Source organism: Aggregatibacter sp. (assembly GCF_057314075.1).
The window spans coordinates 230,685-288,355 of record NZ_DBHLAR010000004.1; the positions used below are offsets into that span (position 1 = coordinate 230,685).

The 57,671-nt window shown below is 41.7% G+C and carries 55 protein-coding genes, 1 tRNA gene and 2 riboswitches (2 of these 58 cut by a window edge); of the genes, 22 read left to right on the forward strand and 34 right to left on the reverse strand.

Annotation, left to right across the window (positions count from 1 at the left end; translation table 11 throughout):
- The 8 genes from ACO5E4_RS02785 to pyk form a co-directional block, all read left to right on the forward strand.
- Nucleotides 1–1,214, forward strand: partial view of a sodium ion-translocating decarboxylase subunit beta gene (locus tag ACO5E4_RS02785; protein ID WP_485862004.1) — the 3' portion only. It extends 91 nt beyond the left edge of the window; only the last 1,214 of its 1,305 coding nucleotides appear in the window; the start codon falls outside the window, past its left edge; it ends in the stop codon at nucleotides 1,212–1,214.
- Nucleotides 1,215–1,472: 258 nt separating this feature from the next.
- A complete protein-coding gene (locus tag ACO5E4_RS02790) occupies nucleotides 1,473–2,228 on the forward strand; it encodes an SDR family oxidoreductase (RefSeq protein WP_485862005.1) in 756 nt (251 codons plus the stop codon).
- A complete protein-coding gene (locus ACO5E4_RS02795; protein ID WP_485862006.1) occupies nucleotides 2,221–2,661 on the forward strand; it encodes a hypothetical protein in 441 nt (146 codons plus the stop codon). The genes ACO5E4_RS02790 and ACO5E4_RS02795 overlap by 8 nt, the downstream gene beginning before the upstream one ends.
- 9 nt (nucleotides 2,662–2,670) lie before the next feature.
- Nucleotides 2,671–3,870 carry a tryptophan synthase subunit beta gene (gene trpB / locus ACO5E4_RS02800; protein ID WP_485862007.1) on the forward strand — a complete coding sequence of 400 codons (1,200 nt, stop codon included), beginning with the start codon at nucleotides 2,671–2,673 and terminating at the stop codon, nucleotides 3,868–3,870.
- Nucleotides 3,867–4,673 carry a tryptophan synthase subunit alpha gene (gene trpA / locus ACO5E4_RS02805; RefSeq protein WP_485862008.1) on the forward strand — a complete coding sequence of 269 codons (807 nt, stop codon included), beginning with the start codon at nucleotides 3,867–3,869 and terminating at the stop codon, nucleotides 4,671–4,673. The genes trpB and trpA overlap by 4 nt, the downstream gene beginning before the upstream one ends.
- A gap of 215 nt (nucleotides 4,674–4,888) precedes the next feature.
- Complete coding sequence (locus ACO5E4_RS02810; protein ID WP_485862009.1) at nucleotides 4,889–6,577, forward strand: ribonucleoside-diphosphate reductase subunit alpha; 1,689 nt, start codon at nucleotides 4,889–4,891, stop codon at nucleotides 6,575–6,577.
- Between the two features lie 134 nt (nucleotides 6,578–6,711).
- Nucleotides 6,712–7,701, forward strand: coding sequence for a ribonucleotide-diphosphate reductase subunit beta (locus ACO5E4_RS02815; protein ID WP_485862010.1), 990 nt, complete (start codon nucleotides 6,712–6,714; stop codon nucleotides 7,699–7,701).
- Nucleotides 7,702–7,945: 244 nt separating this feature from the next.
- Entirely contained in the window at nucleotides 7,946–9,385 is a 1,440-nt protein-coding gene (gene pyk, locus ACO5E4_RS02820; protein WP_485862011.1) for a pyruvate kinase, read from the forward strand.
- 132 nt (nucleotides 9,386–9,517) lie between these two features.
- Here pyk and bioD read toward each other — a convergent pair whose 3' ends face one another.
- Together bioD and ACO5E4_RS02830 are read right to left on the reverse strand one after the other, a co-directional pair.
- A complete protein-coding gene (bioD, locus tag ACO5E4_RS02825) occupies nucleotides 9,518–10,246 on the reverse strand; it encodes a dethiobiotin synthase (protein WP_314953200.1) in 729 nt (242 codons plus the stop codon).
- Nucleotides 10,247–10,349: 103 nt separating this feature from the next.
- A complete protein-coding gene (locus ACO5E4_RS02830; protein WP_314953199.1) occupies nucleotides 10,350–11,549 on the reverse strand; it encodes an ROK family protein in 1,200 nt (399 codons plus the stop codon).
- Between the two features lie 196 nt (nucleotides 11,550–11,745).
- Between ACO5E4_RS02830 and asnS the strand changes: the two genes are divergently transcribed.
- Nucleotides 11,746–13,149: an asparagine--tRNA ligase gene (gene asnS / locus ACO5E4_RS02835; protein ID WP_314953198.1), complete on the forward strand. Its 1,404-nt coding sequence runs from the start codon at nucleotides 11,746–11,748 to the stop codon at nucleotides 13,147–13,149.
- 161 nt (nucleotides 13,150–13,310) lie between these two features.
- Here asnS and ACO5E4_RS02840 read toward each other — a convergent pair whose 3' ends face one another.
- From ACO5E4_RS02840 to moaA, 6 genes are all read right to left on the reverse strand, one after another.
- Nucleotides 13,311–13,751, reverse strand: a complete 441-nt coding sequence (locus ACO5E4_RS02840) for a ClpXP protease specificity-enhancing factor (RefSeq protein WP_314953197.1) — start codon at nucleotides 13,749–13,751, stop codon at nucleotides 13,311–13,313.
- A gap of 11 nt (nucleotides 13,752–13,762) precedes the next feature.
- Nucleotides 13,763–14,404, reverse strand: coding sequence for a stringent starvation protein SspA (sspA, locus tag ACO5E4_RS02845; RefSeq protein ID WP_109858818.1), 642 nt, complete (start codon nucleotides 14,402–14,404; stop codon nucleotides 13,763–13,765).
- Nucleotides 14,405–14,611: 207 nt separating this feature from the next.
- Nucleotides 14,612–15,067 (reverse strand): molybdopterin synthase catalytic subunit MoaE, encoded by a 456-nt coding sequence (moaE, locus tag ACO5E4_RS02850; RefSeq protein ID WP_314953196.1) that lies wholly within the window; start codon nucleotides 15,065–15,067, stop codon nucleotides 14,612–14,614.
- Nucleotides 15,068–15,313: a molybdopterin synthase sulfur carrier subunit gene (gene moaD, locus ACO5E4_RS02855; RefSeq protein WP_314953195.1), complete on the reverse strand. Its 246-nt coding sequence runs from the start codon at nucleotides 15,311–15,313 to the stop codon at nucleotides 15,068–15,070.
- Nucleotides 15,313–15,795: a cyclic pyranopterin monophosphate synthase MoaC gene (gene moaC / locus ACO5E4_RS02860; protein WP_485862012.1), complete on the reverse strand. Its 483-nt coding sequence runs from the start codon at nucleotides 15,793–15,795 to the stop codon at nucleotides 15,313–15,315. Before moaC ends, moaD begins: the two co-directional genes overlap by 1 nt.
- Before the next feature lie 52 nt (nucleotides 15,796–15,847).
- On the reverse strand, nucleotides 15,848–16,861 hold the full coding sequence (gene moaA, locus ACO5E4_RS02865) for a GTP 3',8-cyclase MoaA (protein ID WP_485862013.1): 1,014 nt from the start codon (nucleotides 16,859–16,861) through the stop codon (nucleotides 15,848–15,850).
- Nucleotides 16,850–17,011: riboswitch (molybdenum cofactor riboswitch) on the reverse strand. Its footprint overlaps the gene before it by 12 nt.
- A 226-nt stretch (nucleotides 17,012–17,237) precedes the next feature.
- Between moaA and ACO5E4_RS02870 the strand changes: the two genes are divergently transcribed.
- On the forward strand, nucleotides 17,238–18,206 hold the full coding sequence (locus ACO5E4_RS02870; RefSeq protein ID WP_485862014.1) for a gluconeogenesis factor YvcK family protein: 969 nt from the start codon (nucleotides 17,238–17,240) through the stop codon (nucleotides 18,204–18,206).
- Nucleotides 18,207–18,345: 139 nt separating this feature from the next.
- Nucleotides 18,346–19,050 carry a dipeptidase PepE gene (gene pepE, locus ACO5E4_RS02875; protein WP_485862015.1) on the forward strand — a complete coding sequence of 235 codons (705 nt, stop codon included), beginning with the start codon at nucleotides 18,346–18,348 and terminating at the stop codon, nucleotides 19,048–19,050.
- 98 nt (nucleotides 19,051–19,148) lie between these two features.
- On the opposite strand, the gene thiI is transcribed toward pepE, so the two are convergent.
- Complete coding sequence (thiI, locus tag ACO5E4_RS02880) at nucleotides 19,149–20,597, reverse strand: tRNA uracil 4-sulfurtransferase ThiI (RefSeq protein WP_485862016.1); 1,449 nt, start codon at nucleotides 20,595–20,597, stop codon at nucleotides 19,149–19,151.
- A 301-nt stretch (nucleotides 20,598–20,898) separates the two neighbouring features.
- Entirely contained in the window at nucleotides 20,899–21,675 is a 777-nt protein-coding gene (locus ACO5E4_RS02885; protein ID WP_485862017.1) for an MmcQ/YjbR family DNA-binding protein, read from the reverse strand.
- Nucleotides 21,676–21,884: 209 nt separating this feature from the next.
- On the opposite strand from ACO5E4_RS02885, the gene ACO5E4_RS02890 reads away from it, so the two are divergent.
- Nucleotides 21,885–23,342 carry a DASS family sodium-coupled anion symporter gene (locus tag ACO5E4_RS02890; RefSeq protein WP_454905352.1) on the forward strand — a complete coding sequence of 486 codons (1,458 nt, stop codon included), beginning with the start codon at nucleotides 21,885–21,887 and terminating at the stop codon, nucleotides 23,340–23,342.
- A gap of 100 nt (nucleotides 23,343–23,442) precedes the next feature.
- Here ACO5E4_RS02890 and truA read toward each other — a convergent pair whose 3' ends face one another.
- The 11 genes from truA to ACO5E4_RS02945 all read right to left on the reverse strand — a co-directional run bounded on the left by truA (nucleotide 23,443) and on the right by ACO5E4_RS02945 (nucleotide 36,314).
- The gene (truA, locus tag ACO5E4_RS02895; protein ID WP_485862018.1) at nucleotides 23,443–24,228 is read right to left on the reverse strand and encodes a tRNA pseudouridine(38-40) synthase TruA; all 786 of its coding nucleotides are present in this window, start codon (nucleotides 24,226–24,228) and stop codon (nucleotides 23,443–23,445) included.
- A gap of 150 nt (nucleotides 24,229–24,378) precedes the next feature.
- Nucleotides 24,379–24,771, reverse strand: coding sequence for a 30S ribosomal protein S9 (gene rpsI, locus ACO5E4_RS02900; protein ID WP_005557091.1), 393 nt, complete (start codon nucleotides 24,769–24,771; stop codon nucleotides 24,379–24,381).
- Between the two features lie 17 nt (nucleotides 24,772–24,788).
- Complete coding sequence (gene rplM / locus ACO5E4_RS02905) at nucleotides 24,789–25,217, reverse strand: 50S ribosomal protein L13 (protein ID WP_006718336.1); 429 nt, start codon at nucleotides 25,215–25,217, stop codon at nucleotides 24,789–24,791.
- Between the two features lie 241 nt (nucleotides 25,218–25,458).
- Nucleotides 25,459–26,055, reverse strand: a complete 597-nt coding sequence (locus tag ACO5E4_RS02910; protein ID WP_454905356.1) for a class I SAM-dependent methyltransferase — start codon at nucleotides 26,053–26,055, stop codon at nucleotides 25,459–25,461.
- Between the two features lie 11 nt (nucleotides 26,056–26,066).
- Nucleotides 26,067–28,049, reverse strand: coding sequence for an exodeoxyribonuclease V subunit alpha (recD, locus tag ACO5E4_RS02915; protein ID WP_485862019.1), 1,983 nt, complete (start codon nucleotides 28,047–28,049; stop codon nucleotides 26,067–26,069).
- A complete protein-coding gene (recB, locus tag ACO5E4_RS02920; protein ID WP_485862020.1) occupies nucleotides 28,049–31,699 on the reverse strand; it encodes an exodeoxyribonuclease V subunit beta in 3,651 nt (1,216 codons plus the stop codon). The genes recD and recB overlap by 1 nt, the downstream gene beginning before the upstream one ends.
- A 69-nt stretch (nucleotides 31,700–31,768) precedes the next feature.
- Nucleotides 31,769–32,125 carry a DsrE/DsrF/TusD sulfur relay family protein gene (locus ACO5E4_RS02925; RefSeq protein ID WP_288677793.1) on the reverse strand — a complete coding sequence of 119 codons (357 nt, stop codon included), beginning with the start codon at nucleotides 32,123–32,125 and terminating at the stop codon, nucleotides 31,769–31,771.
- A 2-nt stretch (nucleotides 32,126–32,127) separates the two neighbouring features.
- Nucleotides 32,128–33,438, reverse strand: coding sequence for an NCS2 family permease (locus ACO5E4_RS02930; protein ID WP_454901022.1), 1,311 nt, complete (start codon nucleotides 33,436–33,438; stop codon nucleotides 32,128–32,130).
- A 157-nt stretch (nucleotides 33,439–33,595) separates the two neighbouring features.
- Nucleotides 33,596–33,672: transfer RNA gene (locus tag ACO5E4_RS02935), tRNA-Val, on the reverse strand.
- A gap of 184 nt (nucleotides 33,673–33,856) precedes the next feature.
- The gene (gene fabA, locus ACO5E4_RS02940; protein ID WP_315028126.1) at nucleotides 33,857–34,387 is read right to left on the reverse strand and encodes a bifunctional 3-hydroxydecanoyl-ACP dehydratase/trans-2-decenoyl-ACP isomerase; all 531 of its coding nucleotides are present in this window, start codon (nucleotides 34,385–34,387) and stop codon (nucleotides 33,857–33,859) included.
- Nucleotides 34,388–34,529: 142 nt separating this feature from the next.
- Nucleotides 34,530–36,314, reverse strand: a complete 1,785-nt coding sequence (locus ACO5E4_RS02945; protein WP_485862021.1) for an AAA family ATPase — start codon at nucleotides 36,312–36,314, stop codon at nucleotides 34,530–34,532.
- Nucleotides 36,315–36,459: 145 nt separating this feature from the next.
- Here ACO5E4_RS02945 and matP point away from each other — a divergent pair, with 145 nt between their 5' ends.
- The gene (matP, locus tag ACO5E4_RS02950) at nucleotides 36,460–36,906 is read left to right on the forward strand and encodes a macrodomain Ter protein MatP (RefSeq protein ID WP_006718352.1); all 447 of its coding nucleotides are present in this window, start codon (nucleotides 36,460–36,462) and stop codon (nucleotides 36,904–36,906) included.
- Nucleotides 36,907–36,964: 58 nt separating this feature from the next.
- On the opposite strand, the gene cspD is transcribed toward matP, so the two are convergent.
- The 4 genes from cspD to ACO5E4_RS02970 form a co-directional block, all read right to left on the reverse strand.
- The gene (gene cspD / locus ACO5E4_RS02955) at nucleotides 36,965–37,174 is read right to left on the reverse strand and encodes a cold shock domain-containing protein CspD (protein WP_109128629.1); all 210 of its coding nucleotides are present in this window, start codon (nucleotides 37,172–37,174) and stop codon (nucleotides 36,965–36,967) included.
- A gap of 204 nt (nucleotides 37,175–37,378) precedes the next feature.
- Complete coding sequence (locus ACO5E4_RS02960) at nucleotides 37,379–37,543, reverse strand: YoaH family protein (protein WP_109128630.1); 165 nt, start codon at nucleotides 37,541–37,543, stop codon at nucleotides 37,379–37,381.
- A gap of 53 nt (nucleotides 37,544–37,596) precedes the next feature.
- Nucleotides 37,597–38,310: a tRNA pseudouridine(65) synthase TruC gene (gene truC / locus ACO5E4_RS02965; protein WP_485862022.1), complete on the reverse strand. Its 714-nt coding sequence runs from the start codon at nucleotides 38,308–38,310 to the stop codon at nucleotides 37,597–37,599.
- Complete coding sequence (locus ACO5E4_RS02970; RefSeq protein WP_485862023.1) at nucleotides 38,307–38,621, reverse strand: YqcC family protein; 315 nt, start codon at nucleotides 38,619–38,621, stop codon at nucleotides 38,307–38,309. The genes truC and ACO5E4_RS02970 overlap by 4 nt, the downstream gene beginning before the upstream one ends.
- Before the next feature lie 108 nt (nucleotides 38,622–38,729).
- Between ACO5E4_RS02970 and ACO5E4_RS02975 the strand changes: the two genes are divergently transcribed.
- Together ACO5E4_RS02975 and queF are read left to right on the forward strand one after the other, a co-directional pair.
- Nucleotides 38,730–39,512, forward strand: a complete 783-nt coding sequence (locus ACO5E4_RS02975; protein ID WP_485862024.1) for a Zn-ribbon-containing protein — start codon at nucleotides 38,730–38,732, stop codon at nucleotides 39,510–39,512.
- 8 nt (nucleotides 39,513–39,520) lie between these two features.
- The gene (gene queF, locus ACO5E4_RS02980; RefSeq protein ID WP_485862025.1) at nucleotides 39,521–40,360 is read left to right on the forward strand and encodes an NADPH-dependent 7-cyano-7-deazaguanine reductase QueF; all 840 of its coding nucleotides are present in this window, start codon (nucleotides 39,521–39,523) and stop codon (nucleotides 40,358–40,360) included.
- A gap of 58 nt (nucleotides 40,361–40,418) precedes the next feature.
- Here the strand turns inward: queF and ACO5E4_RS02985 are convergent, their stop codons facing one another.
- The 5 genes from ACO5E4_RS02985 to ACO5E4_RS03005 all read right to left on the reverse strand — a co-directional run bounded on the left by ACO5E4_RS02985 (nucleotide 40,419) and on the right by ACO5E4_RS03005 (nucleotide 45,176).
- Nucleotides 40,419–40,955 (reverse strand): elongation factor P hydroxylase, encoded by a 537-nt coding sequence (locus ACO5E4_RS02985; protein ID WP_485862026.1) that lies wholly within the window; start codon nucleotides 40,953–40,955, stop codon nucleotides 40,419–40,421.
- 83 nt (nucleotides 40,956–41,038) lie between these two features.
- Complete coding sequence (gene ftsH, locus ACO5E4_RS02990) at nucleotides 41,039–42,973, reverse strand: ATP-dependent zinc metalloprotease FtsH (protein WP_485862074.1); 1,935 nt, start codon at nucleotides 42,971–42,973, stop codon at nucleotides 41,039–41,041.
- A 115-nt stretch (nucleotides 42,974–43,088) separates the two neighbouring features.
- The gene (gene rlmE, locus ACO5E4_RS02995) at nucleotides 43,089–43,718 is read right to left on the reverse strand and encodes a 23S rRNA (uridine(2552)-2'-O)-methyltransferase RlmE (protein ID WP_485862027.1); all 630 of its coding nucleotides are present in this window, start codon (nucleotides 43,716–43,718) and stop codon (nucleotides 43,089–43,091) included.
- A 159-nt stretch (nucleotides 43,719–43,877) separates the two neighbouring features.
- Nucleotides 43,878–44,714 carry a formyltetrahydrofolate deformylase gene (purU, locus tag ACO5E4_RS03000; RefSeq protein WP_485862028.1) on the reverse strand — a complete coding sequence of 279 codons (837 nt, stop codon included), beginning with the start codon at nucleotides 44,712–44,714 and terminating at the stop codon, nucleotides 43,878–43,880.
- A 63-nt stretch (nucleotides 44,715–44,777) separates the two neighbouring features.
- Complete coding sequence (locus ACO5E4_RS03005; protein ID WP_314953151.1) at nucleotides 44,778–45,176, reverse strand: H-NS family histone-like protein; 399 nt, start codon at nucleotides 45,174–45,176, stop codon at nucleotides 44,778–44,780.
- 160 nt (nucleotides 45,177–45,336) lie between these two features.
- Nucleotides 45,337–45,510: riboswitch (Lysine riboswitch) on the forward strand.
- A 95-nt stretch (nucleotides 45,511–45,605) separates the two neighbouring features.
- Here ACO5E4_RS03005 and ACO5E4_RS03010 point away from each other — a divergent pair.
- From ACO5E4_RS03010 to ilvN, 3 genes are all read left to right on the forward strand, one after another.
- Nucleotides 45,606–47,138, forward strand: a complete 1,533-nt coding sequence (locus tag ACO5E4_RS03010) for a Na+/H+ antiporter NhaC family protein (RefSeq protein WP_485862029.1) — start codon at nucleotides 45,606–45,608, stop codon at nucleotides 47,136–47,138.
- 313 nt (nucleotides 47,139–47,451) lie between these two features.
- Nucleotides 47,452–49,170 carry an acetolactate synthase 3 large subunit gene (locus ACO5E4_RS03015; RefSeq protein ID WP_485862030.1) on the forward strand — a complete coding sequence of 573 codons (1,719 nt, stop codon included), beginning with the start codon at nucleotides 47,452–47,454 and terminating at the stop codon, nucleotides 49,168–49,170.
- On the forward strand, nucleotides 49,170–49,661 hold the full coding sequence (gene ilvN / locus ACO5E4_RS03020) for an acetolactate synthase small subunit (RefSeq protein ID WP_109432460.1): 492 nt from the start codon (nucleotides 49,170–49,172) through the stop codon (nucleotides 49,659–49,661). Before ACO5E4_RS03015 ends, ilvN begins: the two co-directional genes overlap by 1 nt.
- A 95-nt stretch (nucleotides 49,662–49,756) precedes the next feature.
- Here ilvN and ACO5E4_RS03025 read toward each other — a convergent pair whose 3' ends face one another.
- The gene (locus tag ACO5E4_RS03025; RefSeq protein WP_485862031.1) at nucleotides 49,757–50,545 is read right to left on the reverse strand and encodes an NYN domain-containing protein; all 789 of its coding nucleotides are present in this window, start codon (nucleotides 50,543–50,545) and stop codon (nucleotides 49,757–49,759) included.
- A gap of 302 nt (nucleotides 50,546–50,847) precedes the next feature.
- On the opposite strand from ACO5E4_RS03025, the gene cra reads away from it, so the two are divergent.
- Nucleotides 50,848–51,837, forward strand: a complete 990-nt coding sequence (gene cra / locus ACO5E4_RS03030) for a catabolite repressor/activator (protein ID WP_485862032.1) — start codon at nucleotides 50,848–50,850, stop codon at nucleotides 51,835–51,837.
- Here cra and ACO5E4_RS03035 read toward each other — a convergent pair.
- Nucleotides 51,821–52,543: a SanA/YdcF family protein gene (locus tag ACO5E4_RS03035; RefSeq protein ID WP_485862033.1), complete on the reverse strand. Its 723-nt coding sequence runs from the start codon at nucleotides 52,541–52,543 to the stop codon at nucleotides 51,821–51,823. The genes cra and ACO5E4_RS03035 overlap by 17 nt on opposite strands.
- Before the next feature lie 193 nt (nucleotides 52,544–52,736).
- Here ACO5E4_RS03035 and metX point away from each other — a divergent pair, with 193 nt between their 5' ends.
- From metX to ACO5E4_RS03050, 3 genes are all read left to right on the forward strand, one after another.
- Complete coding sequence (gene metX / locus ACO5E4_RS03040) at nucleotides 52,737–53,834, forward strand: homoserine O-acetyltransferase MetX (RefSeq protein ID WP_485862034.1); 1,098 nt, start codon at nucleotides 52,737–52,739, stop codon at nucleotides 53,832–53,834.
- A gap of 306 nt (nucleotides 53,835–54,140) precedes the next feature.
- Nucleotides 54,141–55,142 (forward strand): HTH-type transcriptional repressor PurR, encoded by a 1,002-nt coding sequence (gene purR, locus ACO5E4_RS03045; protein WP_109858790.1) that lies wholly within the window; start codon nucleotides 54,141–54,143, stop codon nucleotides 55,140–55,142.
- Nucleotides 55,143–55,267: 125 nt separating this feature from the next.
- Nucleotides 55,268–55,588 carry an HI1450 family dsDNA-mimic protein gene (locus tag ACO5E4_RS03050; RefSeq protein WP_314953132.1) on the forward strand — a complete coding sequence of 107 codons (321 nt, stop codon included), beginning with the start codon at nucleotides 55,268–55,270 and terminating at the stop codon, nucleotides 55,586–55,588.
- 99 nt (nucleotides 55,589–55,687) lie between these two features.
- On the opposite strand, the gene ACO5E4_RS03055 is transcribed toward ACO5E4_RS03050, so the two are convergent.
- Together ACO5E4_RS03055 and ACO5E4_RS03060 are read right to left on the reverse strand one after the other, a co-directional pair.
- Entirely contained in the window at nucleotides 55,688–56,728 is a 1,041-nt protein-coding gene (locus ACO5E4_RS03055; protein ID WP_314953130.1) for an ATP-binding cassette domain-containing protein, read from the reverse strand.
- A gap of 1 nt (nucleotide 56,729) precedes the next feature.
- On the reverse strand, nucleotides 56,730–57,671 hold the end of the coding sequence (locus tag ACO5E4_RS03060; protein ID WP_314953128.1) for an ABC transporter permease subunit. It continues 1,077 nt past the right edge of the window; the window shows 942 of its 2,019 coding nt (coding positions 1,078–2,019); the start codon falls outside the window, past its right edge; its stop codon occupies nucleotides 56,730–56,732.

Below are 57,671 nucleotides of genomic sequence, written 5' to 3' on the forward strand. Positions count from 1 at the left end.
TGTGGCTTGCCATCGCACGCAAGTTTGAGCCATTGCTATTATTGCCTATCGGCTTTGGTGGATTGTTATCAAACATTCCCGAAGCCGGGCTTGCCATGACGGCATTGGAGAATTTGCTTCATCTTGGTTCACCGGAGCAAATTGCCGTCATTGCGGCGAAATTAGGCATCGCCGCTGATCCGGCACTCATTAAAACTGCACTTGCGACAGCGTCCGGCTCTACCGTAAATCAACTGGAAGCCTTGTCAATGGACATGGGATACAGCGCTGGGATCTTGGCGTTGTTCTATAAAGTGGCTATCGGTTATGGCATTGCACCGTTAGTGATTTTCATGGGCGTAGGCGCGATGACAGACTTCGGCCCGTTATTGGCAAATCCGAAAACGTTGCTGCTTGGTGCTGCGGCACAGTTCGGTATTTTCGCCACCGTACTCGGTGCATTGGCATTGAACTATTTCGGCATTATCGAATTCACGCTCCCACAAGCAGCGTCCATCGGTATTATCGGTGGTGCGGACGGCCCGACCGCAATTTACCTCACCAGCAAACTCGCACCGGAATTGCTCGGAGCCATTGCAGTAGCGGCGTATTCCTACATGGCGTTAGTGCCATTGATTCAGCCACCAATCATGAAAGCCTTAACTACGGAAGAAGAACGCAAGATCCGTATGACACAAATGCGCCATGTGAGCAATCGTGAAAAAGTCTTGTTCCCGGTGATTTTGCTGTTGCTCGTGGGTTTACTTTTACCGGATGCCGCCCCATTGCTCGGGATGTTCTGTTTCGGTAACCTCATGCGCGTCAGTGGCGTGGTAGAACGTTTAAGCGATACCACGCAAAATGCCTTGATTAACATTGTGACTATCGTGCTTGGTTTGTCTGTGGGTTCTAAACTCATCGCCGATAAATTCCTACAACCGCAAACCTTGGGTATTCTAATTCTTGGCGTAATTGCTTTCGGGATCGGTACCGGCAGCGGTGTATTAATGGCGAAATTGATGAACAAATTCAGCAAAAACAAAATTAACCCACTCATCGGTTCTGCCGGTGTGTCTGCCGTACCCATGGCGGCGCGGGTTTCCAACAAAATCGGACTGGAAGCAGATCACCAAAACTTCTTACTCATGCATGCCATGGGGCCGAACGTTGCCGGTGTGATTGGTTCTGCCATCGCTGCCGGGGTGATGCTGAAATATGTCGGTGCAATGATGTAGCATTGAAAATGCGGCAAAAAAGCACCGCACTTTTATTCATTTCAAATAAAAAGCACGCGATTCTCAAGCGTGCTTTTTTCTTTCTCTTCAATTCATTAAAAAACAACCGCACTTTTTTTTACTCTCTTTTAAATTTCTTTATTAACACGCTATATTTTTACATACTAGTGTAGTAGTATTCTCTACATCATAGAAAGTGCGGTCATTTTTCTAAATGAATTTTTCCGTACACCAATTCCACAACAAGGAGAAATAAACATGACAAAAATTGCATTGGTCACAGGTGCCACCGCCGGTTTTGGAAACGCTATCTGTCGCACGTTATTGAAAGCGGGCTATTTAGTGATTGGTACAGGAAGAAGACAAGAACGTTTAGCGCAATTAGAACAAGAATACGGCAAACAATTCTTCCCTCTCGCTTTCGATATCTCCGATCGTCAAGCCACTGAAAATGCATTCAAAACGCTGCCGGCAGGATTACAAGCCATCGATTTATTAGTGAATAACGCAGGCCTTGCCCTTGGCTTAGAAAGCGCAGATAAAGCCGATTTAGACGATTGGGAAAAAATGATCGATACCAACGTGAAAGGTTTGGTCACCATAACCCGCTTAGTTTTGCCGCAGATGGTGGCACGTAATCAAGGGCACATCATCAATTTAGGCTCAATTGCCGGCAATTATGCCTATCCAGGTGGCAACGTTTACGGCGGCACAAAAGCCTTCGTGAAACAATTCAGTTTAAACCTCCGTGCAGATTTGGCCGGCACCAATGTACGTGTTTCCAATGTAGAACCCGGTTTATGTGGCGGCACGGAATTTTCCAACGTGCGATTTAAAGGCGACGATGCCCGCGCAGCACAAGTGTATGAAAACGTACAATATGTCACGCCACAAGATATTGCCAATATCGTCCTATGGCTTAATCAACAACCGGAGCACGTGAATATTAACCGCATTGAAGTCATGCCGACGGCACAAACCTTTAACCCGTTAAAAGTGAGCAAAAATGACTAAACAACCCAGCAAACTTTCCCGCTTTTTAACTGAAATTACTGAGCCTTATTTAGCCTTTTTACGTGGGCTAACGCCTGCCTTGCTGTTTTTTGTGCTGTATATGGTGATGACGGAATACATTAAAGATCCGGAGTTTAGAAAAAGATTATTTTTCTACATTAATGAGCCTGATTTAATCGACATCGTCTATTATGTCATCCGCTGCTTTGTCGCCATTCCATTGTTAATTATGCTTTCGGCTTACTTACTCAGTTTACGGAGTTTTTACTTAAAGCAACAAAATATCCTTGCCGAGATTGGTTTTAGCCCGATGGCAACCTTTTTACTTTGGGCAATTTTTTGGTTAATTCAACTGATTTCAAGTGTATTTGTTGTTTTATTCGCTGTCATAAATTTCTACAAAATCTACGATAGCCTGTTTTTAATGTCATAAGGAAAGCCTATGTCAGACACGATTTTAAACCCTTATTTCGGTGAGTTCGGCGGAATGTATGTGCCGGAGATTCTCATACCGGTGCTACAACAATTAGAAAAAGCATTTGTTGAAGCCAAAGACGATCCCGAATTTCAACGTGAATTTCAGGATCTCCTAAAAAATTATGCCGGCAGACCGACCGCACTTACCCTTTGCCGTAACTTAACCAAAGGCACGAAAGCCAAAATCTATTTAAAACGGGAAGATTTGCTCCACGGCGGTGCCCACAAAACCAACCAAGTGCTAGGCCAGATTTTATTGGCAAAACGCATGGGCAAAACTCGCATTATCGCAGAAACCGGCGCAGGGCAACATGGCGTCGCAACAGCCCTCGCTTGTGCCATGTTGGATATGCCTTGCCGCATTTATATGGGCGCAAAAGATGTGGAACGCCAATCACCGAATGTCTTCCGTATGCGCTTAATGGGCGCCGAAGTGGTTCCTGTGCAAAAAGGCTCTTGTTCCTTAAAAGATGCGTGCTGTGAAGCCATGCGTGATTGGTCAGCCAATTATGAAACCACCCATTATTTATTAGGTACAGCGGCAGGCCCTCACCCCTTTCCGACAATTGTGCGCGAATTCCAAAAAATGATTGGCGAAGAAACCAAACGTCAAATCTTAGAAAAAGAAGGTCGCCTGCCGGATGCGGTGATTGCAGCAGTAGGTGGCGGCTCAAACGCCATCGGTATGTTTACGGATTTCATTGATGAACCGAATGTGCGTTTAATTGGCGTAGAACCTGCCGGTCACGGCATTGAAACAGGTGAACATGGTGCGCCATTGGGGCATGCCAAAGTCGGCATTTATTTCGGGATGAAATCGCCGTTAATGCAAACGGAAGACGGCCAAGTGGAAGAATCCTATTCGATTTCTGCGGGGCTAGACTTCCCTTCTATCGGCCCGCAACACGCCTATTTGCAAAGCATTGGTCGAGCGGAATACCCAAGCATTACCGATGATGAAGCCTTAAATGCGTTCCAAGCACTGGCAAAACATGAGGGCATTATTCCGGCATTGGAAAGCTCTCACGCCCTTGCGCATGCTTTAAAAATGATCCGTCAAGAACCGAATAAAGCACAAATTTTAGTGGTGAATTTATCCGGTCGTGGCGATAAAGATATCTTCACTGTTGATAAAGTATTAAAAGAAAAAGGAATGCAATCATGAGCCGTTTTGAAACGACCTTTGCCCAGTTAAGCGCAAAAAAGGAAGGTGCATTTGTTCCTTTCGTTACCTTATGCGATCCAACCTTTGATCGTTCTTTTGAGATTATTTGTACCCTCGTGGATAACGGCGCAGACGCCTTAGAATTGGGCTTTCCCTTTTCTGACCCTTTATTGGATGGTCCGGTGATTCAAGCCGCGAATAATCGTGCGCTTAATGCCGGTCATAGTACGGAAGACAGCTTTAAATTACTTACTAAAGTGCGGTCAAAATATCCGGAGATTCCCATCAGCCTGTTGCTTTGCGCGAATTTAATTTTTGCCAAAGGCCTGGATAATTTTTATCAACGTTGTGCGGAAGTCGGTGTGGATGCCGTTTTAGTGGCGGACATTCCATTATTGGCAAAAGAAGACTATGTCCAAGCAGCCAAAAAATACGGTGTTCAACCCGTCTTTATTTGTCCGCCGAATGCGGATGCCAAAACGGTGCAAGGTGTGGCTGAAAATAGCGAGGGCTATACTTATTTGGTTTCTCGTGCCGGCGTCACCAGTGCGGAAAACCAAGCGCATGCGGCTAACTTAGATACCCTTGTTGAACAACTCAAGGCTCACCATGCCCCACCGATTCTGCAAGGTTTCGGCATCGCCCAACCGTCGCAAGTAAAAGAAGCGCTTCAACTTGGTGCAGCCGGTGCGATTTCCGGTTCGGCAACCGTAAAAATCATTGAGCGAAATTTAGAAAATCACGCCCAATGTCTAAGCGAACTTGGTGAGTTTGTTCGCAATATGAAAGCGGCAACAAAATAATGTAAAAAGTTACCGCACTTTTCCTTTCCCTTATCAAAGGCCGATGTTAATTCGGCCTTTTTCTTTACAATTTATTAACTCATTGAGCTTATTCATAAAACAAGTGCGGTTAAATTTTTTCACATTTTTTGATCGTGAGAATTCTATTTTTAGATGTTATTATAAATAGGATTTATTATCATTATCAGTAAAATTATAAAAATTAAGGGCTTTTTATGAACAAAACTCAGGTTATTTTGCCAATCACCGATCCTAATCGACCGGATTTTGCTTGGCTTAATGAAGACAGCAAACTGTTTTTGCAGCGTGGTTATCTATTGGAAGGCACTTCTGCCCTAGAGCGTATCCGCTTTATTGCCGAGTATGCCGAACAAAAATTGGGCATTGAAGGTTATGCAGAAAAATTTTATCACTACATGGCGCGCGGTTATTACTCGCTTTCTTCACCGATTTGGTCGAATTTCGGATTGGATCGTGGGTTAAGTATTAGCTGCTTCGGTTCTTACATCGGCGATTCTATTAATGCCATTATGTCCACCGTGGCAGAAATCGGCGTGATGAGTAAGCTCGGCGGGGGCACATCAGGCTATTTTGGTGACATTCGTCCGCGCGGCTCCAACATTACCAATAACGGTAAATCCAATGGCTCCTTTGCTTTCACCAAACTGTTTGAGGCGACCATCGACACCATTAGCCAAGGCACCAGCCGTAAAGGTATGTTCGCCGGTTATATCCACATCGATCACGGTGATATTGAAGAATGGTTAGATATTCACACCGAGGGCAACCCGATCCAACTCATGTATTACGGCGTTTGTGTCAGTCATGAATGGTTGGAAAGCATGAAAGCCGGCGATCCGTACAAACGCCAAATTTGGGCAAAATTGTTACAACGTAAGACAGAAACGGGCATTCCATATATTTTCTTTAAAGACAACGCCAATACGGGACGCCCGGACGTGTATAAAGATCGCAATATGATGATTCACGCATCTAATTTATGTAGCGAAATCGCTCTGCCATCCAGCGAAGATGAAAGTTTCGTGTGCTGTTTGTCTTCAATGAATCTACTCTATTTTGACGAATGGAAAGACACCGATGCGCCGGAAGTGTTGACTTATTTCTTGGATATAGTCATGAGTGAATTTATCGCGCAAAGCGCCAATATTCAATTTATGGACAGAGCCAATAAATTCGCCCGTCGTCACCGCGCTTTGGGCTTAGGTGTGTTGGGGTGGCATAGTTATTTGCAATCAAAAAACATGGCTTTTGACAGTTTTGAAGCCATGCAGCACAACAATATGATTTTTAAATTGTTACAAGAAAAAACCTTGAAAGCCTCTAAAGAACTGGCGCAGCGTTTTGGTGAGCCCGAAATTCTGAAAGGTTACGGCCGCCGCAACACCACACTTATGAGCGTGGCACCAACAAAATCCAGTAGCTTTATTTTAGGTAGCGTTTCGCCGTCCATTGAGCCATTTAAATCCAATTATTACGTGAAAGATTTATCCAAAATTAAAGTGGTTTATAAAAACCCCTTCTTGGAAGCCTTGCTTAAACGTAAAGGGCTGGATCGCGATGACATTTGGGAAAGTATTTTGCTTAACGATGGCTCGGTGCAACATTTAACAGAATTAACGGAAGATGAGAAAGAAGTCTTCAAAACTTTCTCGGAAATCAGCCAGCTTTCCGTGATTCAACAAGCAGCACAACGTCAGAAATATATCGACCAAGGGCAAAGCGTGAATATTATGGTACATCCCGCAACGCCGGCAAAAGACCTAAATCAGCTTTACCTCACTGCTGAAGAACTGGGTTTAAAATCCATTTATTACCAATACAGCATGAGTGCGGCGCAAGTGTTCAATCGAAACCTATTGAATTGCAGTAGCTGTGAAGGTTAAAAAACGCTGAAAAATTTCACCGCACTTTTCATCCTATTAAAACAACGATGGCGCGGCTTTCTAGCTCGTGCCAAATTTTATAAAACAGATTGGTAGCCTGCCGTTAATAATATATAAATCACGAGGATTACAAAATGAATGCTCCCCAAAAACGTAGCTTGTTTATTCCACGCCTTGAAATTAAACCTTACGAATATCCGGAACTTTTAGAATTTAAAGACGCCATTCGCCACTCTTATTGGTTACACACGGAATTTAATTTCACCGGAGATATTCAGGATTTTCGTACACATATCAGCGATGTGGAACGTTCCGTTATCACCAAAACCATGTTGGCGATTTCACAAATTGAAGTGAGCGTCAAACGTTTCTGGGGCAATTTATATAACTACTTCCCAAAGCCGGAAATTGAAGATGTGGGCGGTAGTTTTCTTGAATCGGAAATTCGTCATAAAGACGCTTACTCGTTCTTGTTAGAAAAATTAGGTCTTAATGAAATGTTCCTTAATGTGCGCCAATACAAAGCCATCATGGCGCGCATCGAATACATGGAAGCCTTTATGCGTAAAAAAGACGTTAGCCAACAAGACTTCGTATTATCGTTAATCATGTTTTCCCTATTTGTAGAACACATTTCATTATTCAGCCAATTTGTCATCATGATGAGCTTCAATAAACATAAAAATCTATTCAAAGGCATTTCCAACGCCGTGGAAGCTACCTCTAAAGAAGAGGAAATCCACGGTCGGTTTGGTATTACCCTTTATGGCATCTTGCGTGAAGAGCAACCTGAATTATTCACCGATGCTTTCTTCACCGAACTTAAAGAACTTGCCGACCAAGCCTTTACGGCTGAAAAAGAAATTTTGAACTGGATTTTTGAAGATGGCGAATTGGATTTTCTAAGCAAAGCCACCGTGGAAAACTATATTGCTAACCGATATAACAATTCGTTACAGGCGTTAGGGTTGGAACCGGTTTACAACATTAATCCGGAACAATTAAAAGAAACGGAATGGTTTGATATCGAAATTCTATCTACCAAAGAAACCGACTTTTTCAATAAACGCTCCACCGATTACAGCAAAAAAATGAAACAAATCACAGCGGAGGATTTGTTCTAAAGTAAACGAAAAGTGCGGCCAAAAAAATAAATGAATTTTTAACCGCACTTTGGGTTTATTACAACACATTGAAAATGAGCAAAACTAAGCGCTTTTTCCTTTTTGCAAGGACTTTCTCCTAAAATGTGATCTCGATCTAATTTTATTTTAGGCGTATAATGCGCCACAGTTTTTTTATGTAATGATGAAGTCATTTTACATATCAATAAAAATTTTATAATACAAATAGTTACGGAGAATTTTAATGTCTAGAAGACTTAGAAGAACAAAAATTGTATGTACTATGGGACCGGCAACTGACCGTGGTAACAATTTGGAAAAAATTATTGCCGCTGGAGCAAATGTCGTGCGCATGAACTTCTCGCATGGAACACCGGAAGACCATATTGCCCGTGCTGAGAACGTACGCGAAATTGCTAAGAAATTAGGGAAAACCGTTGCAATTTTAGGCGACTTACAAGGCCCTAAAATTCGCGTATCGACATTCAAAGACGGCAAAATTTTCTTAAATGTCGGCGATAAGTTTATTTTGGATGCAGAATTACCAAAAGGTGAAGGTACACAAGAAGTTGTTGGGTTAGATTACAAAACCTTACCTCAAGATGTCGTTCCTGGCGATATTCTTTTGTTGGATGATGGTCGAGTTCAACTAAAAGTGTTATCTACCGAAAATACAAAAGTCTTCACAGAAGTTACTGTTGGTGGCCCATTATCAAATAATAAAGGGATCAACAAATTAGGCGGTGGTTTGTCTGCTGATGCATTAACGGAGAAAGATAAAGCTGACATCATTACCGCAGCACGTATTGGTGTAGACTACCTTGCAGTATCTTTCCCTCGTTCTAGTGCAGATTTAAACTATGCTCGTCAATTAGCCAAAGATGCCGGTTTGAATGCCAAGATCGTTGCTAAAGTAGAACGTGCTGAAACTGTAGAATCTAACGAAGCGATGGATGACATTATTTTAGCCGCAGATGTCATCATGGTTGCCCGTGGTGACCTTGGTGTTGAAATTGGTGATCCAGAATTAGTGGCGGTTCAAAAGAAATTAATTCGTCGTTCCCGTCAATTAAACCGTGTGGTAATTACCGCAACGCAAATGATGGAATCCATGATCAGCAACCCTATGCCAACCCGTGCGGAAGTCATGGACGTGGCGAATGCGGTATTGGATGGTACTGATGCGGTTATGCTTTCTGCAGAAACAGCTGCAGGTCAATACCCGGCTGAAACTGTTGCGGCAATGGCAAAAGTTTGTTTAGGTGCAGAAAAAATGCCAGGAGCAAGCGTTTCTCATCACCGTATGAATGTTGAATTTGACGACACCGAAGAAACCATAGCAATGTCAACTATGTTTGCAGCCAACCACATGAAAGGGGTCAGTGCCATTATTGCGATGACTAGCAGTGGCCGTACACCGTTATTAATGTCCCGTATTAGTTCCGGTTTACCGATTTTTGCCTTATCCCGTAACCAAGAAACATTAAACTTGTGCGCATTATATCGCGGTGTAACTCCGGTCTTTTACAATGATGTTAGCCGTACAATGGAAGGTGCTCAAAAAGCAATTAGCGTGCTAAAAGACAAAGGTTTCTTAATGGCCGGTGATATCGTGTTATTAACTCAAGGGGCTGAATTTAGCGAAAGTGGCACAAATACTTGCCGTATTCTGACCGTTGAATAATTGATTGTATAAAACAAAAGGCTTAGAAACACTTCTAAGCCTTTTTTATATCAATTATGTTGTCTTTATCGTGAAGAAAATATTAACTCACTAAAAATATCTTATTTCCTGACCGCACTTTATTCTACTGCATTAAGCAACCAACTCGGTTTTCATATAAGTTAAGCGATCTACGTTAGTAATAAAACGGCTTAAGTCTTGCTCTTCCGGTTTGTGAACATAAGAAACCTCGCCCAATAACGGGGCATCAATTTTTTGTTTCAAGGTTTCGATTACTTCTGCGTAATGCCCTAATCCAGGGTTAATTCGATTAGCTACCCACCCCAATAACGGCAATCCTTTATCAATAATCGATTGCACGGTTAATAAAGCATGGTTGATACACCCCTCTTTAATGCCTACCACAACAACAACCGGCATATGATGTTCAGCAACCCAATCGGCAAAACTGTAATCTTTATTAATTGGTGTTAGCCACCCAAACGAACCTTCAACAACAACTGATTGATATTTATCACGTAAATGAGCCAAGTCTTTATTTAATTTCTCAATATGAACCCGCTTACTGTCTTCTGTTAAGATAGGTACCGTGTGTAAAAACGTATAGCTATTCACTTCTTCATAACTAACGTTTTCTTCTGTACTCGCCATTAACGTTAATACATCAGGATTATCTTTCGTGTCATAGTCGCTATTTTCAGATAAATTATGTGGCGGATACATCATTTCATCCTGACCAAATGCAATAGGTTTATAGCCGACAACCTGCACACCCGCTTTTTGTAAGGCCTGCATAATTGCCCGACTTACCACAGTTTTCCCTACATTTGTGTCAGTTCCGGTAACAAAAAAACTACTCATTAATATCCCCTTTTTCATATGATTTCTAGAATTCTAAGAGAATTTATAATGAGTAGTATTGAGCTAAAACAAATTTGCTGAATTTATTTACGATTTATTCCTGTTATTCCAAACTGGTTAACAAAGTGCCATCATAAATTCCCTGTTTAATTGCGGCAGCGGCGACGATCGGACTATTCCATTCATATTTACCCATTACCACTTCTGCTACCTTTACATGAGGAAAATAAGCTGCAAGTTTTTGATTGAGTTCTTCAAGTAAAACATCTTTAACAATCAACATACTAGAGTTGAGCATGATTTTCTCTGCAGAAAAAATATGAAGGAGATTCATCAAAATATAAGCTAAACAATCTGTTAAATGATCCAAAATTCGTAACGCTGTCTTATCTTGCCGAATAATATTTCTACACAAGAACTTAATTTTTTCGGCATTTGTGGAAAAATGATTATTTGGGTACAACAAATCAATAAGCTGAATAATTGCCCTGTGAGTAATTTGATGCTGTACTTGATAACGCTCTACTTCAGGTAAACCACGATTAATTAAGGCCTGTAACTCATTTAATCTAGGAACGACTAAGTGATTAATATTAATTCTCTCATGCTCTCGATTAAATAAAATATTCCCTTCTGATAATACGTTAAAATTAACTTCATCATCTAATTGGATAAACAAAGCATCATCACAATTAATTGCATTACCTAAAGTAGATTCAGCTAATAACCAAGTTTTAAAATACTCTGAAATTAAAATAGGAACATCAAAATAAGGTGAAAATAACATTCTAAGATTTAATTGATTAAATCTCTGACTTCCTAACTTTATTAGGTTGCCGTCTTTATCCAATTCCCCACCAACAGTCACTGAAAATGTAATTAAATTTGATAATCCTTTTGTTTTATTAAGAAAGTGTTCAATGCTATTTACTAAAAAATCATCTAGTGTTGACAACGTATTTATTGATAGAGGGAAAATTTTTTGTTTAACAATAACACCATTAAGCTCGCTAAGCGTTATTTCAAAACGATCTTCCATCAAAGTTGCACATAAGGACTGCCAATAAATTGGAGAGACACATAATGCTATTGCCGGTCGTCCACGATTGTCTGTGTTACGCACCGTTTTTTCCATAATTAAATGCTTTTCTATGAGATCACGCGTAAGAGATGTAATCGTCGCGGGAGCAAATCCGGAAAGTTTTGAAAGTTCAATACGGGAAATTTCTTCAAATTGTTCAATTAAACGGTAAATTCTGCCTAATTGAATTAAACGTGAGGGTGTTTTTTCTTCCTTATTCATTCAATGCATCCATATTTATTATCATCATCAATTTGATGAACGTAGTTATACCAGTTAGCACTTTTTACTCAAGAAATTTGCGTTAAATCTGCGCCTCCTGTCACAAAAATAAAAACCACCGTCTAGATTTTTGAAAATTTTCGAACTTGAGGTAAACTAACGCGGTTTCTAAAAATGCATTAATTCTGAGGTATATATGACAAAAATTGCATCAATTGTAGATGTACTACAAGGCAAAATTGCAATTGGCGAAAAAGTGACTGTACGCGGTTGGGTACGCACCCGTCGCGATTCCAAAGCAGGCCTATCTTTCCTTGCCGTTTATGACGGTTCTTGCTTTGCACCCATCCAAGCCATCGTAAATAATGATATCGTTAATTATGAATCTGAAGTATTGCGTTTAACTACCGGTTGTTCCGTTATTGTAACAGGGACGGTGGTTGAATCGCCGGCTGAAGGCCAAGCCGTTGAGTTACAAGCAGAGAAGGTGGAAGTTACCGGCTGGGTCGAAGATCCGGAAACCTACCCAATGGCAGCAAAACGCCATTCAATCGAATATTTACGTGAAGTAGCACACCTTCGCCCTCGCACGAATATTATCGGTGCCGTTGCTCGTGTACGTCATTGTTTGGCTCAAGCCATTCATCGCTTCTTCCATGAGCAAGGTTTCTACTGGGTGGCAACGCCGTTAATCACCGCTTCCGATACAGAAGGCGCAGGCGAAATGTTCCGCGTTTCTACGTTAGATTTAGAAAACTTGCCACGCACAGATAAAGGTGCGGTGGATTTTAGCCAAGATTTCTTTGGTAAAGAATCATTCTTAACTGTATCCGGTCAATTAAACGGTGAAACTTACGCTTGTGCATTAAGTAAAATCTATACATTTGGCCCAACATTCCGCGCCGAAAACTCAAATACTACGCGCCATTTAGCGGAATTCTGGATGATTGAACCGGAAGTGGCTTTTGCAACACTCGCCGACAACGCAAAACTTGCCGAAGATATGTTGAAATATGTTTTCCGTGCAGTTTTATCTGAGCGTCGCGATGATTTAGAATTCTTTGCTAAGCATGTGGACAGTGATGTTATTAATCGTTTGGAACGTTTCATTCATTCCGATTTCGCCCAAGTAGATTACACCGATGCCATTGAGATTTTATTGAAATCCGGCAAAACCTTTGAATTCCCGGTTTCTTGGGGTATCGATCTTTCTTCCGAACATGAACGCTATTTAGCGGAAGAATATTTCAAATCGCCTGTTGTGGTGAAAAACTATCCAAAAGACATTAAAGCCTTCTATATGCGTTTAAACGATGACGGAAAAACTGTTGCTGCGATGGATGTGTTAGCACCGGGAATCGGTGAAATCATCGGTGGTTCACAACGTGAAGAGCGTTTAGATGTATTGGATAAACGCATGGAAGAAATGGGCTTAAATCCTGAAGATTATTGGTGGTACCGTGATTTACGCCGTTATGGCACCGTACCGCATTCCGGCTTTGGTTTAGGTTTTGAACGGTTGATTGTTTATGTCACCGGTTTACAAAACATTCGTGATGTGATTCCATTCCCGCGGGCACCACGCAACGCAAACTTCTAATTTAAAAGTAAATAAAATCGCCTTGTTGAATTAACAAGGCGATTTTTTATAGCCAGAAAAACAGGTTTAAAATTGACCGCGCCTTTGATGCTTTGAATAACAAAAAAGATACCTAAGTGCGGTATCTTTTTTCAATATTTTTTAATCTGATGATCGAGCAACTATTTCACAATGCGTAAGTGAGAGGTGGATTTCGTTGCCTTTTTCGGTTTATCCGTTTTATCGACAGCTTTCTCAAAGCCAATCGGTTGCTCTTCGACTTGCTCCGACGGCTCATAAGCCTCTTCAGGCTCAAACATCACGCCATCGCCATTCTCTCGCGCATAAATAGCAAGTGCTGCACCTAGCGGAATGTAAATATCCTGCGGCACACCACGAAAACGGGCATTAAATTGAATAAAATCATTGGTTAGCTGTAAATTTCCGGTCGCATTTGCGGACAAGTTCAATACGATTTGTCCATCTTTGACATACTCCACCGGCACTTTCACGCCCCAGTAAGTGGCATCAACTACCAGATACGGAGTGAATTCATTATCAACCAACCAATCGTAATAAGCCCTTAATAAATAAGGACGTTTCGGAGATGATTTATATTCCATCCAGTCGCCTATTATTTTTCATCCATTAAGTTTTTGGGCGCTAATTCACCCACGGATTGCAAGAAAGAATCACGTTCAAAAATGCGAGACATATAAGCTTTTATCGCTTTGCTGCCTGCACCATTGAATTCGACACCTAATTCCTGCATACGCCATAGCAGTGGTGCCACATAGCAGTCAATTAAACTAAATTCATCACTCATAAAATAAGTGCTCTGATTAAAAATCGGCGCAATCGCAAGAATTTCTTCTTTCAATTGTTTTAAGGCATTCGCACGTTCAGTTTCAGAAGCAGCATTCTGAGCGATTTCTAATGTTGGATACCAATCTTGCTCAATTCGTAACATTAACAAGCGGCTTTTTCCGCGAGCCACCGGATAAACTGGCATTAATGGCGGATGCGGGAAACGCTCGTCCAAATATTCCATAATGATGCGAGAATTAAATAGCACTAAATCACGATCAACTAGCGTAGGCACAGTACCGTACGGATTGAGCTCCATTAAGTCTTCTGATAATGCTTGCGGATCTACAATTTCCGTTTCATAAGCTACGCCTTTCTCAGCCAACACAATGCGCACTTGGTGACAATAAATATCGGTTTTATTTGAAAATAGCGTCATCACAGAACGTTTATTTGCAGAACTTGTCATCTATTCCTCCGACGACTTGGTAATAATTGAAATATTCAACCGATATGCCTCATATCGGGAAAAATGGTCGACTATTCTAACATAAAGCGTCACGTCTTTTCCAAGGAAAGGCATGATATTTTATTTTTAATAAGCATAAAAAAATCCGTTTTATAAAAAACGGATTTTTCTTTTTCAAATACGCATAAATAAAATCAATGAAATCTCTTATTTCCACTTATCGGCAGCCGCATAATCACTGTCGCGACCTTCAATCCAACGCTCCCCTTTTTCGGTTTGTTCTTTTTTCCAAAAAGGGGCTTTGGTTTTCAAATAATCCATAATAAATTCATTGGCGTGATACGCATCGCCACGATGCGCAGATGCGGTTCCCACCAACACAATTTCATCACCAGTGTTCAATTCACCTACACGATGAATGATGGAAATCTTTTGTAAATCCCACCGCGCTTTTGCCTGTTGCGCAATGTCCATCAAGGCGTTATGCGTCATCGCCGGATAATGTTCCAAATACAAACTGCTGACTTCATCCCCTAAGTTCATATCACGCACTTTGCCCACAAACATTACCGTAGCACCAACCGAATTTTCTTCGCTTAACCAACGATAAACAGCATTTTGATCGAAGGTCTGCTCTTGCACGGAAATTTGAATATCGTTCATTTAGCCTCCGGTCACCGGTGGGAAAAACGCAATTTCATCGCCATTTTTGACCGCACTTTCTAACGGCATTAAGGTTTGATTGATAGCCACCAAAAGTTTATCCGATTGCAATGCCAACGCCCATTTATCACCTTTCGCCACAAGATGTTGACGTAATTCTTCTACCGTGGCGAAATTTTCGTTCACTTCAATGGCATCCAAACCGATTAATTCTCGCGTTTGGGCAAAAAATAAAACGCGTAACATTATTTCTCCTCCGCAATAAAATGCCCGGATTTTCCACCGCTCTTTTCCAACAAACGCACCGTTTCAATTACCATGTCTTTTTGCACCGCTTTGCACATATCGTAAATAGTTAATGCGGCCACGCTTGCCGCCGTTAACGCTTCCATTTCCACACCGGTTTTACCGCTCAATTTACACAGGCTTTCAATGCGGACTTGATGGGTTTCAGGAAGTGCGGTCAAACTCACTTCGACTTTAGAAAGTAAAAGAGGATGACACAGCGGAATCAGTTCCCAAGTGCGTTTTGCAGCTTGAATACCGGCAATTCGGGCGGTCGCAAACACATCACCTTTGTGATGTTGTCCGGAGAGAATCATTTGTAAGGTTTCTGGCGCCATACGAACATAAGCTTCAGCACGCGCCTCGCGAACGGTGTCGGCTTTGGCGGAAACATCCACCATATTCGCCTCGCCATTCGCATTAATGTGAGTCAATGTGGTCATGATAATTTAAAAGTGCGGTTGGTTTTCTTGATGTTTTCAGTATCGACGTAAATTAACCGCCGATACTGGCTAAATGGTTACGCACGCCACTATCGCCGACATGCAGATAATGGTGTTCACGCTTACCTTGTAACGCAGAGAAAATTCTTGATTGCAAAAGCATTTGTTGCTCATCAGACTGTAACAAATCACGCAAATCAATGCCTTCTTCACCAAATAAGCAAAGGTGTAATTTCCCTTTAGCAGAAACTCTCAAACGGTTACAGCTGGCGCAGAAATTTTTCTCATAAGGCATGATTAAGCCGATTTCGCCCAGATAATCCGGGTGACGGAAAACTTTTGCCGGACCGTCAGAACGGCCTTTCATTTGTAATTGCCAGCCCTCACGCAAGAGTTTCTGTTCTAAAATCTGTCCCGATAAATGATGTTTTTGGAAGAAAGAATTCATTTCACCGGTTTGCATCAACTCGATGAAACGCATTTGAATCGGTTTATTTTTAATCCATGCCAAGAAACCGGAAAAGTCTTTATCATTCAAATCTTTCATCAATACAGAATTGACTTTGACTTTTTGATAGCCGCATTCGAAGGCGCGATCAATGCCCCGCATAATGTCATCAAATTTATCGACACCGGTAATACGCTGGAACATTCTGGCATCAAGGCTATCCACACTGACGTTAATGGACGTCACACCGGCTTGTTTCCAATCTGCGACATCTTTAAACAGGCGAAAACCGTTTGTGGTCAGTGCGATTTGTTTAATGCCGTCAATATGGCGAATGCTTTCGACAATCGGCAGGAAGTCTTTACGTAAGGTTGGTTCGCCACCGGTAATACGGACTTTTTCCGTTCCCATCACCGCAAAGCTACTAACCAAGCGGCGAATTTCGTCCAAGGTTAAAAAACTCGGCTTATTAGGTTCAGGCTGATAGCCGTCAGGTAGGCAATAATTGCAACGGAAATTACACATATCGGTAATCGACAGTCGCAAATAGTAGTATTCACGCTGGAACGAATCAACGAGTTGAGCCGCGCCAACATTTTTGATTGGAATGGTTTGCATTTGACACCTTTCTAAAAACGGAGAGGATAAATCGTTTCCAACGTATCCCTGAATAATACCGACTTCGTATTATTGGCATTACCACCCTATTTTGTGTTCAACACATTGTGCGCAAAACGTAGGTGAGTAAGCTCGGAGTTACATGCGGTTAATAAATTTTGCAGCATTGTAAAAGATTCACGAAAACAAAAGCAATCAATTAATTTGATCTAGGTTATAAATTCATAAAATTCTTTAAAATCAATTATATATAAATTTATATAGCGTTAATAAAACACCCAAAAACAATGACTAATATACCTAATAATAATTACCAATCTGTACAGGCTCATAAAGCAGGTTATAATTGCGCACGAAAATTGATAAGGGAAATAAGATGGCGGATTTTAAAGGATATCAACAATACGAAAATTTAAGCACACTCAAAAAAGTCGTCGCTATTGGTGGCGGGCATGGACTCGGCCGCGTGATGTCTTCTTTAAGTTTTTTGAGAGAACGTCTTACCTCTATTGTCACCACCACCGATAACGGCGGTTCAACCGGCCGAATTCGCACCAATCAGGGTGGCATTGCCTGGGGGGACTTACGTAACTGCTTAAATCAAATCATCACGGAACCAAGCACCGCCTCTGCACTGTTTGAATATCGTTTTCATGGCAACGGTGAATTAGCCGGACATAATCTCGGCAATCTCATGCTCAAAGCGCTAGAAGATATGCATATTCGCCCAACGGAAGCAGTCAATCTTATTCGTGAGTTATTGCATGTAAAATCTTTTATCATCCCGATGTCAGAACAACCAGTACATCTCGCAGCCGTATTAAACGGCGGCAACAGCGTGGTTGGCGAAGTCAGCGTCGATAGCTTAACTGAGCTACCCAAATCCATTTTTCTTGTGCCTTACGTCACCGCCACACCGGAAGCAATTCAAGCGCTAAAAGAAGCCGAGCTGATTTTATTTGGCCCCGGTAGTTTCCTCACCAGCATTATGCCGCCCATTCTTCTACCGGAAATTACCGAACAGCTTCGACAAAGCAAAGCAAAAAAGATCTTTATTGATAATTTAGGTATCGAACACAGCCCGGCATCCAGTCTTTCTCTTGCTGATCGCATTCACTGGATCAATGAAACCGTTGGTCAACCTATTATCGATGGTGCGATTGTACCGTTTAATGCTGTACAAAATAGCCAACCTATGGAGATCAAAATCCTTGCGGGCCGCCTTAATGCAGACGATATTTCCTATCGCCATGACCGCGCGCTCCTCTGCTCCGCTATCGATGAACTTCTAGGCGAACTCTTAGCATCGCCAGAGGAAGAACATTCCGAACCCACCTCGCTTTAATAAAAAGTGCGGTGAAAAAACAGCGATAATTTTCACCGCACTTAAATCCTTACACAGATCACAAAATTCACATTTTTTGCTTAATAAAAACGCGCAAGTCAGCATAATGGTAAAGGTTATTTCATCAGGAGATTTTACTATGCAAAAAATGTTACTACTTAGCGGTTCTCGCTATGGCAATACAGGCTATTTGGAACATGCCATTCCGTGGTTACAGGATTTTTTATCAGCATACCAAGGCAAGAAAATCGCCTTTGTGCCTTACGCAGGCGTGCGTCAAACCAACGATCAATACGAACAAAAAGTGCAACAAGTTCTGGCGCCCTTAAATATGGAAATTCAGTCAGTACATCATGGCAAACCGCACCGCGCCATTATTGAACAAGCAGATGTGATCGCCATTGGTGGCGGAAATACGTTTTGTTTGATAAAGCAAATGTATGAACATGATTTATTGGACATTATTCGTGAAAAAGTGAAAAGCGGCACGCCCTATTTCGGTTGGAGCGCAGGCGCCAATATGGCGAGCAAATCCATTATGACCACCAACGATATGCCTATCACGTATCCGCCATCTTTTGATGCGCTTAATCTGTTCCCTTATCAAATTAACCCGCACTTCATTTCTGGCAAAATGCCGGGGCATAACGGGGAAAGCCGTGAAGAACGTTTTGAGGAATTTTTATTGGTGAACCCGACGGCACAAATTTACGCCATGCCGGAAGGAACCGCGTTTTTAATTAACGGAAATCAGGTGAAAATACTGGGTGAACATAATATTGTGCATTTCGGTAAAAACATGCAGCGCCGTGACATTCCTGCCGGTTCGGTGTTTGAAATCTGATTATGAATAAAAAAGTGCGGTCGGTTTTCAGTTTGTTTTTCGGATGTGAAAAACGTTTTGAAAATCGACCGCACTTTTACTGGAACGATTAAAGAGAATTATTTCTTAAACACGCTCACATTATTAAAACCGCTTTCTTTTAAATACAGCGCCTGCAACTTACTCATCACGCCACGCTCGCAATACAACACATAATGCTTGCTTTGATCCAACTCGGCGAATTGACCGGAAAGTTTATAGAACGGCAGCAGAATCATTGCTTGATTTTCAATGTGTAACGGGTTTTCGTCAATTTCTTCCGGGCTACGAATATCAATGATCACATCATTTTCCCCTAACACGGACACGGCATCCACGGAAACAACTTCTTTCTCCGTTTGCTCGGCAATTTGACGAATATCTAAATATTGCGCATTTTCCACCGCACTTTCCAACACGGCAAAATTGAAATTGCCTTCTTCCTGTTCAATTTTCGCTTTTATCGCTTTCACTGTCGGATTTTTTGAAATCACGCCGCAAAATTCCGGCATGGATTTGGCGATATCATCGGTACCGATGTGTTTTGCCATGGCGATGATTTTTTCTTTGTCGTGTGTAATTAACGGGCGTAACACCAACACGTCAGCGGCTTCATCAATTAAACGTAAATTGGTTAAGGTTTGGCTGGAAACCTGTCCTAGCGCTTCCCCTGTCACAATTGCCTGAATGTCGAAACGTTGCGCGATTTTGGACGCCGCGCGCACCATCATGCGTTTAAGCACCACGCCCATTTGCCCGTTATCCACGTTTTCCAGGATCTCGCCTACCACGCCTTCAAAATTGATTGCCACGAAACGCACTTTGTGAGAACTACCATAACGTTGCCAAATGTGATACGCCATTTGTTTTACGCCAATTTCGTGTGCTGCGCCGCCTAAATTAAAGAAGCAATAATGCACGCGTGAACCACGACGTAACAACATATAACTGGATATGCCGGAGTCAAATCCGCCGGAAATGAGCGACAACACATCTTCCTGCGTGCCAATCGGATAACCGCCGATGCCTTCATAACGAGCACGCACCAGCATCATTTTGTCGTCTTCAATTTCAATACGCACCGTCACATCCGGATTTTTCAGTTGCACTTTGGCGCTGGCAATATGTTGATTCAATCCGCCACCGATGTAACGCTCAGCTTCCAGTGAATTAAATTCATGTTTGCCTTTACGTTTTACTCGCACGCAAAAGGTCTTATTTTCTAATTGGGATGCCACATCCGACAGTGTTTGCTCAAAAATCTCATGCAAGTTCGCGAAGGGTTTCTCTTCTACTTGCAAAAAATGGTGAATGCCCGGAATGCGTTGTAATTGCTCGATAAGCATCGGTAAATTTGCGTCGATTTTCGACCGCACCTCGATGTAATCCCAATGCTTTATTACCGCGACTGTATCATCATATTTTGTTAATACATTACGGATATTGCTGGTCAGAATTTTCACGAACCGTTTCCGCACGGATTCGCTTTTAATCATAATTTCAGGAAATAATTTGACGATAAATTTCATGCTAATTCACTTTTTATCCAATAGAAAAATGCGGCGTATTTTAGCAGATAGCGCAGAAATTACCATGCTGCGGGTTGTTCATTAACAAGAACAACTTATTTGCTTTATTACTTAATCTCATTTTCTGACCTTACGTAGAAAAAGGAGAAAACAGATAACAAAAGATCTTAATGTCTTTGACAAACACTACTGTTGATTAATCAACGGCAAATGGACTAATAGCTCAGAAGGCAACACCTTAACTGCACATAACTCTGCATGATTTTATCCCGTCAAAGTGCGGTTTATTTTTAATGTGTTTTTACTTTTCGCTAGCATCACCAGTCAACAGTGCAATTTCCTGTTTTAGTGCATAAGGCATATGCCGTGGTCCGCGTACGGCAGTGACACCAAATTTCCCCATTTTCGCGCGTGGAATGAGGCTTTTATCATATTCTTTCAAGCAACGAATTTTCATCACCCGCTTCACCTGTAAATTATCCGTACGTTTTTGGTGATAGGGAATGTTTACCTCCAACACCAAACATTGATAACGAATCGCCCCTATAGGTTCAGTGACGTACAGATACACAATATCATCTACCGCAATATTGTTACTCTGCTTCCAGTAAATTTCTCCGCCTTCGCGCAAGTCTTTCTCCACATCGTAATATTTCGGGTTGGCTGGCACGATCCATTCCGTATAACGGACGATCCCCAGTTGCTTCTTCACTTGTCGTGTAGCGGTCAGATCAAAACTGGCATTTAATAAAAACAATATAGTGTCTTTTTCTACGGAGCCATCTAACAACACCGTCAGCCAATGATTTTTATTCATGTGGTACGCCGGTAGGAAACCGGCTTGCGGCAAAAATACGCTTAGCATTTCAGGGGAACATTTCACGTTCATTACCGCCAATTTCCCTGCGCCGCTTAGCCCTAATGACGATTTTTCGACATTCATCACAATGGCATACCATTTTCGATTATCAGCATGACGCAACACCGCATAATCCGGATGGGTCTTCCACAAATATTCCGGTTTAGTGCCATATTGGGTGAAGACATACTCGAAAACTTGTTGGGTTAGCTCAGCCATTCCATGTTCCTCTTATTACTTTGATAACATCATTTTACGCCAATTTAATCCTCAAAATAAAAGACATTAATTTCCACATCATTATTGTGCTTTTTAGCTCAACAGGCATATTATATTCCTTGAGAAAGGACTCAATTTAATCATATGAATAATGGATTATTCACCGCAGAGAGCAATCTCACTCTAATTAATAAACTCGGAGGAGTTATATGGAAGGGAAAACAATTGCGCCAATTGAAGTAAAAATGGGCTTCAAATGGCAAGGGTTACTGCTTTCAGTGATTGTCGGGATGGCAATTTGGTTGATTCCGATACCGGAAGGCCTTTCTGCCAAAGCATGGGGTATGCTTGCCCTCTTTGTTGCCACGATTGTGGCGATTATCGCCAAAGCCATGCCCATGGGCGCGGCAACATTGGTCGCACTCGTCATTAGCGGTTTAACCGGTTTAACACCATTATCTCCCGCCAAAGGGGAAGTGGGCATGTTATCCGGTTTTTCCAACGGAACCATTTGGTTAATCGCCATTGCGATGTTTTTATCTCGAGCAGTCATCAAAACCGGATTGGGAAAACGCATTGCCCTCTATTTTGTCGCACGTTTCGGTAAAAAAATGATGGGCGTTGCTTATGGTATCGCACTAGCCGATGTGGTCATTGGCCCGGGGATTCCGTCTGCTTCTGCGCGTGGCGGCGGTATCATGTATCCCATCATGCAATCCATCGCTGACGCCTACGATTCCAAACCGGGCCCAACCGCCAGACGTGCCGGTGCATTTCTTGCCATTGCCGTATCACAAATTGACACTATCGTGTGTACCATGTTCCTCACCGCGATGGCAGGCAACCCGTTAATCGCAGAACTTGCCAAAGGTCAAGGCGTTGAAATTACGTGGATGACGTGGTTCTTAGGCGCGATCGTGCCGGGTGTTATCAGTTTGATCCTATTGCCTTATTTCGTCTATTTGATTTACCCGCCTGAACTCAAAGACACACCGAAAATGGCAGAAATGGCGCGTGAAGAATTACATAATATGGGGCCAATGAGCAAAGCAGAATGGATTTTGGCGCTTGATTTCATCTTATTGTTGTTCTTATGGACCGTAGGTGATTTGGTCTTCCATATTCCGGCAACAGTTTCCGCCTTTATCGGTTTGGTGATTTTATTACTGACCAACATCATGAGTTGGAAAAATATCGTTGCTGAAACCACCGCATGGGACACCATGTTTTGGTTTGCAGTTTTGGTGATGATGGCAAATGCGTTGAATAAATACGGTGCTATTGCTTGGATTTCCAGCCATATTTCCTCCTCGGTGGGGGCATTCAGTTGGCCGGTTGCCTTTACGATTTTAGTCTTAGTGTATTTCTACACTCGCTACTTTTTCGCGTCTGCCATGGCGCATATTTCCGCCATGTATTTAGCATTCGTTGCGGCAGCTATTGCCGTTGGCACACCACCGATTATTGCTGCCCTCGGCTTAGGTTATACCTCTACCCTCTCAATGAGCTTAACCCAATACGCCGGCGGCCCTGGCCCGGCCCTCTATGGTTCCGGTTATAACTCAACCGGCCAATGGTGGGGCGTTAGTTTCGCCACCTCCATTGTGTCACTGATTATCTGGTTTGGTGTCGGTGGCTTATGGATGAAATTATTAGGTTGGTGGTAACTACATTGCGCTTTATCGCTCACCTAAAATTCTTATAAAAAAATGACCGCACTTTATTTTTCAAGCTAAAGTGCGGTCACTTTTTTCAGTATTTTTTAAATTAATCTGCGAGAAATAATGGTCCCATTGGCATTTTTGGCAAGGCAAATCGGTCGGGATAAAGCACCTTCACTAAATACAACCCCTCCGGCTTAGCTGTCGGTGCGGCGAGAGTGCGATCTTTTTGCGCCAACAACCAAGCTAACCATTCCACTGGTTGATTGCCGCAACCCACTTCAATCAAGCTCCCCACAATATTACGCACCATGTGATGAACAAACGCGTTTGCTTGAATATCCACGATGATATATTGCCCTTGGCGAGTGACGTTTAAATGATGCACATTGCGCCACGGCGTGTTGGATTGACATTGCGCAGCACGGAAAGAACTAAAATCATTTTCACCGAGCAACGCTTGCCCTGCTTGGTGCATTAATTGATGATCGAGTTCCAAATGACAATGCGTCACGCCTTGCGGCAAAATGGCTGAACGCAGTTTATTACAATATAAAATGTAACGATAACGACGGGCGGTAGCGCTAAAACGGGCATGAAAATCATCATCAACCACTTTCGCCCATCGCACAGCAATATCATCGGGTAAATTCGCATTGACACCAAAACTCCAGGCTTTCTCAGTACGATGAGCAGTCGTTTCAAAGTGAATCACTTGCCCTGAGGCATGTACACCGGAATCCGTACGGCCTGCACAGAAAATACTGATATCTTCATTGGCAACGGTAGAAATCGCCCGTTCCAGTTCAGCCTGTATGCTGGCCACTTTTTCTTGTTTCTGCCAACCGAAATACTGTTTTCCGTCGTATTCCACACCTAATGCAATTTTCATGTTCTACTCTGATTTTACTTAAAACGGCATGCATTATAACAAGGCTTGGTTAATCTCAAAAACATTCTAAAAACCCACCGCACTTTTGCTGAATTTCACACATAAAAAAAGCAGAGATTGCTCTCTGCTTTTTGGAAAAACGTATAAAAATTAACGTTTGGAGTATTGTGGACGACGACGTGCTTTGTGTAAACCCACTTTTTTACGTTCAACGCGACGTGCGTCACGAGTAACGAAGCCTGCTGCACGAAGTGCTGGGCGTAAGGTTTCATCGTATTCCATCAATGCACGGGTAATACCATGACGGATTGCACCCGCTTGACCGGAAATACCACCACCTTTAACAGTGATGTATAGGTCTAATTTATCAGTTAATTCAACCAATTCTAACGGTTGACGAACTACCATGCGAGCAGTTTCGCGACCGAAATATACGTCTAATTCACGTTGGTTGATGGTGATCTTACCATTGCCCGGTTTGATAAATACACGAGCTGAAGAGCTTTTGCGGCGACCTGTGCCGTAGTTTTGATTCTCTGCCATATCCTAAAACCTCGTGATTAAATATCTAAGACTTGTGGTTGTTGTGCAGCGTGTTGGTGTTCAGCACCTGCGTACACTTTTAATTTACGGAACATTGCACGGCCTAATGGACCTTTTGGCAACATACCTTTAACCGCAATTTCAATCACTGCTTCAGGACGGCGTGCGATCATTTCTTTGAAAGTCGCTTGTTTGATACCGCCTACATAGCCTGTGTGCCAGTAGTAAATTTTATCGCTGTCTTTGTTACCGGTTACAGCAACTTTGTCCGCGTTGATAACGATGATGTAATCACCTGTGTCAACGTGCGGAGTATATTCAGCTTTATGTTTACCACGAAGACGACGCGCTAATTCAGTCGCCAAACGACCTAAAGTTTTACCTGTCGCATCTACTACATACCAGTCGCGTTTAACCGTTTCTGGTTTTGCTACAAAAGTTTTCATTAATTAATTACCAATATAATAATATTAATACCCAGTGCTTAAAAAAGCACAACCAGTTATCTTAATCTTCACCCCTTCGAGTGCGATCTCGACAAAATAATGCGCGGTGGGAATCCGCAGCATTCACAGGGTCGGGCGATTATACAGAAAATTTCACCGAAAAGCTAACGGTTTTACAGGAAAAATACGATAAATTTTGACCGCACTTTGTCTTTTTATTCTTCACTATCAAATAAAAAATCTAGGGTTTGCGCCCTAAAAGACAAATCACGGAACTGGCGCCAACATGACGGCTACCTTCATTCATTTCTCGCACATCATGCTCTGCCAATAGCCATTCCAGCCCCAATAATGCTTGTTGCATCTCCTCCAAGGTGCCGAGCATTTCAACATGACTAGGCCCGCCGGTGCCATAACGAAGTTGATCAGGATGATAAAAGACGCCGGCAAACAAGCCGCCCGGTTGCAAGGCATTCACAATGCGTTGCATGACTTGAGTCCGTTCCGGCTCCATAAAATGACAGAAAACAGACGTAATCACCGCATAATGCGCCGTGGGCATCGTCATTTCGGCAATATTGGCTAATCTCGTTGTGAACGGTACCTGATACCGATGCGCCAACACTTGCGCTTTTCGCAATCCAACTTGAGAGAGATCCACACCTTCCGTTTCTAATCCGTGGCGGGCTAAAAAGATGCCATTGCGCCCTTCCCCTGTGGCAAGATCTAAGGCTCTTCCCGAGGTTGGCAAGTAAGGCTGAATTCTAGCGATAAATTCATTGGGTTCCGTGCCAAAAATATATTCTTCCGTTTGATAACGCTCATCCCATTTTGTCATATATTCCCCTTTTATTTTGCTAATAACTGCCCTAATCCGCTTTGTCGTTGCACCGGATTTTTCACCGCACTTTCCCACACGCTCTGCAATGCAAACACCGTGAGGAAATCTTTAGTGCGCGTAATACCGGTATAAACCAGCTCTTTGGATAAGACCGGGCTATTTTCTAACGGTAAAATCAGGAACGTATGTGGAAATTCAGAACCTTGAGATTTATGCACGGTCATGACAAAGGCGGTCTCATGATTCGGCACACGGCTTGCCAGCACTTTTTTATAGCTATTTTGCCCTTGTTCAAACCACACTCGCCCATGGCCTAAATAAATGCCGATGTCGCCGTTATACAAGCCGACACTGCTGTCATTTTGCGTAACCATAATCGGTTTACCGACATACCACTCCCGTTCCTGATGAAATTGTAACAGCCGTTTTTGACGCAATTTTTCTGCAATAGCGAGGTTTAACTGCTCGACACCAAACTCGCCTACGCGTAACGCGGTTAAAAAGCGGATGCGGTTAAACGCGGCAAAAATTGACCGCACTTGATCTTCATGAAGAACGCCCTCTGACGGAATCTGTTGCAAATAGCGCGCATATTCTTCCGCAGCACGATCGACAATCAATTTCACACAGGCTTTGCGCTGTTGCACATCATCTTTATTCGTCAAATAATGGGCAAAATCGGTTAAATACACACCGCAATGTTTATCTTGATGTTGCTGATATTGTTGCAATAACTGCCAGCTCTTGAGCGCATCGCCTAAATTCACCGCCGTTGCCAACTCGCCTACTTCCGGATTAGCCCCAAAACGGCGACTGACTTGTAAATAACAAATGCTGTCGCTAATGGCGTTTATCTTATCCTCTGAGGGTAATGTCATCCCTGTTGTTGCCTGCAAATATTGCGCCATCCTTGGGCTATAGGTCGGTTTTGCCGCATTCACAAAACGCCCTAATTCGCCCAAAATAGCACCGGCCTCTACGGAAGCAAGTTGATCTTTATCGCCCAACAAAATCAGTTTGGTGTCCGGTTTAAGCGCATTAAGCAATTTCGCCATTAAAGTGAGATCGATCATGGACGCCTCATCCACCACCAACACATCCAACGGCAATGGATTATCGGCGTGATAACGGGTTTCTTCACTGAAAAAGCGCACACCAAGCAAACGATGGATCGTTTCTGCGCTCATCGGAATCGCCAGATTCTCGATGATTTCCCGTTGATTTGAATCCTGTGCAAATGTTAGTTTTAAACGTTCCACAGCATCCACAATGGATTCCGTTAAACGCGCTGCCGCTTTACCTGTTGGCGCAACCAATTTAATGCGTAAATCGTTTTGATACAGTTCTTGCAAGGTTAAAAGCAACTTGGTTACGGTCGTTGTTTTCCCCGTTCCCGGTCCGCCGGTAATTAAACAAAAACGCTGACGTAACGCCATGGCAACGGCGATTTTCTGCCAATCAATGCCCTGCTGCTCTTCCTGAAAATAGCGATGAAGAATCGATGCAATTTGTGTGAGTTGTCCCTCTGAAAAAACAGGCTCAAAACAGACCGCACTTTTGAAGTAATCGGCAATTCGAAATTCGTCTTGCCACACACGATAAAAATACAAGCAATTAAACTGCAACACCAAAGGTGCAATTTGCTGTAATGGTGAATCCGTAAAGGCGATGTGTTGCGCCTTTTGCAAGGTAGATTGCCATTGGGAGATCGGCACATAATCAATTTTTTGCTGAATTTCCGTTAAGTAAACGCGCTCGTTGAAATAATCCTGTAAACCGAATAAATCCTGTTCGGTGGACTGATTCAACAAAAGGCAGGTGTTGCCTTGGCGATAATGGAAATTACATAATGCCGCCATCAGCACCGCCAAGTTTTGTACAGAAGGCGCATAATCAAACGGCTGCTGTTTACGGTGAATAAACTCGGCAAAATAATAATCGGCGGCGTTAATCATGCCTTTTTCTTTAAGTTGAGATAATAAAGTTAACATCAGAACACATTCTCCAAGGCTTGAATTAACGCATAATCCGGTTTATCAAAAAATACGCCATCCTGATTTTCACCGTTCATGCCGCGTAAAAAACAATAAAACACACCGCCAAAATGGGTTTCGTAGTGATAGTTTTCGTCACGTTGTTGCAAATAACGATGGAGTGCCAACGTGTAAAATAAATATTGCCAGTCGTAATGGTTTGCTAGCATCGCTTGCTCAAGGCTTTTGCCAACGTAATTTTGCGGCTCGACACCCAGGAAATTCGATTTGTAATCCACCAAATAATAGTTACCGTTATGGCAGAAAACCAAATCCATAAAACCGCGTAACATGCCTTTAATCGCATCGAATTGCAGTGTTTCCGATGGCAAATGGTGATGTTTTTGCAACGCCCAATTAAATGCCGTCACATCAAACACCCGATTGAGTTTCAAATAAAACTGCATTTCTTTCACACATTGCTGGCGAGATAAATTGTTCAGCTTCAACGTTGGATCATCCGCACTTAACGGCGTATCTAAAATCGCCTTTATCCATTGTTGTAAGGATGGCAACCAGGTTTCCTCTAACTGTAACCATTGGCAGAGTTTTTGGACTTTTTCCTCATTCAACGGTTGGCTAAAATCATATTTTTCCAAGAAACGGTGCAACGCTGTACCGATTTTAATCCCGTGCGGGAAATCAAAAGGCGAATAACCGAAAGGATAGGCAGATTCATGACTAGCGCTTTCCGCCATGGTTTCTGTCGCTTGCTCGTTAAAATCATAATCTTTGCCACCATCAAAAACAGGTTCAAAAGCGACCGCACTTTCTGCCGCCAGTTGTTCTTTATAGTATTTTTTATTTTGATGAATCGCCTCAATGGCGCTGAAACTGGTCACCGTCCAGTTTTGTTCAATATGACCGGTGAATGTTGCCGCGTTTAATGGCGCTTGAGTCTCCGACTGCATTGGTTCATCTAGTGCTTTTAATGCCGTGGTTTCAGAAATCTGCACACTTCCCTGCGGGGCACGTTGAACCAACTTTTCTAATAGTGGCAAGCTGTCGTAGGCTGTCGGCTTCTCATTTTTTTGAATGTCTCCTTGAGTGAGCACATATAACAAGGCACTCCACTTTTCCTCAAAGGTTTTCGGCACACCGATGTTTAACTGATATTTCGCTCGGGTCAGCGCCACATAGAGTAAACGAAGTTGTTCGGCAAAATCCTCTTGTTTTACATCCTTCTCATGAGAACCATCAATATCCCACAGCACCTCATCCCGATCTTGGTCGTAATAAGTGGAAATGTGTTCAGACCCAGTTTTGGGGGCATAACCGACAAACGGCAACCAAACTAAATCATATTCCAATCCTTTGGATTTATGAATCGTAACAATTTTGACCAACTGCAACTCGCTTTCTAGCCGCACTTGTTGTTCATTTTGTCGATCTTCCCCTTGAATTTGCTTTTCAAACCAACGTAACAATGCCGCTTCACTTTCGTTCAGCGTTGCCGCTTCCTGCAATAATTCTGCCAAATGCAGCAAATCCGTCACCAGGCGTTTACCCTCCACCGTGGGATACAATTTTTCAGTGATTTTTTCTTGTAGGAACAACTGGTGCAACATCACTAATACACCTTGTTTTTGCCACGTTCTTTGATAATGAATAAATTTTTCGACCCAATATTCCCAACGGTTTTCGTCTAAACGAATACGCTGAATATCGGCCGCCGTTTGCGCAAAAATCGCCGTCGCAACGGCATTTAAAATATTGCGTTCGGAAAATGGATTAAGACAGGCCGTTAAAATCAACAACAGATCTTTTGCCGCATTACTGTCAAACACATTGCTATTTTCAGACAAAAACACGGAAGCAATGCCAAGACGACGTAACGCATTTTTTACCAAATCGGCTTCTTTGCGACTACGCACCAATACCGCAATACTTTCCGGTTTTAGCTTTTTTTCGATGCCTTTTTCATCTAAGCGAAAATCGGCGGTATTTTCCACCGCACTTTGCAACCAATGTTGAATAGAAACGGCACAGGCTTTCGCCATATTCTCTTTTACGGAAGCTTCATCCACATAAAACCGCACGGCAGGTTCCACTTCACCGTTTAACCAAAATTGCGGATGATCGTCTTTGGCTGAGACCGGTAGGAATTGAATCTTGTCATATAAAAACGGAGGTTGTTCGGTAAAATCAAACAAATGATTGACACATTGCACCACATCTTGGTGAGAACGGTAATTTTTTCCTAGATTAAAACGCTGCTGCGCTTCATCAGCCGCTTTAAAGTAAGTAAAAATGTCTGCACCACGGAATTTATAAATCGCCTGTTTTGGATCGCCAATCATAATAAAGCCGTTATCCGACGCAGGTTCTAATCGCAATGGCTCTACATAAACCTTAGAGAAAATCTGATATTGCACTGCATCCGTATCCTGAAATTCATCAATCATGGCAAACGGGAATTGATAACGAATCATCTGCGCAAATTCAGTATTATTCGGGTGGTGCAAGGCGTCTTTTAACAAGCGCAATAAATCATGAAAACTTTTTTCGCTGTGGTTGAGTTTGTATTCGGCTAATTGGGTATTCAACACCTTCAAAAAATGAAACATTGGGGCTTTAACGAAAGAAACCTGCCATTGATGCAATTCATCAATTTCTTCAAATACTACATGAGTTAAAAATTCTTCACATTTACTTCCCGCCTGCTTATTTATTTCGCTTTGCCTAAATTTTTTTAAACAATCTGGTTGAGGTGCCTCTGGTTCTTCAGCCCATTTGTCCATCAACGTAAACCATTTAGATTTACGGTCTTTTCTAAAACTAGAAGGATTAATTTTTTTGTGGTCTTTTGGGATTGCTTTTTGAAGTTCGGCATCAATCAAATCTCTAATTTCTTGAGATTTATCTTTCCATAATTTTTTTAATTTTTGCTCTTTATCTTCTATGTCATGAAAATAATCATCAATTTTTGAAAGAAACTCCTCGAAAGTCCCCTCAAAAAAGTGCGGTCGTTTTTCCGGAAGTTTTAATTCGGTTCCGGCAAATTTTTTGATTTTTGTTACAATATTGCTTGGCGAAACCAAATTTTTTTGAATAAATTCTACAACCGCATAAGGCTGTGAATAAAAATGCTCACGCCAAATTTTTTGCGCTAAGCGCAACAACAGCTCATCTTCTTCGCCACTTAATTCTAAGTTGAAATGAATCCCGGAATTGAATGCGTATTGCATCAGCATTCGATGACAGAAACCATGAATGGTATAGATCGCCGCCAAATCCATGTTTTGCTCCGCCAAGGTCAGACGTTGAATGGCAAGCGGTAAATCACTGATTGTCGCAACCAATTCGCGTAAAAAATCATCTTGCCCAAAGACTGCCGAATCTTGTGTCTGCTGATAAGCTGTCAATTTTTGTTTGGCGTCATAGATACGTTCGCGAATTTTGCGTTTCAGCTCCTCTGTCGCCATTTCAGTGAAGGTCACCACCAAAATTTGCTCGACATTCAATGCATAGGGAAAGGCATTTTCTCCCGCTTGCAGTAACAAACGTAAATAAAGGGAACCCATGGTGTAGGTTTTACCTGTACCGGCAGAGGCTTCAATTAAACTGACAGCATTTAATGGAATGGAGATCGGATTGAGTTGTTGCATGGTTAAGATTAAGCGAATGAAAAATTTTGAATAAAATAAGGGCGGAACTCAATCCGCCCAATAGCCTCGTTAGAAATTAACGACTTTATCTGCCCATAACGTCCATTTAGAAACATCATCTAAGGTGCCGCGAGTCACGCCATCAATTAGCTTTATCTCGGATAAACCACGCGCTTTAGTGCAGCTTGTACAGAGTTTGACTTCAGCACCTTGTGCTATCAAGATTTCCATCACTTGTTGTACGTTAGACCCTTCATTCGGATGTTGACCGGCAATGCCACTTAACACGGAATCACCAAAACAGAACACTTTAATTTCGACTTCTTTGCCATGCTCTTCCTGCAAATTCACGGCTAAACGCAATGCGTTGAAGCTTTTTTCTGTGCCATATGGCGATTCATTTAAAATAAAAAGAAGTTTTTGCATCATTAACCTACCCAGATAAATTTAATTAAGAATAACAAGGAAACCACCCAAACCGGTGCATTCACTTCGCGCCAACGCCCCGTTCCGAGTTTCATCACACAATAGCTGATGAATCCAAACGCGATTCCTTCGGTGATGGAGTATGTAAATGGCATCATCGCAGCCGTAATAAAGGCAGGAGTCGCTTCTGTTAAATCGTCCCATTGCACTTTAATTAAGCTGGATGCCATCAAAATACCCACATAAACTAACGCACCTGCTGTCGCATAAGCCGGTACCATACCTGCCAATGGCGAAAAGAAAATGGTTAGTAAAAACAACAATCCAACGACAACCGCCGTCATACCGGTGCGCCCACCGACCGATACGCCTGCACCACTTTCAATATAAGTACTGATCGCAGAAGTACCGATATACGATCCGACAACGGCGCTTGCACTATCAACGTATAAGGCTTGTTTCATTTTCGGGAAACGCCCTTTTTCATCGCTAAAACCAGCTTTGTCGGTGACACCGAGCAAGGTGCCGGAAGAGTCAAATAAGTTCACTAATAAGAAAGAGAAGATGATACCAATAAGTGCGGTATCCAAGGCACCGGCAATATCCACTTGGCCAACAACTTGGGTTAATGCCGGCGGCATGGAAACGATGCCGTGGAACATCACGTTTGGATCAAAATACAATGCAAGTGCGGTGACTGCGGCGATAGAAATTAGCACGCCGGAATAAATATTGCGTGCTGCCAACACCACGATAATAAAGAAACCAAGGATGCCCAATAACACTTGCGGACTATGTAGATCGCCTAACGCAACCAAGGTTGCAGGATTGGCAACAACCAAGCCCATATTTTTAAAGCCAATTAAGGCAATAAAGAAGCCGATACCGGCACCAATACCTACCCGCAAACTGAGCGGAATGGATGCCATCAGCCAATAACGGATTTGGAAGAGCGTCAATAGCAATAAGCCGACAGAACCCCAGAAAATGGTGCCCATCCCTACTTGCCAAGAATAGCCAAGTTTACCGACCACCACATAAGCAAAGAAGGCATTCAAGCCCATTGCCGGCGCCAATGCGATAGGCAAGTTACTGAATAACCCCATGGCAATCGTACCGAAGCCTGCGATTAAACAAGTGGTAACAAAGACAACTTGCTTATCCATGCCTGCATCCCCCAACACGGATGGGTTCACGAAGACGATATAGACCATGGTAAAAAAGGTGGTAATCCCGGCAATAATTTCCGTTTTGGAGGAGGTTCCTTTTTCTTTTAATTTAAAGAATTGTTGTAGAAAAGATTGATTTTCCATTGTAATTTCCAATCAGAGACAAAATAAAAACGATGAAAAACAAGGTTATCAGAAAGGTGTTTTTCCCGTTGATTCTAGCAAAAGATCAGAAAAACTGCGACGGGTTTGGAAAAATAAAAAACGAGATAAGAAAGAAGAAAAATAAGGAAAGAAAAGATGGTGCGACCGGCTGGACTCGAACCAGTGACCCCCACCATGTCAAGGTGGTGCTCTAACCAACTGAGCTACGGTCGCAGTGAAAAGTGCGCTAATAATAGCTAGCTTTTCAGGCTAAAACAAGTTTTTTATTTAATTGTATGGATGACTGCAAAAAAATTAACCAATTCATTATAAAGATAAAAAACAGGAGAAAAATAAACCGCACTTTCCTCAATAGAAAAGTGCGGTCAAAAATTTCAATGTTTTTTAGAAACGTGAATTAGAAACTTGACGTATCTTGGAAAAGACCAACTTTCAAATCTGTTGCGGTGTAGATAACGCGACCATCCACTTCTACTTCACCGTCTGCCATGCCCATGACCAATTTACGGTTAATCACACGTTTCATGTTGATACGATAAACGACTTTTTTTGCGCTTGGCAGGATTTGTCCGGTAAATTTCACCTCGCCAACGCCTAAAGCACGCCCTTTGCCTTTGCCTCCAATCCAACCAAGGAAGAAACCGACCAATTGCCACATAGCATCCAGACCTAAGCAACCCGGCATAACCGGATCGCCGATGAAGTGACAAGCAAAGAAAGGTAAATCAGGATGAATATCTAATTCAGCTTCAATATAGCCTTTGCCAAAGGTACCGCCATCTTCGGTCATTTTTACAATACGATCCATCATTAACATGGTCGGTGCCGGTAATTGCGGACCTTCTTTGCCAAACAATTCGCCACGTCCAGAAGCCAATAAATCTTCGTAAGTGTAACTGTCTTTAATGTTTGGAGCACAAGTGTTCATTATTAATCATCCTATAAAATATGGTTAAACAACGTAATGTTGAATGAGGGTTGGATTCTAGCAAAGCATTTCATTATTTAAAATAGCTAACACTTGTACGCCAAACTTGTCCGATCAGTTAATTTTTGATGGCTATTTTAATTTAGCGATTTTTTCTCCCCAAGAAAAAATCCCATAAACCGAATTTGTGAGATTGCTGATCAGAATATTGATCAATACGCTGATGAATCAAACGAGACAACGGCAAGGTGTCAAAATTATACGTTTTATTTTCTTGCTCCACCAAATCCCGCTGCAATAAAATCTCACAGGCCTGATCCACTGTTTCTACCGGATAAATAAAAAACTCCTGATTTTTCACCGCACTGACCACCGCCTCCGACAAACTGAGCTGATTTAACACCGCACTTGGGATCATCACGCCTTGCTTACCGGTGAGTCCACGACGTTGGCAAATGGTAAAGAAACCTTCGATTTTGTCATTTACACCGCCCACAGCATGCACTAAACCAAATTGATCAATTGCACCGGTAATGGCAATAGATTGCGGCAATGGCAAAGAAGACAAGGCACTTAATAAGACGCAAAAACTCGCCAAAGAGGCACTATCGCCATCAATTTCACCATAAGATTGCTCGAATACTAAAGAAGCGGAAAAAGGCAACTGTGACGGCAATTCAAGAACATTGGCCAAGCAGGCTTCCGCAATCATAATCCCCTTGCTGTGAATATTCCCCGCCAGTTCATTTTTTCGCTCTACATCCACAATTTCGCCATCACCAAATTGCACGATACAACTAATTCGCGAAGGCTCACCGAAAGATAATGGCGTGCCCGGATATTCAATGATCGACAAACCATTAATTTGCCCCACCATCTCGCCTTCAGTCGCCACATAAATTTGTTCCTGCAAAATACCATCGTAGGTTTGCTCACGCAGAAAACCAAATTGCGCTGTTTTATGTTCAAAATAACGTTCAAAATCCACCGCACTGAGTGGATTAGATTCCGTTAAAAGTGCGGTCTCTGTGAGCATCATTTTTAATTTAAGCGGTGATACATTAATCAAATGGCGATTTTCACTGTCACGCACTAATAATTGATACAGTTTATTAAAACCGCTTAGATCCAACTCAGGTAACTGATTTTGTTGAGCAACCCATTGCACATAACGCATCCACTGCTGTTGTTGCTCCGCCGTTTCCACACGGCAATAGCTTTCAATTTCCGCATAATCCGCTAAATGATACAGCGCTTCTTCCAGCTCTTCCAACGCAGCCAATTCCGTGCGATTGCCTAGCACAATCACTTTCAATGACAAAGGATAACTCGGAATTTCACAAGGTAACGTTTTAAATGGATGTGCGGAATACCAATCAAACACATCTGTCGTTAAAATCTGTTTCAAACGTTGCCATAAATCAAACTGTGCCAATAACACGCCCGCAGTCACAATCAACACGCCGTTGTTCAGCTGGTGAACCAGCCCGGCATGAAGCTGAATATCATGAGAAGACGCGTGCATTTTAAGCGAACCGAATAACTGGAACTGATCAAAATATAACGCCGTAGCAACGCTTTTTTTGGCTGCAAAATTATCTTCTAGCGATTGTGCAGGCTCAATGTAAACACGTGGAAAAGAGAAAGAATCCCCTTGTTCCACGATATATTGCACACCACACACGCCCACTTCCGGTTGGTGCTTTTTAATAAAACCTTCCAATAAAGACGCATATTCCGTTTGGTCATCCGCTTTCATCACCAATAAAGCGCGGTGAGAATTTCGGATGAAATGACGCACGGCTTCACCGGCACGAGGCTGTAAAGCAAAAAAATCCTGAGGTTGTGAAGGAATGTCGGTCACCGTCAATTCCGGACGTAACGCCTGCCAAGGCAATGTAGTATTAGATAAAGAAGATAAAGTCACATTAATCTCTGTGTTGTCTATTTAATTTGCGCGCATTATCGCACATTTCTTCCCGTCTTTCTTCGCATCGCGTAAAAATCTGCTAGAAAAACACCTATAAACAGCGTATAGTGACAGAGTTACCACGTCACTAAATAGAATTCTTATGAAATATCAAAAGCTGGAAAATCAAGAAGCTCATTGGAAATGGGTGTATTTAACGAAAAAAGCCCGTGAAGGTGAAAATGTCACACGCTATGCAGAAAAAAGTTTGCAAGAAGACATCGTTAAACAACTCATCGGCTGCCAAAACTATCCGCAAAAAATTGAAGAATGGATAAAGGCGCATTTAGCCCCTGAATTGGTGATTAAAATGGATCAGGCTATTCGTGCTAGAAGAAAACGTTTCTTCAATGGTGAAAAACAATCTACAAAGAAAAAATCCATTGATTTGGAATATGCGGTTTGGCTTCGTTTATCAAAATATTCCCGCAAAATGAAAATGACGCTCTCGGAAACCATCATGTATATGATTGATGAACGAGAGAAAAAAGCGTTATATGAAAATCAAATGTCGGCAATGAAAGCCGGATTAAAAGATTTACTCAAATAAAAAAGACAAGTCCAACTGGGCTTGTCTTTATTTCAATGACTAAATAAGGAAATCTTTATTATTCTGCTACCGGAATAATTTTTGTTGCGTGTGAACCTTTGTCACCGTGAATCACTTCAAACTGAACTTTTTGCCCCGCTTTTAATGAGCGATATCCATCCATTTCGATCACAGAATAATGTGCAAAAATATCAGTATCACTGCCTTCTGCAGAAATAAAGCCAAATCCTTTTGCATTATTAAACCATTTAACAACACCAACTTCCATAATTTAAACCTCTTATGGTTTTCGTCCTTTTAGAACTACGTTTACTTCAATAAGACAATTGCCCTATCACCTTGATATGTTGGCATTTATATTTAAATAAATTTCTCTCGCACGCAATAAGAAAAGTTATAAAATCAAACCGAGATCACAAAAAATAATAAAAATTAATCAGCAAAATCCCTTCAGCTTGTATAATTTCCCACTTTATTCATTTTTATTTTGTTTTTGTGTATTTTGTTCCCGTAATTGTTTTGCCACTAAGGCAATGGCTTCACCACTTCCCACACCTTGCGACATTAATTCTTGAATTTTTTCAACGGCAAGTTGTTGCTGTTCATGCGTTAAATTAAGTAAATCATTCTCTAACATTTTCTGTCCTTTATTATTTGCATAAAAAGTGCGGTCGTTTTTTTACGTATTTTTTACCATTGAAAAATCTGCATTACATTTTTCCATTGCTCATCTAACCCCGCCTGAAGCGTTATTGGTTGTTGCGTGAGCGGATGAACAAAAGTTAATTTTTCCGCATGTAACATTAAACGAGAACACCCCGTGTGCTCTGTCAAAGCTCGATTTTGGTGTAAATCGCCGTACTGCGTATCGCCTAAAATCGGATGAAAAATATGTTTCATATGGCGACGAAGCTGATGTTTACGCCCGGTTTTCGGTATTAAGCGAACCAATGAATAACGAGACGTGGCATAGCGCCCTACGCCATAAGGCATTTCAACGGTTTTCAATCCATTGTAAAACGTCACCGCACTTTGAGGTTCTTTATCCTGTTGCGCAAATTTATCGGCAATTTTATCCAATTGAACTTTCAACGGATAATCAATTTCGCCCTGTCCTGTCACATAACCACGAACCACGGCCAAATATTCTTTTTCCGTTTGTTTTTGCTCAAATTGATGGCATAACAAATTTGCTGTTTCACTGTTTAACGCAAATAACAACACACCTGATGTTGGTCTATCTAAGCGATGTATGGGATAAACTAATTGTCCGATCTGATCGCGTAAGGTTTGCATCACAAATTGAGTTTCATGACGATCCAACCAGCTACGATGCACTAGCATGCCTGCCGGTTTATTCACCGCTACTATATGCTCATCTTGATATAAAATCTCTAGGCTCATTGTTGTTGCAGCAATTCTTCGATTTCAATGATCGGGCGTAGTAATTCCGCCAAATACGCCTCTTCTTTTAGCGCTTCTTCCAAATAAGGGCTAATCGCGATTTGGCTTGGCAGCGTGGCTTGGCTTTCTAAAAGTGCATACATGCGCGGAATAAAAATCCATTGCAGCCATTCTGTCGGACTCATGGTATCTAACGCAAAAGGCTGATCGCTCAAAAACGCCTCTTCTTGTGGCGGCATCGTTTGCCACAACGCTAAACGCTCCATGGTTTGCCGTAAATTTTGTAAATGTAATCGGGTTCGTTGATACATAAAAAAGACCTCGTAAAAAACGGCTCATTGTAGAAGATTTCGAGTTTTTGCGCCAGCCATGGCAAATTTAGTGTAGAATTCGCCCTTTCAACTTTAATGTTACCGTCTATGTATCTAATTGAAGCCTTTTTCTCTCTACAAAGTGATCTATTTTCTTTGGAACAGCAAAGTCATTGCCTGAATCAAATTATTGAGCAATGGCGCTACAATGGGCAAATTATCGGACGTGAAATTCCACAATTTGTTGCTGAACAGGAAAATCAAACGGGGTTGGCCGTACGCGTTACCTGCCCGGAGCAAACCTCCCTTTTAGCGGAATTCAATAATTCCTCGGTATATGAAGCCATGCTGGCAGCAGAAACGTGTGGTGTATTTTTTGAGAGTTTTCAGATTGTGGCGGAAGATCTCAATTCAGAAATTACAGCGACAGAACCGCCGTCTTGGCAAATGCTCTACACCACCTATTTGCAATCTTGCTCGCCGCTACAAAGCGGTGATACTTTGCAACCAATTCCGTTGTATAAACAACTGAAAAACATACCGCACTTAGCAATGGATTTGATCAAATGGCAGGAAAATTGGCAAGCGTGTGATCAGCTGCAAATGAATGGTTCCGTGTTAGAACAATCTGCCTTGGCACAAATTACCAACACAAAAAGCACGCTGTTTAAACATGGCTATCATTTAGCACAAGAAATTGAGCGCCACAGCAACATTCCGACTTACTATTATTTGTATCGCATCGGGGGCGAAAGCCGCGAGGCAGAATTGCAATCCTGCTGCCCGTTGTGTAAACGAAACTGGACATTAAGCCAACCGCTTTTTGACTTCCTCTATTTTAAATGTGATCATTGCCGCCTCGTTTCAAATCTCTCATGGCATTGGCAATAAGGAAAGCTATGCATTATCAAGATCCCAGCCTGAACGCCTTAAAACTCGGTCAGCAAACTCAATATGCGGAAAAATATGACCGCACTTTATTACAACCGGTCCCTCGCCATCTCAATCGCGACACATTGGGCATTACACAAACGCAGCCCTTTTCCATCGGCGCTGATATTTGGACTGCGTATGAAATTTCATGGCTCAACCTCAAAGGCGTGCCCCAAGTGGCGATTGCCGATGTACAAATTGATTTTTGTAGTGAGAATTTAATCGAATCGAAAAGTTTTAAACTCTATTTAAACAGTTTTAACCAAACAAAATTTGCTGATGCCGCCGAACTGCAACACATCCTGCAACGGGATTTACAGGATTGCGCCAAAGGCAAAGTTAAGGTGCAAGTAAATTCGCTTGCAGACTATACAGCACAGCCTATTGTTGCCCTATCAGGCGAATGTATTGATGAGTTAGATATTGAAATTCAGGATTATGCGTTTAACGCTGAATTACTGAAAAATTGTACCGGGGATAATGTGGTCGAAGAGACTTTAGTTAGCCATTTGCTTAAATCCAACTGCCTTATTACCCAACAGCCGGATTGGGGGAGCTTACAGATTCATTATGTGGGTAAACAAATTAATCGTGAACAGTTATTGCGCTACATTATTTCTTTCCGTCAACATAACGAATTCCACGAGCAATGCGTTGAGCGTATTTTCTGTGACCTCATGCAATATGCAAAACCGGAAAAGCTGACGGTATATGCGCGCTACACTCGTCGAGGTGGATTAGATATCAATCCATATCGCTCAAACTTTGAAGCGTTACCGCAAAACCTGCGATTAGCACGACAATAAACATCAAGTGCGGTCACAAAATTCGTTAGGTTTTATGACCGCACTTTTACGTTCTAAACTAAATTCTTGTCACATCAAACTTCGTTAGATCAATACTGTCTTCCGTGCCGTAAAACTTAACTAACGCTTGTCGCAAAGTTTCGGCCCGTTTTGGTAAACCTTTTTCCGCATAGGCCTTCACTTGTTCATACACCGCCTGTTTAAACGGTTGAGTATCACCAGGTTGCCCATTGAGATTATCAGCACTGGCAAAATAACGAAAACCGGCAGCGGTTGCCAAAATCCATTCTAATGCTTGCGGTTTGACTTCCACTTTTTCAAATAAACGTTGTTGCTCTTCGCTACGTCCATCAGGTTCATACCAATAGCCAAAATCTTCTAATTTACGGCGTTCTTTACCGGCGACCAACCAGTGGGCGATTTCATGTAATCCACTGCTGTAAAAACCACGTGCAAAATAAATGGCATTGTAAGGGCAATCCTCATTTGCCGGGACATACAATGGCTCATCGCCCCCTTTGACTAATTTGGTGTTGTATTCTTGTTCAAAACATTGATTAAAAATATGGATTAAATCTTCGATATGATGTTCCATTTTGACTCCAAAAAATAAACCCGCTTAAAGAAGCGGGTTGCAATAATAAAGCCTTTGCGGCGAACCGAAAAGGCTTTTTTTGTTTAGTTATCAGAGGAGGCAGAATCGTCGTTTTTTTCTACCGCACTTTCAGCCTGTTGAGTCTCTGCTGCTTTAGACTCTTCAGCTTTTGGCTGTTGAGACTCAGCGCTATTAGTACCCTTCGGCTCTTCCCACCCTGCTGGTGGTGTAACCGGTTGACGATTCATCAACTGTTTAATTTGCTCTTCTTCAATAGTTTCATATTTTACTAACGCATCTTTCATGGCGTGTAAAATATCCATATTGTCGATCAAAATTTGTCTTGCACGAGCATAATTACGTGTCACAATCGTACGGACTTCTTCATCGATCACATGCGCAGTTTCATCAGACATGTGTTTTGCTTTCGCCATGGAACGGCCCAAGAACACTTCCCCGTCATCTTCAGTATAAAGAATTGGACCAAGTTTATCGGAGAAACCCCATTGAGTCACCATGTTACGAGCAATATTAGTTGCCACTTTAATATCGTTAGAAGCGCCTGTAGAAATATTTTCTTCGCCGTAAATCAAGTCTTCTGCTAAACGCCCTGCATACAATGTAGAAAGTTTACTTTCCAATTGTTTTTGACTGATGCTGACTTGGTCGCCTTCCGGTAAGAAGAAGGTTACACCTAAAGCACGTCCGCGTGGAATAATTGTTACTTTATGCACTGGATCGTGTTCCGGCACCAAATAACCGACAATGGCATGACCCGCTTCATGATATGCGGTGGACTCTTTTTGCTTGTCAGTCATGATCATGGTGCGACGTTCAGGTCCCATGTTGATTTTGTCTTTGGCTTTTTCAAACTCAACCATCGTAACGATACGTTTATTGGTGCGTGCAGCAAATAACGCCGCTTCATTCACCAAGTTTGCCAAATCCGCACCGGAATAGCCTGGCGTACCACGCGCAAGCGTCATTGCATCAACATCCGGACCAACAGGCACTTTTCGCATGTGAACTTTAAGAATTTGCTCACGACCCTTCACATCCGGCAATCCAACCACAACTTGACGGTCGAAACGTCCCGGGCGGGTTAACGCTGGGTCTAAAACATCCGGGCGGTTAGTTGCAGCAATCACGATAACGCCTTCATTGCCTTCAAATCCATCCATTTCAACTAACATTTGGTTTAAGGTTTGCTCACGTTCATCATGGCCACCGCCAAGCCCGGCACCACGTTGGCGACCAACGGCATCGATTTCGTCGATAAAAATCAAACAAGGTGCATTTTTCTTCGCTTGTTCAAACATATCGCGCACACGAGAAGCCCCGACCCCCACAAACATTTCAACGAAATCAGAGCCGGAAATCGTGAAGAAAGGGACTTTCGCTTCACCGGCAATCGCTTTTGCCAATAAGGTTTTACCGGTACCCGGAGGACCTACCATTAAAATCCCTTTTGGAATTTTACCGCCTAAATTTTGGAATTTTTTCGGTTCACGTAAGAAGTCAACGATTTCAGCCACTTCTTCTTTCGCTTCATCACAACCTGCTACATCAGCAAAAGTAGTTTTGATTTGCTCTTGTGTCATCATTCGCGCGCGGCTTTTGCCAAAGCTCATAGCTTTACCGCCACCGCCTTGCATTTGACGCATGAAGAAAACCCAGACGCCGATTAATAACAACATCGGGAACCAAGCAATCAAGATTTGAGATAATAATCCTCTTCTTTCCGGAGGCGTGCCTTCTACTTTGACTTTTTTATTTAATAAATCATTCAGTAAGTTTTTATCTTCTAAAGGAATGACTGTTGTATATCTAGAACCGTCTGCTTTGGTAACTAAAATTTCATTGTCTTCAAACTTAGCCTGACGCACCTGACTATTTTCAACATCAGTAATAAAAGTTGTATAGTCCGTTACACTACCGGTAGAAGTCGAATTAAAACTTTGATATGCCGTCATCATGACAACAGCAACAACAACCCAAAGAATTAAATTTTTTACCATATCGTTCAAGGCATTACCCCATACTTATAAAGTTAATAAAATGTTGCAAGGTTACTATATTTATTTCGAAAGTGAAAGTTATCAAATTGATTGTCTTTCTTTGTTACTTAACCCATTAAAACTTATAACCACTTGCAACGACATAAACTTCCCGAGAGCGATCTCGAGAGGCTTCAGGTTTCCGAACTTTTACTACACTAAAGAGAGAACGAATCTCTTTTAAGTATTCATCAAAACCTTCACCCTGAAAAACTTTTACAACAAAACTGCCTTTGTTCGCCAACACCTGTTTGCACATATCCAATGCAAGCTCGACCAAATACATTGCGCGTGGAATATCCACGGATGGCATTCCACTGAAATTAGGCGCCATATCCGACATCACCACATCGACTTTTTCTTCGCCAACGCGTTCTAGCAAAGTACTCAGGACATTTTCATCACGGAAATCCCCTTGTAGGAAATCAACCCCTACAATAGGATCCATCTCCAAAATATCGCATGCGATAACGCGTCCATTCCGACCTATTTGACTGACGACATACTGCGACCAACCGCCCGGTGCGGCGCCAAGATCGACCACTGTCATACCCGGTTTAAATAAACGGTCTGTTTGTTGGATTTCATCAAGTTTGAAATATGCACGGGAACGCAGTTTTTGTTTATGCGCTTTTTGTACAAAAGGATCTTTAAAATGTTCGTTTAACCAGCGAGTAGAACTCGCCGAGCGTTTTTTCTTGCCCATAACTTGTCTTGTATTTTTTAATGTCTTTGTATATGAAGGCTTAAGCTTTACTTTTCAAGCCTTAAATCATCATTAATAAAAAATCCACCTTTCCTCGATTTTTGGCGGATAAGGTGGCTTAAATCAGAATGGTGCTTATTGTAGCAATTAAAGTGCGGTCTATAAAACGATCGTTTTATTTTTATAAACAAAAATACGATCGTGTAATGCCAAATCTAAAGCTCGACTCAATACTGTTTTTTCTACATCACGGCCGGCTTTCATCATAGCTTCCGCGCTGTAAGTATGGTCAATATTGATCACATTCTGCATAATAATCGGTCCTTGATCCAATTCATTATTAATAAAATGTGCTGTCGCACCAATAATTTTCACGCCGCGTTCATAAGCTTGTTGATAAGGTTTCGCACCAATAAATGCCGGTAAGAATGAGTGGTGAATATTAATAACTCGATTAGGATAACGAGCCACAAATTTTGGATTTAGTACGCGCATATACTTCGCAAGCACAATGTAATCCGGTGAAAATTCGTCAATTTTTTCAGCAAGCAACTGATCGTGTTCTTCACGGGTTAAATCTTGATGACTAATGCAGAAAAACGGTACATCAAAACGTTCTGCCAACGTACGCAATGAATTATGATTTCCAATAACCGCAGTAATCTCCACATCAAGACCACCATAGTAATTTTTCATCAAAATATCGCCTAAACAATGCGCTTCTTTCGTGACTAAAATCACAATTCGTTTACGTTTTGTACTGATAAGACGGCAATTGGTCCCTTCCGGTAGGCTCATTGCCAAATCAGCCAACAAGGTTTCTTCATTAAAAATCCCTTGGAGTTCCGTGCGCATAAAAAAATGTTTAGTTTCAAAATCAACAAATTCATTATTATGCACAATATTTAATTGATGCTTATAACAAATATTTGTGATCTTAGAAATAAGTCCTTTCGCATCAGGACAATCCGTCAATAATATTTTATTTTCAACCATATTATCCTCTTAATAAAAAAGAAACCCATAAAAATGGGTTTCTCACGATAATTAAAAATAATATTAAATTTTGAAATCGGATAAAGATTGACCTTTATCTAATTTTATTTGAATTGCTTTTGGTGTACGACCTTGACCCGTCCAAGTTTTTGTTATGCCATTTTCATCGACATACTGATATTTTGCCGGGCGCGCTTCTCGTTTTTTACGGGGAATTTCCGCACCTAAAATTTCAGCTAATTCATCAACTGTAATACCTTCTTTTTTCAATAAATCTTTATATTTAGCGATACGTTCTTGACGCGCTTCTTCCTCTTGTTGAATTTTCAAGAGTTCTTCTCTTTTTTCAGAAATAACCAGTTGTAACTTTTCTAAAATACTTTCTAATAATTCTAACGATTCATTCCGGGCAAGAACACGTAAACTACGAATATTTGTTAAAACTTTTAACACTTCAGCCATTAAATTTACCTCCGATATTCACTATTAATATAAAGTCCTTAGCTATCATAAACAAATAAATATTCTAGGTAAACAGAATTCATCGAATTTATTTATGACGTAAAATTTCATTTTTCTTATTGGCATTCCTCTTTTTTTATTGTAGTCTTGTGGTGTCCTATACATACGTAGAGGTGCAAACGTTATAAGTATATTTTCAGAGTGGATAACGATGAAGGAAATGGAAAGGAGCGTTTGCCGAAATCAGTTAAAAGTCGTTTTAACTGGTTGGTGGCGTCTTCGAAAGAACCGTCACTGTCATAGTCAATAACAACTATGGAGCGCTACTGGTTAGGTTAGGTCTTTATTTGCCTGCCTTTTTAAATCATTTCTGATTATTCTAAATATTTAAAGTCAGTGGTTCTCCCTTAATTTTAGGTAGAACAACATATGGAACTCATCGATTATTCATCGTCAATTTGGTCAATACTTCCTCCTTTACTTGCGTTGCTATTAGCTATTGTTACGCGCAAAGTTATCCTTTCTTTAAGTGTCGGTATTTTGGTCGGCGCAGCTATGTTAGCGAACTTTGAACCGTTGAATACCTTAGAGTATTTAAAAAATAATGTCTCATCCCTCTTCATTAAAGAAGACAGTTTAAATAGCAACAATATTAACATTCTGCTTTTCTTATTATTGCTTGGCGTTTTGACCGCACTTTTAAGCATGTCCGGCAGTAACCGTGCTTTTGCCGAATGGGCGCAAAAGCACATCAAAGGTCGCCGTGGTGCTAAATTAGTGGCAGCCTCTTTAGTTTTTATCACCTTTATTGATGACTATTTCCACAGCTTAGCCGTTGGTGCAATTGCGCGTCCAATTACCGATAAATTCAACGTCTCTCGTGCTAAATTAGCTTATATTCTCGACTCCACTGCCGCGCCAATGTGTGTGCTTATGCCGGTGTCCAGCTGGGGAGCATACATTATTACGTTAATCGCAGGTTTATTTGCAACCTACTCACTCACCGGCTACACCCCAATCGGTGCCTTTATGGCGATGAGTGCCATGAACTTTTATGCTATTTTCTCCATTTTAATGGTGTTCTTTGTTGCCTATTTCTCTTTTGATATTGGCTCGATGGCACAACATGAAAAACTCGCTTTGGAAACTGAAAATACAGAAGAAGAGCAACTCTCTGATGTAAAAGGCCATGTACGTAATCTTGTATTACCGATTTTAACCTTAATTATCGTGACCGTTTCCGCCATGATGTATACCGGTAACGAAGCCTTAGCCACCGATGGCAAACCTTTCTCTATCTTAGGTGCATTTGAAAATACTATCGTTGGCGTGTCATTAGTTACTGGGGGGGTAAGTGCTGTATTGGTTGCTTCACTTTGCATTTTTGCTGATCGTTTGGTTAATATCTCCGAATACATCAAAGCATGGGGCGTAGGGATTAAATCTATGTCCGGCGCGATTCTCATTTTATTCTTCGCATGGACAATTAATAATGTGGTAAGCGATGTGAAAACCGGTGCTTATTTAGCGTCTCTAGTTTCCGACACATTGCCATTTGCCTTATTGCCTGCACTTTTATTTATTTTGGCATCGATCATGGCATTCTCCACAGGCACCAGCTGGGGAACATTCGGAATTATGTTGCCAATCGCTGCCGCCATTGCCTCTCACGCAATGCCGGGCTCTGTAGAATTTATGTTGCCTTGCTTATCCGCAGTTATGGCAGGCGCAGTTTGCGGCGACCACTGTTCACCGGTATCCGATACGACCATTTTGTCTTCCACTGGGGCAAAATGCGACCACATGGATCACGTTACCTCACAGTTGCCTTATGCCCTTACCGTGGCAATCGCAACTATTGCAGGCTATATCGTTGTCGGTTTCACCTACTCCGGCCTGCTTGGTTTTATCACCACAGGTACTGTACTTGCCTTACTCGTGTTTATCTTTAAAAAACGCTAAATTGTGATCTAGCGCACAAAACCAAAACAAAAAATTTAATTTTGTTAAATTTATAAAATGTGGCATAAAGTCGCATTTTTTATACTTAAAATAAAAATAATTTTATAAAACACCAAAATTAAAATTTAAAAAGAGTTTTATGCTAACAAATCCAGAAAAATTCCATTTTCTAATCAAATTTTAAATAGACAACTCAGCTGCTTTCCATTACAAATAACTCCATCCCCTACAAAGTACCCACATTTACGTTGCCCATGCAAAAGTGCGGTCAAAAAAATCAGTGTTTTTTAAGACAACATATTAAGAGGTGAAAATGAAAAAATTATCGGGAGCAGAAATGGTCGTTCAATCCTTGCGTGATCAAGGTGTTGAATTTTTATTTGGTTATCCGGGTGGAGCCGTTTTAGATATTTACGATGCAATCCATACTTTAGGGGGCATCGAACACATTTTAGTACGCCACGAACAAGCGGCAGTACACATGGCTGACGGCTATGCACGAGCTACCGGCAAAGTGGGTTGTGTTTTAGTCACCTCCGGCCCGGGCGCCACCAATGCCATTACCGGTATTGCCACGGCGTATGCGGATTCCATTCCGTTAGTGGTACTTTCCGGACAAGTCCCATCGGGGTTAATTGGTAGCGATGCCTTCCAAGAATGTGACATGATAGGCATCTCCCGTCCGGTCGTGAAACACAGCTTTTTAGTTAAAAACTCGGAAGACATTCCGACCATCATTAAGAAAGCCTTTTATATTGCCTCTACCGGTCGTCCCGGTCCTGTAGTGATTGATTTGCCGAAAGACATACTCAATCCGTTGAACAAATTTGCCTACACTTATCCGGAAGAAGTTACTTTGCGTTCTTACAGCCCAACGGTGCAAGGTCACAAAGGGCAAATCAAAAAAGCATTAAAAGCCTTATTGGTAGCAAAAAAACCGGTGCTTTTTGTGGGCGGTGGTGTGATTTCGGCCAACTGCCACGATGCCTTAACACGCTTTTCTAAACAGTTAAATTTGCCGGTCACCTCTTCTCTTATGGGCTTAGGTGCTTTCCCCGGCACGGATAAACAATTCCTTGGTATGCTCGGTATGCATGGCACCTATGAAGCCAACACCGCCATGCATAACAGCGACTTGATTTTAGGTATCGGCGTTCGCTTTGACGATCGCACCACCAATAATCTCGCGAAATATTGCCCGAATGCGAAAGTGATTCATGTGGATGTGGATCCCACCTCCATTTCCAAAACCGTACCGGTAGCAATTCCGATTGTAGGTAGCGCAGAAAGCGTATTAGACGAATTTTTATCGTTATTGGAAGATGAAAATCTTGCTAAATCCCAATCTGATTTAACTGATTGGTGGAAACAAATCGAACAATGGAAAGCCGTGAAATGCTTAGATTTCAATCGTCACAGCGGCGTAATCAAACCTCAGCAAGTGATTGAAACCATCTATCGTTTAACTCAAGGTAATGCTTATATGGCATCTGATGTAGGGCAACATCAAATGTTCGCGGCCTTACACTACCCGTTCGACCAACCACGTCGTTGGATCAACTCCGGTGGGCTTGGCACGATGGGCTTCGGTTTGCCAGCAGCACTTGGTGTCAAACTGGCCGATCCGAAAGCAACGGTGGTTTGTATTACCGGTGATGGGAGTATTCAAATGAACATTCAAGAGCTTTCTACCGCCAAACAGTATGATATTCCTATCGTCGTCATTTGTTTGAACAACCATTTCCTCGGTATGGTGAAACAATGGCAGGATTTGATTTATTCCGGTCGCCATTCGCAAACTTACATGAACTCGTTGCCGGATTTCGTGAAATTAGCGGAAGCCTACGATCATGTGGGTATTCAAATCGCCAAACCGGAAGAACTGGAAGAAAAACTCAAACAAGCGTTCAGCATAAAAAATAAACTGGTCTTTGTTGATGTCAACGTTGATGCCAACGAACACGTTTACCCAATGCAAGTGCGTGGTGGCGCTATGAATGAAATGATTTTGACTAAACCGGAGAATGCATAATGCGTAGAATTTTATCAGTATTACTCGAAAATGAATCAGGCGCGTTATCCCGCGTTGTCGCCTTATTCTCACAACGTGCTTTCAACATCGAAAGCCTGACTGTGGCACCCACAGACGATCCAACGTTATCCCGTATGACTATCGAAACCTACGGTGATGAACAAGTGCTAGAGCAAATTGAAAAGCAATTGCACAAATTAGTGGATGTGTTCAAAGTGATTAATTTAAGCGACTGTGAACACGTTGAGCGTGAAGTGATGTTAATTAAAGTCCGAGCACAAGGCGCGGCACGGGAAGAACTGAAACGTTTGACGGATATTTTTCGTGCGCAAATTGTGGACGTCACCACGAAGTCTTACATTATCCAACTCACCGGCACCAAAGACAAACTGGATGCCTTCGTGAGCACACTAAAAGAAGAAGCCGTTGTCATCGAAATCGTCCGCTCCGGTTTAGTGAGCTTACCACGTGGAGAAAAGGGCTATTTATAGCCGCTATATAAACATCAAGTGCGGTCAAAATTTGTTGTAAATTTTGACCGCACTTTTTTAGTTAACTACGCGTCGAAAAGCAGAGGCTATCTATTTTATTTTTTTAATTTGACATACATTTGCCCAGGGCTATTTTCTGAATCCTTTTTAAGCTGACATTCAAAAATATTGCTATACATTTTTACAAGATCACTTAGTTTTTTACATCCATAGTTCCGCGGATCAAAATCAGTTTCCAATAACCCCCACTGTTGTCCCAAAAAACCTAATTGTATCCAGTCAGGTTGTTGTTCAAAAATTTTATGTAACGTTTCTAAAGGAAGCCCTTTACCTTTTGTTGTAGAAGTTTTAGCAGTCTTAGATATTTGAAGTTGACTAGATCCTTTTTTACCAACGACATTTCCTATTTCTTCCGTCTCATCATGTAAATTTTCAACATAAATAAAACGACTACAGGCATTACGAAATGCGGCTGGAGTCTGCTTCTTACCAAATCCATAAACGGTAGCGCCTTGTTCCTTCAAGCGAATTGCTAATGCAGTAAAATCACTATCACTGGAAACTAAACAAAAACCATCAAAACGATTTGTATAAAGTAAATCCATAGCATCAATAATCATAAACCCATCAGTTGCATTTTTCCCTGTCGTAAAGGCAAATTGTTGCATAGGTTTAATTGCGTATTCATTAATGGCTTCTTTCCACTGCCCATTCGTAGAAACAAAATTGCCATAAATACGTTTAACTGTCGCCTCCCCATAATGTGTTGTTTCTTCCAAAATGGCTTTAATATCTTTAACAGAAGCATTATCAGCATCAATTAATACCGCTAAACGTTTAGTACTTTCTTCCACTACATTAAAACTTGTCTTAATTTTAGACATATTCTTATTCCTAAAAATAAATGTGAAACAGTGTAAATTGCTCGTTAAAAATGCATTGAAAAACGCGAGTAAAAAAACGACCGTACTTTTATGCCATTTTTAAGCAGTGTTACTTACTATCTATTCACAAAATATATTACATAAACAAACACCGTATATAACCCTCCTGGAAAAAATAAGCAATTTTGTGATATGCGTACCATTTTTAATAAAACGAGGTGCTATAATTTATGTAGTTACATACAAAATTTGTGCAATTTAATCAATCTACGATCTATTTCTGACATTTATAAGGAGTTAATGTGAAATTAGATGAAATCGCCAAGTTGGCGGGCGTTTCTTGCACAACGGTAAGCTACGTTGTAAATGGAAAGGCGAAACAATATCGTGTAAGCGATAGCACGATAGCTAAAGTGCAGGCGCTGATTAAGCAATATGATTTTAAACCCAATGCCATGGCAGCAAGCTTGCGCGTGGGCAAAAGTAAAACTATTGGTTTGATTATTCCTGATTTTGAAAATATCAGCTATGCCAAAATCGCCAACAAGTTGGAAAATCGTTTACGAGAAAAAGGATATCAGCTACTCATTTCTTGCTCCAATGATCACATCAAAAATGAACAAGATTGCGTAAAACATTTATTACAACGTCAAGTTGATGCGTTGGTTGTCTCTTCTGCACTGCCTTATGACACAGATTTTTACCAAAATGCCGATGTACCCGTTATTGGATTTGATCGCCGTATTCAATCACCAAACGTCGTGAATGTCTTGACCGATGATGAAGGCGACGCATGCCGCTTAGCCAAGGAGTTTCTCAAACTGCCGAATCAACAGCACGTGTTATTCTTTGGCGCATTGCCCGAATTGCCCACTAGCAAGGAACGTGAGTTGGGTTTTCGCAAAGCACTGAAAGATAAAACGATAAAAGTTGATTATTTATATACGGATCAATTTCATAAAAACAATGCGGCAAACACATTTGCGCAATGGTTATCAGAACAAGGGGATTTGCCAACCACCATTTTTACTACCTCATTTACGCTATTAGAAGGCGTAATGTTGGTATTATTGCAACGTTTGAGCCATGTGCCTCATCACTTAACGATTGCAACCTTTGGTCATTTTGAAATGTTAGAATTATTAGAAAATCCAGTGATTTGTAGCGTGCAAGATTACGATAAAGTATCGCAATCTCTATTAAATTTGGCATTTGATGCCATTTCGAAAAAACATAAAACGATAGTAAATAACACGCCTATCAGCCGTAAAGTGATTAAATACCACTGTTAGCATCCGTCACATCGGGAATCGTCACCGGTGGGGGCAAAGGTTCAGGCGCCCCTAAAAAGTGCGGTTCCCTTTCCATTAATAAATCCCATACAGCCTGCAAACGAGCAAAAAATTCTCGCACCCGCACTTTTGTATAACCTTGCGGATAATCGGCAACAAAACAAATGGCATCAATGTTATGGAATTTTGCAATAAATAAAGCACGTTCACAGTGGAATTTTTGTGAAATGATCATCAGAGAATGGGCTTTAAACACTTGATCGGCACGAACCACGGAATCCAATGTGCGGAATCCGGCAAAATCTAAATAAATAAACTCTTGCGGAACGCCCATCTTTTTCAAATCTTTCAACATGGTACGCGGTTCATTGTATTGCAATGTACGGTTATCACCACTTAACAATAAATAATCTACTTTTCTTTTTTCAAACAAACGTTGTGCCGTCAATAAGCGATTGTAATAAAAGAGATTCAGAGTGTTATCCGAGAAATATTTTGACGTGCCAAGCACCAACCCATAAGGACGATTTGGCACTTTTTCGATGTCGTAGTAGATGTCATTACGTACATAGTATCCAATGGTCTGATCAACAATCACCAACAAAATCGCAAAAAAAGCCACAAACAACGCCATGTAACGGGAAAGCCGTTTCATCTGCGTTAGTGTGAAATATGTTTGTAACTTTTCTTTTAAATTCAATTTCATTAGCTGTTTTATCAGAAAAAATTGGTATTCAACATAATGAAAAAAAGCCTGGAATTCAAGTGTAATTTCGTTATTTATAGCCTTAAAAACTTCCAGATGTTTAGACGTCTAAAATTTCTTGACAAGGGATAGTCGCAGGATGTAACGTTACTCACCTTTACTGATAACAAGAGAAATTGCGCCGGATTTTGCAATGACAATAAAAAAGACCACCGTTTTTACCCATCAACCTTTACAGCTTACGTTAGGCGGTCAACTGGAACACATCGAAGTTGCCTATCAAACTTACGGTGTATTGAATGCGGATAAAAGCAATGCCGTGTTAATTTGCCATGCCCTTACCGGGGATGCTGAACCCTACTTTGAAGAGGAGACAAACCAACAAGGTTGGTGGCAAAATTTCATGGGCGAGGGGTTAGCATTAGATACTTCACGCTATTTCTTTATTTGTTCCAATGTGCTTGGTGGTTGCAGAGGCACAACCGGCCCATCTTCACTTAATCCCAAAACCGGTCGCCCGTACGGTAGCCAATTTCCTACCGTGGTAGTACAAGATATTGTAAAAGTGCAAAAAGCCTTATTAGACTCTCTGGCTATTCCACATTTGCACGCCATAATTGGCGGTTCTTTCGGAGGAATGCAAGCTAATCAATGGGCGATTGACTATCCTGATTTCGTTTCTAATGTAGTGAATTTATGCTCTTCTTTATCTTTCAGCGCAGAAGCCATCGGGTTTAATCACGTTATGCGTCAAGCGGTTATCAGCGATCCAAACTTTAATAACGGCGATTATTACGACGGAGCCAAACCGGATAAAGGATTAGCGTTAGCGCGCATGCTTGGCATGCTTACCTATCGTACAGATGTTCAGCTGACCAAAGCTTTCGGACGTGCGACCAAAGCAGAAGGCAATTTGCAAGGAGACTATTTCCAAGTGGAGTCTTATTTGAGCTACCAAGGACAGAAATTTCTTGCGCGCTTCGATGCCAATAGCTACCTGCATTTATTACGCGCATTGGATTTATACGATCCAAGCCTCGGTTATGCCGACTTAAAAACCGCACTTTCTCGCATTCAAGCACGTTACACGTTAGTTTCAGTAGATAACGATCAGCTGTTCAAATTGCCGGAATTGCGCAAAAGTAAACAGCTCTTGGAAGAAAATGGCGTTAATTTAAATTATTACGAATTCAGCTCTGACTATGGTCATGATGCCTTTTTAGTGGACTACGCCTTTTTTGAACATAAAATTCGTGATGGATTAGCAGGAAAGACAGAAGAAAGGTTCTAAAAAGAAACCGCACTTTAAAACTAAGTGCGGTTTCTTTTTGATGTGTTTTTCATTAGAAAATGGAAAACGCTAAAACAAGAATCACGCTAAGAGAAAGCGCAACCGTCATCATTGCATAACCGAAAGTCCCCATGATTCACCTCTTTTTTTGTCTTTATGTTAAAAGAGCCTATATCTTAACAAAAAATTCACATAAAAAGCCAACCAAATATGAAAAAGCCGACAGATTAATAAAAATTCTGTGTTATGCCCTTAACCAAAAGCACTTACCTCTTTATAATAGCCAAAATTTTTAGGGAGAAAGTTATGGCTACCATCAAAGATGTTGCCAAAATGGCAGGCGTATCCACCACCACGGTGTCGCACGTAATCAATAAAACCCGCTTTGTGGCACAAGAAACCGAAAGTTTGGTTTTACAAGCCATCAAAGATCTTAATTATTCCCCAAGTGCGGTGGCGCGTAGCCTTAAAGTGAATACCACCAAATCTATCGGCATGATCGTCACCACCAGTGAAGCACCTTATTTTGCGGAAATCATTCATGCGGTGGAAGAACATTGCTATCGCCAAGGTTATTCATTGTTTCTGTGTAACACGCAAAATAATGCGGAAAAAATCAAAAACCATTTGGAAATGCTAGCGAAAAAACGCGTAGATGGCATTTTGGTTATGTGTTCCGAATATTTTCCGGATTCCTTAAACCTACTCTATTCTTTTGAAAATATCCCGATGGTCGTGATGGATTGGGGCCCGAACGTACACACTGACATCATCCAAGATAACAGCTTTGATGGCGGCTATTTAGCCACTAAACATCTCATTGAAAACGGCCATAAACACATCGGCATTATTGCCGGTGAGCTCACCAAAACAACGGCTAAAACCCGTTATGAAGGCTTTATCCATGCGATGAAAGAAGCCGATTTAACGGTTAATCCGAACTGGGTAATGGAAGGCTTTTTTGAACCGGAAGACGGCTATGAGTGCATGAATAAAATTTTAAGCCAAGACAACCTACCAACCGCCGTATTTTGTTGTAACGATGTCATGGCGTTGGGCGCAATTTCTGCGATTGGCGAAAAAGGCTTACGTGTACCGGAAGACATTTCCATTATCGGTTATGACAACATTCATGCCTCACGTTTTTATTCACCGCCACTGACAACCGTGCACCAATCTAAGTCTCGTTTAGGTGTGCAAGCCGTGAATTTATTATTTGAACGCATTAACCATAAATCCGATCAGAAAGAAAAAATTGAAATCCACCCTGAATTGGTGGTTCGCAAATCGGTGAAAAAGATGGCATAAACAAATAAAAAAGGGGCTTAAAAAAGCCCCTTTTCTTCACATTTTAAAACGCCACAAAAACCGACCGCACTTTCGCCGCAATTATGCTATGATGAGCCCCCAATTTACTTGCATGGAATACACAAATGAGCGAATTCAAAAAACTGGATCCCGATACGGCGATTGATATTGCCTATGATATTTTTCTTGAGATGGCACCGGAAAATCTCGATCCTGCCGATATTCTGTTATTTAATCTGCAATTTGAAGAACGTGGCGCTGTGGAGTTCGTCGAAACCGCTGATAACTGGGAAGAAGAAATTGGTGTGTTAATTGATTCGGAAGAATATGCCGAAGTCTGGATTGGACTGGTGAATGAACAAGACGAAATGGATGATATTTTTGCCAAGTTTTTAATTTCTCACCGAGAAGAAGATCGTCAATATCATATTATTTGGAAAGAATAACAGACATTTTCCGTTCATACTCTCTCGCCAGTTTCCTCGCCCTATTCGTCTAACACAGGGCGAAAAACACGGTAAAACCCACCGCACTTTCCGTCTTTTCTATTCCTCTACAGGCAGCACAAACCAACCAATCGGACGTAACTTAACAAAATACTCGGGCTGATTTGGTATGTAATCATTCGGATTTAAATGCACTAATAATGGCAAACCATGCCATTGCACCTGAATCTCCCAATAATTCCCCATAGAAATCGTCGATTGCACATCACAACGTTCCGCAGGTTCTCCTGTTAACTCTAATAACACGCCTTCCGGGCGAATACCGAGCAAATAATTTCCATCCTGTGGTAGCTCATTCGATTCAATCGATAAGGGATTTTCTGCCAGAATATAGTTTCCGTTTTTTACCGTCACAGGAAAGAAAGACACTTCCCCCATGAAGTTTGCCGTAAAACGAGAGGTTGGATGATGATAGAGCGTATTCGGCAAACCAATCTGTTCGACTTTTCCTTGGTTCATCACCACTACCGCATCAGAAATAGCAAAGGCTTCTGTTTGATCGTGGGTCACATAGAGCACGGTAATGCCCAATTTCTGTTGTAAATGACGAATCATCTCACGCATGGTGCGGCGCAAGTTGGTATCCAAATTACTTAACGGCTCATCAAATAATAAAATTTGTGGCGCAATTACCAACGCCCGCGCCAAGGCAACACGTTGTTGTTGTCCACCGGAAAGTTGTTCGATACGGCGATGTTCAAATCCCTCGAGCTCCACCATTTTTAATGCTTGACTGACTTTTTCAGCGATATCGGAGGAATGGTTTTCCTTTATTTTCAAACCAAACGCCACATTTTCCCCGACCGTTAAATGCGGGAAAAGTGCGTAGGATTGAAAAACAATCCCCACGCCTCGCTGTTGTGGCGGTAACCGACTGATGTCTTTTCCGTCACATAAAATTTGCCCTTGATCGAGATCTTCTAATCCGGCAATAAGGCGCAGAATGGTGGTTTTGCCACAGCCTGATGCGCCCAATAAGGTCGTAAATTTGCCTTTTTCAAAAGAAAGATTGAAATCTTGCAATACCTTGGTTGAACCAAAAGCTTTATAAACCTTTTTTAATTCAATATGTTGTGTCATGTTATCGTCCTAACTTTGTCTCACCAACCCATCGACCAAATAAGCCGATAACCAGCATCATAATCACAATTAAACTAGCGCCATAGGCCACGGCTAAACCGTAATCGCCATCTTCTACCCGATTTAAAATAAACGACGTTGCCACGCGGGTGCTCGGCGTAACTAAGAAAATAATCGCACTAATGGTCGTCATGGCACGCACAAAACTGGTTACCAAAGCAGACAATAAAGCGGGCTTCAATAAAGGCAAAGTGATAAAACGTAACGTCTGAAACGCACTAGCTTTTAAAGAATAGGCGGCTTCATCCAATGCCGGATCTAATTGTTTAAAATTCACTAACGCGGCACGTAAACCAATAGGCATATTGCGAGTCACCATCGAAAGCACAATGATCGCCCCTGTGCCGGTTAAATAAAGTGGGACATTATTGAACGCAAGAATGTAAGACACCCCGGCAACCGTTCCCGGCACCGCAAAACTGAGCAACGTGAGAAATTCAATGTGCTTTTGTCCGAAGAAGCGATGACGAGAAAAGAAATAAGCCAACAAAAAACCACTCACTGCCGTAAAAGGGGCGGCGATCACGGCGAACAAGACGGTTTGCACTAAAGACGGAATCGCACCGTTCTTCCAGCCTTGTCCGAATAGCGTGATGTAGTGTTGTAAAGTAAAGGTGTGATTAACACCCCAGTTCTGCATCACGCTGCCGTAAAAAATACTGCCATACAATAAAGCATTGAAACCAACCCAGGCAGCAAAAATACTTACAACGGTAATCTTTAAACCGAAAGATAACGGCGAGCTTCGACCTTCAAACCCTTTGCCCGAGAGCGTAACGTAATTTTTACGCCCGATAAAATGATATTGCAGCCAGAAAATCCCGAGGGAAATGCTTAACAAAATAATCCCCAAGGCACTTGCAGAGACATAGTCGTTTTGTGC

Coding starts and splice junctions, on each gene's coding strand:
- ACO5E4_RS03025 (WP_485862031.1), bottom strand. CDS start 50,545: ATGTCTAAAATTAAGACAAGTTTTAATGTAGTGGAAGAAAGTACTAAA.
- ACO5E4_RS02925 (WP_288677793.1), bottom strand. CDS start 32,125: ATGCAAAAACTTCTTTTTATTTTAAATGAATCGCCATATGGCACAGAA.
- ACO5E4_RS02830 (WP_314953199.1), bottom strand. CDS start 11,549: ATGAATAAGGAAGAAAAAACACCCTCACGTTTAATTCAATTAGGCAGA.
- bioD (WP_314953200.1), bottom strand. CDS start 10,246: ATGAGTAGTTTTTTTGTTACCGGAACTGACACAAATGTAGGGAAAACT.
- ACO5E4_RS02870 (WP_485862014.1), top strand. CDS start 17,238: ATGGCGGATTTTAAAGGATATCAACAATACGAAAATTTAAGCACACTC.
- sspA (WP_109858818.1), bottom strand. CDS start 14,404: ATGACAAGTTCTGCAAATAAACGTTCTGTGATGACGCTATTTTCAAAT.
- ACO5E4_RS02970 (WP_485862023.1), bottom strand. CDS start 38,621: ATGTATCAACGAACCCGATTACATTTACAAAATTTACGGCAAACCATG.
- ACO5E4_RS02810 (WP_485862009.1), top strand. CDS start 4,889: ATGAACAAAACTCAGGTTATTTTGCCAATCACCGATCCTAATCGACCG.
- ACO5E4_RS02890 (WP_454905352.1), top strand. CDS start 21,885: ATGGAAGGGAAAACAATTGCGCCAATTGAAGTAAAAATGGGCTTCAAA.
- truA (WP_485862018.1), bottom strand. CDS start 24,228: ATGAAAATTGCATTAGGTGTGGAATACGACGGAAAACAGTATTTCGGT.
- rlmE (WP_485862027.1), bottom strand. CDS start 43,718: ATGGGCAAGAAAAAACGCTCGGCGAGTTCTACTCGCTGGTTAAACGAA.
- rplM (WP_006718336.1), bottom strand. CDS start 25,217: ATGAAAACTTTTGTAGCAAAACCAGAAACGGTTAAACGCGACTGGTAT.
- thiI (WP_485862016.1), bottom strand. CDS start 20,597: ATGAAATTTATCGTCAAATTATTTCCTGAAATTATGATTAAAAGCGAA.
- recB (WP_485862020.1), bottom strand. CDS start 31,699: ATGCAACAACTCAATCCGATCTCCATTCCATTAAATGCTGTCAGTTTA.
- cspD (WP_109128629.1), bottom strand. CDS start 37,174: ATGGAAGTTGGTGTTGTTAAATGGTTTAATAATGCAAAAGGATTTGGC.
- purR (WP_109858790.1), top strand. CDS start 54,141: ATGGCTACCATCAAAGATGTTGCCAAAATGGCAGGCGTATCCACCACC.
- ACO5E4_RS03015 (WP_485862030.1), top strand. CDS start 47,452: ATGAAAAAATTATCGGGAGCAGAAATGGTCGTTCAATCCTTGCGTGAT.
- moaE (WP_314953196.1), bottom strand. CDS start 15,067: ATGAACGATATTCAAATTTCCGTGCAAGAGCAGACCTTCGATCAAAAT.
- ACO5E4_RS02790 (WP_485862005.1), top strand. CDS start 1,473: ATGACAAAAATTGCATTGGTCACAGGTGCCACCGCCGGTTTTGGAAAC.
- recD (WP_485862019.1), bottom strand. CDS start 28,049: ATGTTAACTTTATTATCTCAACTTAAAGAAAAAGGCATGATTAACGCC.
- pyk (WP_485862011.1), top strand. CDS start 7,946: ATGTCTAGAAGACTTAGAAGAACAAAAATTGTATGTACTATGGGACCG.
- asnS (WP_314953198.1), top strand. CDS start 11,746: ATGACAAAAATTGCATCAATTGTAGATGTACTACAAGGCAAAATTGCA.
- queF (WP_485862025.1), top strand. CDS start 39,521: ATGCATTATCAAGATCCCAGCCTGAACGCCTTAAAACTCGGTCAGCAA.
- ACO5E4_RS02910 (WP_454905356.1), bottom strand. CDS start 26,055: ATGACAAAATGGGATGAGCGTTATCAAACGGAAGAATATATTTTTGGC.
- rpsI (WP_005557091.1), bottom strand. CDS start 24,771: ATGGCAGAGAATCAAAACTACGGCACAGGTCGCCGCAAAAGCTCTTCA.
- moaD (WP_314953195.1), bottom strand. CDS start 15,313: ATGTTACGCGTTTTATTTTTTGCCCAAACGCGAGAATTAATCGGTTTG.
- trpA (WP_485862008.1), top strand. CDS start 3,867: ATGAGCCGTTTTGAAACGACCTTTGCCCAGTTAAGCGCAAAAAAGGAA.
- fabA (WP_315028126.1), bottom strand. CDS start 34,387: ATGAACACTTGTGCTCCAAACATTAAAGACAGTTACACTTACGAAGAT.
- ACO5E4_RS02975 (WP_485862024.1), top strand. CDS start 38,730: ATGTATCTAATTGAAGCCTTTTTCTCTCTACAAAGTGATCTATTTTCT.
- ftsH (WP_485862074.1), bottom strand. CDS start 42,973: ATGGTAAAAAATTTAATTCTTTGGGTTGTTGTTGCTGTTGTCATGATG.
- ACO5E4_RS03035 (WP_485862033.1), bottom strand. CDS start 52,543: ATGAAATTGAATTTAAAAGAAAAGTTACAAACATATTTCACACTAACG.
- trpB (WP_485862007.1), top strand. CDS start 2,671: ATGTCAGACACGATTTTAAACCCTTATTTCGGTGAGTTCGGCGGAATG.
- ACO5E4_RS02960 (WP_109128630.1), bottom strand. CDS start 37,543: ATGTTAGAGAATGATTTACTTAATTTAACGCATGAACAGCAACAACTT.
- purU (WP_485862028.1), bottom strand. CDS start 44,714: ATGGTTGAAAATAAAATATTATTGACGGATTGTCCTGATGCGAAAGGA.
- ACO5E4_RS03005 (WP_314953151.1), bottom strand. CDS start 45,176: ATGGCTGAAGTGTTAAAAGTTTTAACAAATATTCGTAGTTTACGTGTT.
- ACO5E4_RS02840 (WP_314953197.1), bottom strand. CDS start 13,751: ATGGAATATAAATCATCTCCGAAACGTCCTTATTTATTAAGGGCTTAT.
- metX (WP_485862034.1), top strand. CDS start 52,737: ATGACAATAAAAAAGACCACCGTTTTTACCCATCAACCTTTACAGCTT.
- matP (WP_006718352.1), top strand. CDS start 36,460: ATGAAATATCAAAAGCTGGAAAATCAAGAAGCTCATTGGAAATGGGTG.
- moaC (WP_485862012.1), bottom strand. CDS start 15,795: ATGACCACATTGACTCACATTAATGCGAATGGCGAGGCGAATATGGTG.
- ACO5E4_RS03010 (WP_485862029.1), top strand. CDS start 45,606: ATGGAACTCATCGATTATTCATCGTCAATTTGGTCAATACTTCCTCCT.
- ACO5E4_RS02885 (WP_485862017.1), bottom strand. CDS start 21,675: ATGGCTGAGCTAACCCAACAAGTTTTCGAGTATGTCTTCACCCAATAT.
- ACO5E4_RS02815 (WP_485862010.1), top strand. CDS start 6,712: ATGAATGCTCCCCAAAAACGTAGCTTGTTTATTCCACGCCTTGAAATT.
- ACO5E4_RS02795 (WP_485862006.1), top strand. CDS start 2,221: ATGACTAAACAACCCAGCAAACTTTCCCGCTTTTTAACTGAAATTACT.
- ACO5E4_RS03055 (WP_314953130.1), bottom strand. CDS start 56,728: ATGACACAACATATTGAATTAAAAAAGGTTTATAAAGCTTTTGGTTCA.
- pepE (WP_485862015.1), top strand. CDS start 18,346: ATGCAAAAAATGTTACTACTTAGCGGTTCTCGCTATGGCAATACAGGC.
- ACO5E4_RS03050 (WP_314953132.1), top strand. CDS start 55,268: ATGAGCGAATTCAAAAAACTGGATCCCGATACGGCGATTGATATTGCC.
- ilvN (WP_109432460.1), top strand. CDS start 49,170: ATGCGTAGAATTTTATCAGTATTACTCGAAAATGAATCAGGCGCGTTA.
- ACO5E4_RS02985 (WP_485862026.1), bottom strand. CDS start 40,955: ATGGAACATCATATCGAAGATTTAATCCATATTTTTAATCAATGTTTT.
- truC (WP_485862022.1), bottom strand. CDS start 38,310: ATGAGCCTAGAGATTTTATATCAAGATGAGCATATAGTAGCGGTGAAT.
- ACO5E4_RS02930 (WP_454901022.1), bottom strand. CDS start 33,438: ATGGAAAATCAATCTTTTCTACAACAATTCTTTAAATTAAAAGAAAAA.
- moaA (WP_485862013.1), bottom strand. CDS start 16,861: ATGCAAACCATTCCAATCAAAAATGTTGGCGCGGCTCAACTCGTTGAT.